The sequence below is a fragment of the Hyphomonas sp. genome (assembly GCF_041398465.1).
Taxonomy (GTDB): Bacteria; Pseudomonadota; Alphaproteobacteria; order Caulobacterales; family Hyphomonadaceae; genus Hyphomonas.
Genome location: NZ_JAWKUS010000002.1, coordinates 54,965 through 112,635 on the forward strand (window position 1 = coordinate 54,965; position 57,671 = coordinate 112,635).

Genomic DNA, 57,671 nt, shown 5'->3' on the forward strand with positions numbered 1-57,671 from the left:
GTGTTGAGGTCCGATTCAAGGTCTGACATCCGGCGGCTGACGGTCGGCACAGACCCGCCCAGCCGCATCGCGGCTGCGCTCATGCTGCCCAGATGCGCGACGGTCCGGAACACCCGGATTTTGTCCCAGTCAAACAGTTCAGCCTGCATCGCGTCCCTTTGCAGGGCTGAAACGCCCCCTTTCACCCACGGCTAAAGCCCCATCCCGCGAAAACTGAAAAACTCAATTTAAGCGTGTAGAGGAGAGTCGACATGAGCGCAACGAGAAATGGTAAAAAATCCACAATACACGTAGACATTGTGCGGGTGGAGAGCCGAGCCGCGGAGCTGGACTTCCGGCATGCGACCATCGGGGAGCTGACCGAAGGCATCCGTCTGGCAGAGTCGCTGATGGGATCGAAGATCGCCGCGCCGGAAGCGGTCATGCGCATGGATGTGGTCACCGGGATGACGGCCTGGGTGACCGGCGACCCGATCGAAGGCGTGTTCCTCGTCCTGCCTCTATCACCCGCCGGGGAACAGGCAGTGCGGGATGGCAGCTACAATCCGGCCGATCCGGCGCCGGCACATCTGGCGTGGCAGGGGCGCGATGTCGCGGGCGTCTACATTGGCGTTTATGCCGGGGCAACGAAGGAAGCCCGCCGCGCGGTGATGACGGCTGCGGCGGTCATGCGTGTGGAACAGTTTGCGCCCGTGCCGAGCTTTGCCCGGGGCGCCACTGATGACGGCAAGCGGTCCATGGCCTCGCTCGGTTTCACTCCGCTCGAAGGCGGCTTGCCGGATCTCTGGGTGCAGGAAGCGCTTTCCACCGGATCGGAGGCTGCATGATGTCACGGCCAGTGGTGGGGATGAAAGGGCTTTGCCGCCCCGTGCCGGATGAGGCCTGGGCCCGATACAGTGCCCGGCCGGTCAGGTCGCTGGACGAATTGCAGATGGCAGCCGCCATCCGCGCAGCGGTTTTCATGTCGGAACAGGCCTGTCCGTATGAAGAAGAATATGACGGCAACGATCTCTGCGGCACGCACTTCCTGCTGTTTGATGGGGCTGAGCCCGTCGGCACGCTGCGCGTGCGCTGGTTTGCCGATTTCGCGAAGCTGGAGCGGATCGCCCTTTTGCCGCGTGAACGGGGGCGAATGGGCCTTCGTGTATTGCTGGCGGAAATGTTCGAACTGGTGGCGCGCAAAGGGTACCGGCGCATGCTCGGACAGATCCAGGCGCGGCTCTGGCCGGTCTGGTCGCGCACTTTCAATTGCCGCCTCCTGCCGGGCCGGGCGCCGTTCTGGTTCTCTGATTATGAGTATCGCGAAATCGAGATCCTCGTGCCGGCCCACCCGGACGCCCTGCCGATGGAAACGGACCCCTATGTCATTATCCGGCCCGAAGGCGCCTGGGACGCACCGGGCGTACTGGATGCCTCAGCCGAACGCGCACCGGGGCAGGACGAGGCAGCCTGATCAGATTCTCTGGAAAATGGTGCCCGGGGGCGGAATCGAACCACCGACACGCGGATTTTCAATCCGCTGCTCTACCCCTGAGCTACCCGGGCGGGCCGTGGGGAAGGGCGCTATCTAACGGAGCCCTGCGGGCTTGTCCATGCTGATTTCAGTCTTCCGCTGACATATCCCCGGTCTCTCCGGCATGGGGGCCGGGACGAGGTGAGTCTTCCTCATCCTGCAACGGTGCGCCGGGAATGGCATAGCCGTCATTCAGCCACTTGCCGAGGTCCACATCTGCGCAGCGTTTGGAGCAGAAGGGCCGGTATTCGGCGGCGACCGGGTTCTTGCGGCACTGGGCGCATTTGGGCTGGCGTTTCTCGGGGGGCACGGGCTGGCTCATGGGACTGAAAAGACAAGTGGGGTTTTCGGATCGGTCGAGTCGTAAGTGAAGCGGTCACCGTACTTTTCCGCAAGGGCCTGTCTGAGAGAGACGCCGTCATGGTTCAGCCAATCGAGCGCATGACGGGGCAAATCAAGACACAGCTTGTCCATTCGTTTCGCCCGCGCTTCCTGTTCCAACCGCCGGAAACCATCGAAGCAAACGGTTTGGGGTGTCTTTTCGCCGAAAGCGTCCAGCATGCGCTCTGCAATGGGAGTCTCGGCCCATTCGATGGACGCCTGTAGAAGGCCCAGTTCCGACGGCTGGAGCACTTTGACGTGCTGGCCGGAGATGTCCCGGAAGACACTGGCGAAACGGTCGCGGACCTGTTTGCCAGCCTCGCGGTTCAGTGGACTCACGCAGTCCATTACGACAAGGCCGCCAAGGTTTCTCAGCCGGACTTGCCGGGCGAGTTCGCCAGCGGCCTCCAAATTCACCTTGAGCGCCCGGCTGGCAGCGCGGCCAGTGTCTGACCGGCCGGATGTATCCACATCCACCGCGACAAGCGCGCGAGTGCGTTCGAGTGCGATATTGCCACCGCCGGGCAGGTTTACTGTGTCCGAAACGGCTATATCAAACGCCATGGCGACGGTGTGGTCCCCCGGTTCGACTTGCTCCGTTCGTACGGAATCCCATGGGGCCAGGGCGAGACTATCCGGGGCCTTTTCCGAGAGTGCCACCCGGGCGAGCTTGCTGCCTTCACGCGGCTCGGCGACGACACGCAGTTCGAGCGATTGTCCCTCTGTCAGACCATGGCCTTCCTTCAAGCGCAGGAAGGCCTCGCCAGCCCGATCATCCAATTCAACGAAACCGCCGCCCTGATTGAGGGCGATGGCTCGCAGGCGCCCGGTCACGAGCTGTCCGATTTTGACAGGTCTGTCTTCCGTCAGGCGGGTCAGCCGGACTGCGACGGGCCGGTCATTATCATCGAGCGCAACTTCGCGCGTCTCCGCTGCGCACACTTCCTGAAGGATGCGGGCCGCGGACATGGAATCAGCCGAGATTCTTGATGAGTGCGGCCGTAACCGGATCGTCTGCAGCGGTGTCGCCGGACAGCGCGGGCTTCAGGCGGGTTGCCATCGTCTTGCCGCGTTCGACGCCCCATTGGTCGAACGGGTTCAGGCCCCAGAGCTTTCCTGCGAAATAGGTCCGGTGCTCATAGAGTGCGACCAGACTTCCGAACGCTTCTGGGCCAAATGATTTGTGATGCAGGAAGGAGGAGGCGCGACCGCCCGCGTGGACTTTCTGCTTGGCGACAGCGTCCGACAGGTCTGGCTCTTCTTCCCGGACTTCTTCGAGAGAACGGCCATTTGCGAGGACCTCCGCCTGGGCGAGGGCATGGGCGGTAAGGGCCGTCACACCTTCCGGATCGCGGTCGAAATCCGGTGCGAGGATGAACTCGCATGGCACATTGTGGGACCCCTGATGCAGCCATTGGTGATAGGAGTGCTGGCCGACAGAGCCTTCGCCGCCCCAGAGCGCGGGGGCCGTCGAATAAGGCGAGGGAACCCCGCCGGGGCCGACCGATTTGCCGTTCGACTCCATTTCCAGCTGCTGCAGGTACGTCGGCAGCATGCGCAGGCGGTGTGAATAGGCGAGCATGACCCGCATGTCGCGCGCCAGACAGGAGGCATTCCAGAAATCGAGCAGGGCGAGGCGCATGGGCAGGTTTTCAGCCAAGGGCGCTGTGCGCGTGTGTTCGTCCATCGCGGCAGCGCCCGCGAGGATTGCCTCGAACGTGCCGGCCTTCAGATAGATCATGCAAGCCAGCGAGGCTGCGGACCAGAGTGAGAAACGCCCGCCCACAGATAACGGCATGTCGAAGAGGTAGCCTTCACTTCCGCCAAACCAGGCCCTGGCGCGTTCCGGGTTGGCGGTAACGAGGGCGATCTGTCGGCTCGCTTCCGCGCCGAGTGAGGCTTCCATCCATTTGCGGGCCCGGCCAAGATTGTAGAGCGTCTCTTCGGTGCCGAAGGATTTGGAAACGCCGACAACCAGCGTGCTGGCAGGGTCGAGCCCGGAGATTGCGTGCTCGAGGTCCCACGGATCCACATTTGCGCAGAATCGGAGATCGATGCCGGGCGCGGCAAGATCTGCAAAGGCATCCGCAATCAGGCGAGGACCGAAATCCGATCCGCCGATGCCGATGTGCAGTACGGCCTTGTACGGTGCTCCTGCAATCGTTCGGATCTCGCCTTCCTGTATGCGCTGGGCGAATTCGAGGGCAGGCAAGACGCTTTGGCGCACAGTCTCAGCCTCTCCGGCAAGCGGGGCTTGTGCGCGCAATGCCCAGTGCAGTGCCGGGCGTTTCTCCGACGGATTGACGGTGTCGCCACTGAAGAGGCGTTCTGCGGCGGCTTCCAGTTCCATACTCGCGCCATGGGCGAGCAGGGCGACATCGGCGTCGGTATCCAGATAGTGGCGCGAGAGATCGGCCGTCCAGCCAGCAGCAGAGAGCACGACCCGTCCCGCTCGGGCCGTGGCAAGATCCTTTAGTGAGGCGGTCTTGAGGGATGCGGCGAGGGCACCTAGATCAGCGCTCATAAGGCGGGTCCTTTCCGTTGCTGGAAGTCACGGCTTACCCATGGTTCGGCACCGGGCGCAAGATGTGGCCGGTATAGGTGCAGACGAACGCAATTGTGCGCTTGAATCCCACGCCACACATGGGTATGAGGCCCGTTTAACAGGCCGTCGGCCTGATTTGGTATCCCGTCCGGCGGGCCGGACAGAACACGAATTCAAGGAGAGGCCCGATGGGCAAGGCAAAGTTTGAGCGTAACAAGCCGCACGTGAACATCGGCACGATTGGCCACGTTGACCACGGCAAGACGACGCTGACGGCAGCGATTTCGATGACGCTGGCTGCGGCATCCGGTGGTGAAGCGAAGTCCTATGCGGACATCGACTCTGCGCCGGAAGAGAAGGCACGCGGCATCACGATCAACACGGCGCACGTGGAATACGAGACGGAAAACCGTCACTACGCCCACGTCGACTGCCCCGGACACGCTGACTATGTGAAGAACATGATCACCGGTGCGGCCCAGATGGACGGCGCGATCCTGGTTGTGAACGCCGCTGACGGCCCGATGCCGCAGACCCGCGAGCACATCCTGCTTGCCCGCCAGGTTGGCGTGCCGGCGCTGGTCGTGTTCCTGAACAAGGTTGATCAGGTCGATGACGAAGAGCTGCTCGAGCTCGTCGAGATGGAAGTTCGCGAACTGCTGTCGTCCTACGAATTCCCGGGCGACGATATTCCGATCATCGCCGGTTCGGCTCTGGCCGCTGTGGAAGGCCGTGACGACAATATCGGCAAGGACAAGATCCTTGAACTGATGGCAGCCGTCGACGAGTACATCCCGACGCCGGAACGTCCGCTGGACAAGCCGTTCCTGATGCCGGTGGAAGACGTGTTCTCGATCTCCGGCCGCGGTACGGTTGTGACCGGCCGTGTGGAGCAGGGCATCATCAAGGTTGGCGAGGAAATCGAGATCGTCGGTATCCGCCCGACCGTGAAGACGACCTGTACGGGCGTTGAAATGTTCCGCAAGCTGCTCGACCAGGGCCAGGCTGGCGACAACATCGGCGCGCTGCTGCGCGGTGTGGACCGTGAAGGCGTTGAGCGCGGCCAGGTTCTGGCCAAGCCGGGCTCGATCAAGCCGCACGCCAAGTTCGAAGCCGAGGCCTACATCCTGACCAAGGAAGAAGGCGGCCGTCACACGCCGTTCTTCACGAACTACCGTCCGCAGTTCTACTTCCGTACGACGGACGTGACGGGCATCGTGACGCTTCCGGCTGACAAGGAAATGGTCCTGCCGGGCGACAACGTGAAGATGGACGTCGAGCTGATCACCCCGATCGCCATGGACCAGGGCCTGCGCTTCGCTATCCGCGAAGGTGGCCGCACCGTCGGCGCCGGCGTCGTCTCGGCAATTAAAGACTAAGTCTTTAAGGCATACGCCGAACAGAATAGAAAAGGCCGCCCAATCAGGGCGGCCTTTTTTGCATTTAGGTGGATGGTCACCAAAAACCGCTTCTCGCTGAGCCTTCCGGCTTGCGGTGGCGGGGAGTTTGGGGCAAACCCTCACCTCGCCTGAAGGGGTATAGCTCAGTTGGTAGAGCATCGGTCTCCAAAACCGAGGGTCGCGGGTTCGAGTCCTGCTGCCCCTGCCAGGCAAATTTCCTGAAATCCAACAGCTGGACGCCGCCACAATTGCGGCATCTGCGCAGCCGTGCACGCAATCCACAAAATAAAGTACCGGCGACCCTCAAGCGTAAACGAGGTGTGAACGATTTCAGGTGAATTGATCGGTTCCTGCGCCCTGTGGCGCACCCGTCAATTCCAGCCAGAAAGGCGATCCTTTCATGCCAGCAAAATCCCGCACCTCTGCCGCCCCGTCGATTGCGAATCTGATCGCGATGGAACTCGGCATAACCGAGCGCCAGGTTGAGACCGTGATCGAATTGCTCGCTGAAGGCGCGACGGTGCCGTTCATCGCCCGCTACAGGAAGGAACGTACGGGCGGACTGGACGATACGCAATTGCGAACCCTCGCAGAGCGGCTGGATTACCTGACGGAGCTGGCGAAGCGCCGCGACTCGATCCTTGAGGCCATCCGCCTGCAGGACAAGCTGACGCCGGATCTTGAGCGCGAGATCATGGCGGCCACTACAAAGGTGGCGCTTGAAGACCTCTACACTCCCTACAAGCAAAAACGGCGCACCAAGGCGACCATCGCAAAAGAAGCGGGCCTTGAGCCGCTCGCCGAGCGCATTCTCGCTAATCCGGCCGTGGCGCTGGAGGCGGAAGCTAAAAGCTTTGTATCGAAGAAGAAGGGCGTCGAGTCGCCGGATGCAGCGCTCGCCGGCGCGCGCGAGATTATCGTGGAGAAGATTGCGGAGACGCCGCGTCTCTCCCGCAAGATCCGCGAGACGGTCTGGAAGCAGGGCAAGCTTGGTTCTTCCCTGGTAAAGGGCAAGGAAGCCGAAGGCGCGAAGTTTTCTGACTATTTCGACTTCGATGAACCGTTCGAGAAAATGCCGTCGCACCGTGCGCTGGCTATGCTGCGCGGTCAGAAGGAAGGCATCCTGCGGATCAAGGTGGACGTGCCGCACACCGACACGCGCCATCACCCGGCGGTACGCGAAATCTGTTCCGAATTCGGCTTTGCGAAAAAGGGCCGCGCAGCCGATGAATGGTTGATGGAAACGGCGGAAGCCGCCTGGAAAAGCAAGCTTGAACCGTCCAGCTCTCGGGAATCCATCAACCGCCTGAAAGATTCGGCCGACAGCGAAGCCATCCGTGTCTTTTCCCGCAACATGAAGGATCTGCTGATGGCTGCCCCGGCCGGGCACAAGACCGTCATGGGAATCGATCCGGGTATCCGGACAGGTTGCAAGGTGGCGGTTGTGGATTCGACCGGCAAGCTGATCGATACGGCAACAATCTATCCGCATGAACCGAAGAAGGACTGGACGGGTGCCCTGACAACGCTCGCCAAGCTCTGCAAGAAGCACAAGGTGGAACTCGTCAGTGTCGGGAACGGTACGGCTGGCCGCGAAACAGACAAGCTGGTGGCCGACCTTTCCGACAAGATGCCGGATCTCGGTCTGACGCGCCTGATGGTGTCTGAGGCTGGGGCGTCGGTCTACTCCGCGTCAGAATTGGCCGCCAAGGAATTCCCGGATCTGGACGTGAGTATCCGCGGGGCGGTCTCCATTGCCCGGCGCCTGCAGGACCCTCTGGCGGAACTGGTGAAGATCGAACCGAAGGCCATCGGTGTTGGCCAGTATCAGCATGATGTCGATCAGGGCCAGCTTGCCAAGTCGCTGGATGGCGTGGTCGAGGACTGCGTGAATGCGGTGGGTGTGGACGTGAACACTGCGTCGGCGTCTTTGTTGTCGCGCGTCGCTGGCCTCAATGCGACCATCGCGGCAAACATTGTTGCCTATCGCGACCAGAACGGCCCCTTCAAATCGCGCAGTGAGCTGAAGAAAGTGCCGCGCCTCGGGGCAAAGGCCTTTGAGCAGGCGGCGGGCTTCCTGCGTATCATGGATGGGAAGAACCCGCTGGATGCCTCGGCGGTCCACCCGGAGGCCTATCCGGTGGTCGAACGCATCGCAAAGAAGACCGGCCGGAAAGTGGCGGCCCTGATCGGCGACAAGGCCTTCCTGTCGAAACTGAAAGCGGAGGACTTTGCTGACGACACGTTCGGCGTGCCGACAGTGAAGGACATTCTCAGCGAGTTGGAAAAGCCCGGCCGGGACCCGCGTCCGGAATTCAAGACGGCAACCTTCAGGGACGGCGTCGATTCGATGAGCGACCTGAAGCCCGGCATGCGGCTGGAAGGCGTGGTCACCAATGTTACGGCCTTTGGCGCGTTCGTGGATATCGGCGTGCATCAGGATGGCCTCGTTCATATTTCCGAACTGGCCGACACCTTCGTGAAGGACCCGCACGCCGTGGTGAAGACCGGGCAGGTCGTGAATGTCGTGGTTCTGGAAGTGGATGCGGCGCGAAAGCGGATCGGCCTCAGTATGAAGCGACAGGGTGGCAACATGCGTGCTGCGCCGACGCGGCAGGAAAAGGCCCCGGCCAATAAAACTGAACGCAAACCTTCGGACAGTCCGTTCAGCGTCCTGTCCCAGCTTCGCTGAGGCTGGACGACGCGCAGGCAATGTAGCCTAATGCGGCGATGAGCGACGCAGCGGACCTGGAAGGCGAGTACGACCACATCATTGTGGGCGCAGGCTCTGCCGGCTGTGTCGTGGCCAACCGTCTTTCCGAGTCCGGCAAGCGGCGCGTGCTGCTGCTGGAAGCGGGCGGCCGGGATAACTGGATATGGTTCCATATCCCGGTGGGCTACCTGTTTGCGATTGGCAACCCGCGATCGGACTGGATGTTCGAGACGGAGGCTGAGCCCGGCCTAAATGGCCGCAAGCTGAACTATCCGCGTGGCAAGGTGCTGGGCGGGTCGTCGGCGATCAACGCCATGATCTCCATGCGCGGGCAAGCCGCGGATTACGACCATTGGAAAAGCCTGGGGCTCTCGGGCTGGGGTTGGGACGATGTGCTGCCGGTCTTCCGCCGGATCGAGGATCACTTTTTGGGTGACAGCGACCTGCACGGTACAGGCGGCGAGTGGCGTGTCGAGGCCCCGCGTGTGCGCTGGGACGTGCTGGACGCCGTACGTGATGCCGCGCAAGAGATCGGTGTGGCGCCGGTCGGGGATTTCAATACCGGGGATAATGAAGGATCCTCCTACTTCCATGTGAACCAGAAGGGCGGTGTGCGCTGGTCGGCGGCGCGCGGATTTCTGAAGCCTGCCGTGATGCGGAATAATCTACGTATCGAGACTGGGTGCCTGACGGATAAACTGGTCCTGGAGAACGGCCGTGCAGTGGCTGTTGAGTTTCAACAGAACGGCGAGCGCAAGCGCGCAGGGTGCCGGGGCGAAATTGTTCTCTGCGCAGGCGCGATAGGATCGGTGCAGGTACTTCAACGATCCGGAGTCGGGCCCGGGGACGTGCTGCAGGCGGCGGGCGTTGCAGTGCAAGTGGAGCGGCAGGGTGTCGGACGAAACCTGCAGGACCATCTGCAACAACGAGCCATCTACAGGGTTACCGGCGCAAGGACGCTGAACGAGACCTATCACAATCTTTTCCGGCTCGGCCTGATGGGGCTCGACTATGCATTCCGGCGCCGTGGGCCGCTGACGATGGCCCCTTCGCAGTTGGGCATATTCACCCGGTCGGATGCGGAGCAGGACCGGGCAAACATCGAGTTTCATGTCCAGCCGCTGTCGCTCGACAAGTTCGGCGATCCGCTACACCGGTTCCCGGCCATCACGGTCAGCGCGTGCAATTTGCGCCCGACGTCTCGGGGAGAAATCCGAATTCCTTCGGCGAACCCTGCCGCAAAGCCCGTGATTGCACCAAACTATCTGTCAACGGAAGAAGACCGGCAGGTGGCAGCGGACGCCATCCGGGTGACGCGGCAGCTGATGCGCCAACCGGCGATGGCGCCGTACGCGCCGGAAGAGTTCCTGCCCGGGCCTTCCGTCGGTGATGACGATGTTGCGCTGGCCAAAGCGGCGGGAGACATCGGAACGACGATATTCCACCCGGTCGGAACGGCGAAGATGGGGCGGCTGGATGACCCAATGGCTGTTGTGGACCAGGATTTACGGGTCATCGGTGTCGAAGGGCTTCGCGTAATCGACGCATCCGTGATGCCGACGATCACTTCGGGCAATACAAATACGCCCACCATCATGATCGCAGACAAGGTTTCCCGGGAGATGACTGCATGAGCCAGTCGAAACAGCCATGGTGGCGCGGCGCAGTCCTGTACCAGGTCTATCCGCGGTCATATCTCGACACGAATGGGGATGGTGTCGGCGATCTGCAGGGAATTACGCAGAAGCTGGATTATATCGCCTCCCTCGGTGTGGACGGGATCTGGATTTCGCCGTTCTTCGCGTCGCCGATGAAGGATTTCGGCTACGATGTCTCTGACTATTGTGCGGTCGACCCGATCTTCGGAACGCTGGAAGACTTTGACCAGTTGCTGGACCGTGCTCATGGATATGGGCTGAAGGTTGTTATCGATCAGGTGTATGCCCACACGTCGGACGAACACGCCTGGTTCACAGAGTCTCGCCAGAGCCGGGATAATCCGAAAGCGGACTGGTATGTCTGGCAAGACCCGAATCCTGACGGGACGCCGCCCAACAACTGGCAGGCTGTCTTTGGTGGTGCCGCGTGGACCTGGGATGCACGTCGTCAACAATACTTCATGCACAACTTCCTGCCGGAACAGCCGCAACTGAATGTCCACAATCCAGAGGTTCAGGATGCTTTGCTGGCAACAGCGCGTTTCTGGCTGGATAGGGGCGTGGATGGCTTCCGGCTGGATGCGATCAACTTCGCCATGCATGATCGGAATTTCCGGGACAATCCACCTTGGGACCCGGCGGGACGTAAAATCACGCGGCCGTTCGACTTGCAACGGCGCCTCTACAACCAGTCCCAGCCGGAAGTACCTGAGTTCCTTGAGCGGGTCCGTAAGCTGATGGATGAGTATGGTGACCGGTATACCGTCGCAGAAGTGGCGAGTGACGACCCACTACCAGCTATGCGGGCCTATACGAGAGGTGATGATCGGCTGACGGCGGCGTACAGTTTTGATTTTCTTTATGCACAGACACTCACAGCGAACCGGGTTCGCCGATCGCAGGGCAATTGGTTAGGGTCAGCCGAAGAAGGCTGCCCGTCATGGGAATTTTCAAACCATGATGCGCCGCGCTGCGTCAGCCGCTGGTATGATGGGCCAGACCGCATCAGCTTTGCCAAGCTGACCAATGCGCTGCTCCTGTGCCTGAGAGGTAATCCGATCCTGTATCAGGGAGAGGAGCTTGGGCTCACGCAGGTGGAGGTGCCGTTCGAGGCGCTTCAGGATCCGGAAGCCATCGCAAACTGGCCGCGGACTTTGGGGCGCGACGGGGCACGAACTCCTATGCCTTGGGATAAGAATGCGCCGCACGCCGGATTTTCTCCGGTGAAGCCCTGGTTGCCGCTGGGACCGGACCATCCCGACTTGTCAGTTGGCGTGCAGGAGGAGGACCCGGATTCTGTCCTGAACTTCACTCGAAAATTCCTCGCAATTCGTAGAGCCAGCCCGGCGCTGCAATGCGGAGATCTGGAGTTTGTCGACGTCCCGGACGGCCTGCTCGTCATGGTTCGCACTTGCGAGGAGGAAATGTTGACGTGCCTCTTCAATCTCGGCGCAGAGCCCGCCCGGATACCGGAACACGTGAACCTGCGTGGCACGGTGATATCGCAATCCGCAAGACCGGCTGACATTGAGGGCAGGACCCTGCCGCCTTACACATTCGCGATTTTGAAACGCTGAGTGACCTATTGGTAGGAGATCGCGTGCAACCTATCTGAATTGTTGGGCGATTTAGGCGTGAAAAGAGATTACTTCTTCCCAACGTTTTCCAGCTGGTCCGGATTGATCTAACAAGAAAATCGGAATTCCGATTGCTAGCTGCATAAGAGGAGCTCGACATGGCCAAATTCATACCGGTCGACCCCTTCGATATCGTCATTTTCGGTGGAACAGGAGATCTGTCCCGCCGGAAGCTGTTGCCTGCGCTTTTTCATCGTTGGCTGGACGGCCAGATTCCCGAAAGCAGTGCCATCATCGGAACAGCGCGGTCAGACCTCGACGACAAAGCCTATCGAGCAATGGCGCGTGAGGCTTGCGAGAAAGCGACGGGCGAGAACTGGAACGACAAGGAATGGAAGAAGTTCGAGAAGCTGATCCATTACGTCTCCATCGATGCCACCAGCGAAAAGGCAGACTGGCCGCTCTTGAAATCCAAACTGACCATGGATGGCGAGCGGGCCTGCGTCTTTTACCTGGCGACCGCGCCCAGCCTGTATGTCGATATCTGCAACGCGCTCGGCCATGAGGACTTGGCAACGACCAATACGCGCGTCGTGTTGGAGAAGCCAATCGGGACGGACCTGAAATCCGCGCGGGCCATCAATGATGGCGTTGGTGCCGTTTTCTCGGAGCGCCAGGTGTTCCGTATCGATCACTATCTCGGCAAAGAGACGGTCCAGAACCTCATGGTCCTCCGGTTCGGGAACATCCTGTTCGAGCCGCTCTGGTCGCGGAACTATATCGACCACATCCAGATCACGGTTGCGGAGGATCTCGGCCTGGAGGGGCGTGCGGACTATTACGACCGCTCGGGCGCGCTGCGGGACATGGTACAGAACCATATGTTACAGCTCCTCTGTCTCACCGCTATGGAGCCGCCAAACCAGCTGGAAGACGATGACGTCCGTACAGAGAAGATCAAGGTTCTCAATGCGCTGATGCCGATTCACGGAGAGGCCGCTAAAAAGCAGACTGTGCGCGGCCAGTACAAGGCGGGCATGAAAGGCGCTGAAGTGGTCAAGGGGTACGCCGACGAGCTCTCCGGCGAAGGGGCCAGTGGCACCGAAACCTTTGTGGCAATCAAGGCCGGGATCGACAATTGGCGTTGGGCAGGCGTCCCGTTCTATCTGCGCACCGGCAAGCGCATGTCGCATCGCCACTCGGATATCGTGATCCAGTTCAAGAAGACGCCGCACTCCTTGTTCGGCGAAGGAAATGATATGGCCAACAGGCTGGTCATCCGCCTGCAACCCGATGAAGGGGTGCGCCTTTTCGTGCAGATAAAGGAACCGGGGCCGGGTGGCCTGCGTGTGAAGTCGATGCCGCTGAACTTGTCTTATGCGGAAAGTTTCATGGTTCGATATCCAGACGCCTATGAGCGGCTGCTGATGGATGTTGTGCGCGGGAACCTGTCTCTGTTCATGCGGAAGGAAGAAGTTGAAGCTGCCTGGGCGTGGGTCGACTCTCTGATCGAGGCCTGGGAACAGGCGGGAGATGCACCCGAGCCCTATCCAGCAGGAAGCGACGGCCCTCTCGCTTCAGCCATGCTTATGGACCGGGACGACCGTGCCTGGTGGGAGGGGCTCTGATCTCATGAAGCACGAACTCTCACGCTTCGATACGCGTGACGCGGCTCTGGATTTTTCTGCCAGGTTTGTGGCGGGCGGTCTGGAGAATGCGATTGCCGATCGCGGGCGGGCAGATTTCCTGACTTCTGGTGGTTCGACGCCCGGACCACTGTTCGATCGACTGTCCGGCCGGGATCTGCCTTGGGAGTGCGTCAGTGTCGGTCTCGTCGATGAGCGTTGGGTTCCGCCGGACAGTGAAGAAGCGAATGAGACACTCGTTCGGAGCCGTCTGCTGAAAGGAAAGGCAGGGGCTGCGGGCCTGATCCCGATGAAGACGGGTGCAATTGACCCGCGAGAGGCGGTTGCGGATCGCAACGCGGCCTACTCGCCGCATTGTTCCCCCATTGATGTCATACTTCTCGGCATGGGCAGTGACGGCCACACTGCGAGTTGGTTTCCCAGGTCCAAAGGGCTGAACGCGGCTCTGGTGCCCCCAAATGGTGAAGTGATTGCCGCGATTGACGCCACCGGTTGCCCGGGAGCGGGGGCCAATACACAACGCCTGACATTGACTGGCCCCGCGGTTACTTCCGCCCGCATGGCGTTGATGTTGTTGTTCGGTGATGAGAAGCTGGAGGTTCTGGAGCGCGCGCTCGCATCAGATCCGCAGGACATGCCGGTCCGCCATGCTGTCGACAAGCTTGGCCCGCGTCTCACAATCATATGGGCACCCTAGATGACCAGTCTGCACCCGAAGATCGCCGAAGTTACTGAACGTATCCGACAGAGATCGGCAGAGCCACGCGCAGCCTATCTGGAAATGATCCGCTCACGGCGTCCGAAAGGGTTCGCCCGGCAGCGTTTGACGGAAGGCAATCTGGCGCATGCGTCGGCTGGGTGCGCCGTGATCGAGAAAACACAATTGCTCGGCGCAGGCTGGCCGAACATCGGAATTATCACCGCGTACAATGACATGCTTTCGGCGCATGCACCGTTCGAGCATTATCCGGAGGTCATCCGGGAAGCGGCGCGGGAAGTGAATGCTGTGGCGCAAGTTGCGGGCGGCGTGCCGGCCATGTGTGATGGCGTTACGCAGGGCCAGCAAGGCATGGAGCTGTCGCTTTTCTCCCGCGATGTCATCGCCATGGCATCAGCGGTCGGGCTTAGCCATGATGTGTTCGATTCTGCGCTTCACCTTGGTGTTTGTGACAAGATCGTTCCCGGCCTGGTCATTGCGGCACTGCGCTTTGGCTGGATCCCGTCCATCTTCGTGCCGGCCGGGCCGATGCCCTCCGGCCTCCCGAATCCGGAAAAGGTCCGTATCCGGCAATTGTTCGCTGAAGGAAAAGTCGACCGCAGCGCGCTACTGAAGGCAGAAGCTGAAAGCTATCACACGCAGGGCACCTGTACATTCTATGGTACGGCGAATTCCAACCAGATGCTGATGGAGGTCATGGGCTTCCATCTGCCCGGCGCCGCTTTCACCAATCCGGGGACGCCGCTGCGCACTGCGCTGACAAAGGCAGCGGCGCATCGAGCAGCGGAGATAACCGCGCAGGGAGACAACTATCTGCCGGCAGGAGAAATCATCGATGAACGCTCCATCGTCAATGGCATCGTGGGCCTGATGGCGACCGGAGGATCCACCAATCATGCCCTGCACATCCCCGCCATGGCGGCTGCGGCGGGTCTCATCGTGACGCTGGAGGATTTCGCGGAGATCAGCCATGTCACACCTCTGCTAACCCGGATCTATCCAAACGGGCCTGCTGACGTGAACCATTTCCACGCAGCGGGCGGCATGGGCTTCGTCGTGCGGGAGCTGCTCGAGGCAGGCTTGCTGAATGGTGACGCGCAAGGTGTTGCCGGTTCGATCTCGGGATATTCCCATGAGCCGTTCCTGGATGGTGACAAGGTTTCCTGGCGACCGGCGCCGGAGGAGAGCGGAGATCTGGATATCATCCGGCCAGCGAGCGATCCATTTTCACCGGATGGAGGACTCCGGTTGATGGTCGGCCCACTCGGGCGCGGTGTCTCCAAGGTGTCTGCCGTCAAACCGGAGAAGCGGGTGCTCGAAGCGCCTGCTATCGTATTCGAATCTCAGGAAGCCCTGAAGGAAGCTTTCGAGGCGGGCCGGCTAGATCGGGACTTCGTTGCCGTGGTTCGTTTTCAGGGACCTGCGGCAAACGGCATGCCTGAACTGCATAGCCTGACCCCGCCGCTTGGTGTGTTGCAGGATCGGGGATTCAAGGTGGCTCTGGTAACTGACGGGCGCATGTCCGGGGCCAGCGGCAAGGTGCCGTCTGCGATCCATGTCAGCCCGGAAGCCGCACGCGGCGGCCCTCTGGCGCGCGTCCGTGATGGCGACGTCATCCTTTTCGACGCGGAAAAAGGCACGCTCGATATCAGGGTCGACCCGACTGAATTCGCAGCAAGGGAGCCGGCAGAGTTTCGGCCGAACGCATCGTCGGTCGGGCTGGGCCGCGAAATGTTTTCTTACTTCCGCCAGATGAGCGGAACCGCGGACACCGGCGCAAGCCAGTTCGCCTTTGTGACAGAGGGGGACTGATCCTTGAATGAGGGCATTCTGGTGGGGGATGTCGGCGGGACGAACGTTCGTTTCGCGATTGCCCACCGGCAGGGCGGCAGAATTGTTGCCAGCTATTTCGAGAAATTCGCAGGCGATGATTTCGGTGCGTTCGCTGAAGTCCTGGGCGCCTATCTTGACCGGACCAGGGCGCGCGTAACCCAGGCGTGCTTTGCCCTGGCTGGACCCGTGCAACATGGGGAGGTCACGCTCACCAATCGCGGCTGGCATGTATCCGAGCAACAATTGCAACAGCAGTTCGGGTTTGATGATGTTCGCCTGATCAATGATTTCACCGCTATGGCGCGCGCCGTACCGGAATTCGAGCGAACCAGCTTCGAATCGATCCTCACAGGTACGGCAGAGCCAGGAGCCCCAGTCATCGTGGCTGGAGCGGGCACCGGGTTCGGTGTCGCCACGCTTATTCCGGAAGCGGGTAACTGGCATGTGTTGGCCGGTGAGGGCGGGCACATGGCTTTCGCCCCTCGTACCAAAATTGAATTCCAGCTTGCCGAAATCCTGCTTCAGAAATTCGGTTATGTTTCGAATGAACTTGTTTCGTCGGGCACCGGCTTGGCACCCGTGCACGAGGCGTTCTGTGAGATCTTTGATCGTCCCGTTGAAGACCTGTCGCCCGCCGAAATGCGCGCGCGCGCCGATGCGGGTGACGAGATGTACTACCAGCTTATCCTCGTGCGCGCCTGCACGGTCATGGGCGCTGCCGGAGACCTGGCGCTTGCGAATGGGGCCGCAGGCGGCGTGGTACTTGCGGGAGGCGTTACGGAGCGGATCGTTGATTTTCTTCGTACACCGGAGGCGATGGAACGGTTCCGCGAACGCGGTCCGATGAGCGCCTATCTTGAGAACTGTCCCGTCGTGCTGATGCAGGACCCGCAAGCGCCGCTGATTGGCGCCGCAGCCTATTATGAGCAGGAGCTACGCAAATGACGTCGTCCCTTACAGATCTTAAGCTCGCAGCGGCCAAGGCGCCCGTGGTGCCGGTGCTGGTCGTCAGCTCGGTCGAGCAGGCCGCGCCGCTGGCGAAGGCATTGCTGGATGGTGGTTTAACTATTGCAGAAGTCACGCTTCGGACGCCGGCGGGGATTGGGGCGATTGCGGCGATGAAGGCGGCGGTACCGGAGCTGATCGTGGGGGCCGGGACGGTGCTGAATGGCGATGATATTCGCAATTCGGTGGAGGCGGGCGCGGATTTCCTCGTCTCGCCGGGGATGAGCCATGGGCTGCTGGCAGCGCTCGGCAAGCACAAGCCGCTGATGATCCCGGGCGTGGCCACGGCCAGCGAAGCGATGAGCCGGCATGAGGAAGGCTTTGAATTACTGAAGCTTTTTCCGGCCAACATCGCCGGCGGCGTTCCTGCCCTGAAGGCGCTGGCCGGGCCTTTGCCGCATCTTCAGTTCATGCCGACGGGCGGCGTCAGCGCCGACAATGCGGGCGAATACCTTTCCTTGCCGAACGTTGTGGCCGTCGGCGGTTCGTGGATCGCCACCAGGGCCGACGTCGAATCCGGCGACTGGGCAGGCATCTCGCGCAAGGCCAGAGAGGCACTAAGCGCGATCAACCCATGATCAGGCCATGATCATACCGGACTAGGCCGGACCAGTCCGAACTTCCAACCGACTAGGAACGACCGAAAACCCGCTCGAAAATCGTGTCGACCTGCTTGAAGTGATATTCGAGGTCGAACAGGTCCTCGAGCTGCTCCTTCGTGAGTTTCGCCATCACGTCTTCGTCCTTCTGGAGCAATTCCAGAAGCGGGCCTTCGCCGCCCCAGGTCTTCATCGCGTTGCGCTGGACCATGCGGTAGGAATCTTCGCGGCTGTTACCGGCTTCGACGAGGGCGAGCAGGACGCGCTGCGAATTGTGCAGGCCGCCCATGGAGTTCAGCGTCTTCAGCATCCGCTCCGGATAGACGACGAGATTTTCAACGACACCGGCGAGGCGGTGCAGGGCGAAGTCGAGATGCACGGTCGCATCCGGGCCGATGCCGCGTTCGACGGAGGAGTGCGAGATATCGCGTTCATGCCAGAGGGCGACGTTTTCGAGGGCCGGGGTGACGGCTGAGCGTACGAGGCGGGCAAGGCCGGTCAGGTTCTCGGTCAGCACCGGGTTACGCTTGTGCGGCATGGCGGACGAGCCTTTTTGGCCTGCCGAGAAGTATTCCTCGGCTTCCAGCACTTCCGTGCGCTGAAGATGGCGCACTTCGGTGGCGAGGCGTTCGATCGAGGAGGCGATCACGCCCAGAACGGCGAAATACATGGCGTGACGGTCGCGCGGGATGACCTGCGTCGAGACCGGCTCGATGGCGAGGCCCAGCTTCTCGGCGACATGGGCTTCGATCTTGGGGTCGATATTGGCGAAGGTGCCGACAGCGCCGGAGATGGCGCAGGTGGCGACTTCTTCACGCGCGATCAGCAGGCGGGCGCGGGCGCGCTGGAACTCTGCATGGAAGGTGGCGAGTTTGACACCGAACGTGGTCGGTTCGGCATGGATGCCGTGGCTGCGTCCGATGGTGGCCGTCATCTTGTGCTCGAAGGCGCGCTTTTCGAGCGCGGCCAGCACGCGGTCGATGCCGGTCAGCAGCAGGTCTGCGGCGCGCACCATCTGCACGTTCAGGCAGGTGTCGAGCACGTCGGACGACGTCATGCCGAGGTGCAGGAAGCGGGCAGGCTCGCCGACATGTTCGGCGACATTGGTCAGGAAGGCGATGACGTCATGCTTCACTTCCCGTTCGATCTCGTCGATCCGGTCCACTTCGAAAGCGGCCTTCTCACGGACGGCCGCCGTGGTGCCTTCCGGAATGATGCCGAGATTTTCCATGGCCTCGGCGGCGAGGGTCTCGATTTCGAGCCAGATGCCGAAGCGGGATTCAGGAGACCAGATATCAGCCATTTCGGGACGGGTGTAACGGGGGATCATGCGCGCATTCCTGAGTGGTTCGGGCCGTATGACGAGGGCCTGCTTGTTCGCGCCCCTAATACGCCGAACCGGCTGGTTTGCCACCCCCTGTGACAGGTCGTCCCGGTGGAGGGGAAAGCCTTAAAGAACGCGGGTCGGGTGAACATACTGGCCGCTGGTTTCAGGGTGGGGTAGTAAGAGGCAGCCTGCCGTTTCCAGAAAGGAACGGCTTTCGGGAAGGGGACACGGTATGAGCAGAATTCTCGCCTTGTCGGCGGTGTCACTGGTGCTTGCAGGGGCTGCGGGCGCCCAGGGTACCGGAGACTATCCTGCCGATGCGACGCCTGGATCCTGTTATGCGCGGGTTTTGATTCCGGAAACCTACGAGGTTCAGACCGAGCAGGTGCTGGACAAGCCGGAACATACGGAAGCCCGCGTCATTCCTGCGGTATTCGAAACGGTCGTGGAGCGGGTGCTCGTGAAGGAGCAGGCGATGACCTACCGGGTCGTGCCGCCCACCTACGAGATTGAAACCGAGCAATTGGTCGTGGTGCCGGAGCAGACCGAAACCGTCATCATACCGGCAGAATACGAGACGTTCACCGAGCAGGTTCTCGTGCGGCCGTCCTATATCACGTGGAAACCGGGGGCGGGCCTGTATGGCCGCGCGCCGTCTGGTGAAGACGATATCACTCTGGCAACCGGCGAAGTGCTCTGCCGTGTCGAGGTGCCGGCCCAGTACGACACCGTGACGCGGACCAGGCTGAAATCACCTGAACAGGTGGAGACGCGTGTCATTCCCGCCCGTTTCCGCACAGTGGAACGCCAGGTGCTCCGCGAACCGGCCCGCGTTGTCGAGGAACTCCTTCCGGCCGAATACGAAGAGGTCGAAGTGCAGCGTCTTGTGGCGCCTGAACAACAGGAAACCATCGTCGTGCCCGCCACCTACAAGACGATTGAGACGCGCACCGTCACCGGCGGCGGAACGGTCGAATGGCGCGAAGTGCTTTGTGATTACAACGCGACAAACGCCAAGATCGCGGAAGTTCAGCAGGCTCTGGCCGCGAAAGGCTACACGGTGCAGGCCGATGGCGTTTTCGGCCCGGCTACGCTGCGTGCGATGGAGGACTGGCAGGAAAAAAACGGCCTGCCGGTAGGATACCTGACCATCAGTACGGTTGAGTCGCTAGGTGTTTCGCCCGACTGACGGGAAGTTTTCCGGGATTTTGGGGGCAGGACTGCCTTCCGGACGGGCATTCAGAGCGTTTAGCCGTGACGCACAGCCGCACATCGGGCCTCATGTGGTGGCCGAAAGCAGACTTTAAGATAAGTCTCACCGTTATGTGGCCTGGATGTGTTGCGCGGATGGCAAAACCGTCCTAATCCGGCGCCAGCACAGGCTAGGAGGCCCTCTCTCATGTCGGACATCGAACGGCTGGCGCTCGACTATCTACCGGTGATCATCTTTCTGGTCCTCGGTGCCGCGATTTCGGGCCTTTTCATCGTCGGTTCATTGCTGTTGGCACCATCCGCGCCCGACCCTGAGAAAAACTCAGCCTATGAGTGCGGTTTCCCCGCTTTCGACGATGCCCGCATGAAGTTCGACGTCCGGTTCTACCTGGTCGCCATTCTCTTCATCATCTTCGACCTTGAAGTGGCCTTCCTGTTTCCGTGGGCGATCAGCCTCGGTAAGATCGGCCTGCTTGGCTTCTGGTCGATGGTGGTCTTCCTGGGCGTCCTGACTGTTGGCTTCATCTACGAATGGCGCCGTGGCGCGCTGGAGTGGGAATAATGGCCGAAGACTTCAAGACATATGCGCTGGGCGGCGCCCGTTCGGGTGTCGAAGGCGGTTTCAAGCCGGGGCAGGACGATCCGTTCTATTCCGGCCTGTCAGACCAGCTGGCCGACAAGGGCTATTTCACTGCTGCCGCGGACGATCTGATCGCCTGGGCGCGCACGGGCTCGCTGATGTGGATGACCTTCGGTCTCGCCTGCTGCGCCGTGGAAATGATGCATGCCGGTAACCCGCGCTATGACCTTGAGCGCTTTGGCATGGCGCCGCGCGGTTCACCCCGCCAGTCGGACGTGATGATCGTCGCCGGCACGCTGACCAACAAGATGGCTCCGGCTCTGCGCAAGGTCTACGACCAGATGCCTGAGCCCCGCTACGTGATCTCGATGGGCAGCTGCGCCAATGGCGGCGGCTATTATCACTACAGCTACAGCGTTGTGCGCGGCTGTGACCGGATCGTGCCGGTCGACATCTATATTCCGGGCTGCCCGCCCACCGCTGAGGCTCTCGTGTACGGCTTCCTGCAGCTGCAGAAGAAGATCCGCCGGGAAGGCTCGCTGGAGCGCTAGGGGAAAGACATGTTGGACCAGGACGCCATCGACGCCCTCAAGGATCTCGGCGAACATATCGCCGCTTCGCGCGCAGATGCGGTGAAGAGCTTCCACATCAATATGGACGAGCTGGTCGTGATGGCCGAGCGCGACCACATCGTCGGGCTGCTGCGCTTCCTGCGTGAAGATCAGCAATGCGATTTCGAAACGCTGGTCGATATCTGCGGCGTCGACTATCCGGAGCGCGGCGAGCGCTTCGAAGTGGTCTACCACCTGCTGTCGATGCACCTGAACCACCGCGTGCGGGTACGCGTGTCGACCGACGAAGACACCGCGGTGCCGAGCGCCTGCGCCGTCTGGCCGGCCGCCAACTGGTTCGAGCGCGAAGCCTTCGACATGTACGGCATCCAGTTCGCCGATCACCCGGACCTGCGCCGCATCCTCACCGACTATGGCTTCGAGGGTTATCCGCTGCGCAAGGATTTCCCGCTGACGGGCAATTACGAAGTCCGCTACGACGACCTCGAGAAGAGGGTTGTCTACGAGCCGGTGCAGCTGGTTCAGGAATTCCGCAACTTTGACTTCCTCTCGCCGTGGGAAGGCATGACGTCCCAGATTCCGGGCCAGATCCCGGGCGACGAGAAAGCGACGGAGTCGTAAGACATGGCTGACACCGCTCACATCGCAGAAATGGAAGACCGCAAGTTCACGCTGAACTTCGGGCCCCAGCACCCGGCCGCCCACGGCGTGCTGCGTATGATCCTCGACCTCGACGGCGAGATCGTCACGCGCGTCGACCCGCATATCGGTCTCCTGCATCGCGGCACCGAAAAGCTGATCGAATACAAGACCTACCTGCAGGGCATGCCGTACTTCGACCGGCTCGATTACTGCGCGCCGATGAACCAGGAGCACGCCTGGTGCCTCGCGATCGAGAAGCTGCTGGGCATCGAACCGCCCCGCCGCGGGAGCCTGATCCGCGTTCTCTATTCCGAGCTTGGCCGGATCATGTCGCACCTGCTGAACATCGGCTCTCAGGTGCTGGACGTCGGCGCCCTGACGCCGATCACCTGGGCCTTCGAGGAGCGCGAGAAGCTGTGCGTGTTCTATGAGCGCGCGTCCGGTAGCCGGATGCACGCCGCGTTCTTCCGTCCGGGCGGTGTCCACCAGGACCTGCCGCAGTCGCTGCTCGACGATATTTCGGAATGGTGCGAGCAGTTCCCAGGCAAGCTGGATGACCTGGAAGGCCTCGTCACCGAGAACCGCATCTTCAAGCAGCGCAATGTCGACATCGGTATCGTCGACGAAAAGACGATCATGGACTGGGGCTTCTCCGGCGTGATGGTCCGCGGCTCGGGCTATGCCTGGGACCTGCGCCGTGCACAGCCCTATGAGTGCTATTCCGAACTCGACTTCAAGATCCCGGTCGGCAAGAACGGCGACAATTACGACCGCTATGTCTGCCGCATGGAAGAGATGCGTGAGTCCGTGAAGATCATGCAGCAGTGCATCGACATCATGAACCGCGAAGGGCCGGGGCCGGTCCTCCTGAAAGGTTCGAAAGTTTCGCCGCCGCGCCGCGCCGAAATGAAGAACTCGATGGAAGCGCTGATCCATCACTTCAAGCTGTACACGGAAGGGTTCCACGTCCCGGAAGGCGAGTGCTATGCCGCCATCGAGGCGCCGAAGGGCGAATTCGGTGTGTATCTCGTGTCCGACGGCACGAACCGGCCTTACCGCGCAAAGATCCGCGCGCCGGGCTATCCGCACCTTCAGGCGATGGACCATCTCTGCCGCGGCTACATGCTGGCCGACGTTTCCGCGATCCTCGGCTCGCTCGACATTGTGTTCGGGGAGATCGACCGTTGAGCACGTCGTCTGAACTCGTCCAGCGCCAGCTGGATGCCTATAACCGGCAGGACATAGAGGCTTTCCTCGAATGTTACGCTGAGGATGCCGTGCTTGGCGGACTGAACGGTGACGTGACCCAGTCCGGCGCCGCGGATATCCGCGCGCGCCATCTGGAACTGTTTGCGCAGTTCCCGGAAAACAAGGCGACGATCGTCAACGAGATGGATCTGGGCTCCACCGTGATCCTTCATGAAGATGTGTCGCGCGCACCGGGTGGAGACCAGTTTCAGGTGGCCGCGATCTACACGATCCGCAATGGCAAGATTGCGCGGGTCGATTTCGCGCGGGGGACGGCCTGACATGAGCATGGTTGCCGAGAAAGTTTCTGTGCCCAGCGCACAATTTGTTCGTCCGTCTCTGGATGAAACCGAACTGAAATTTGCAGGAAGGATCGAGTAGTGGCACTGCGCCGTTTTGATCTTGAGGCTGGTGGCGACACGTTCGCCTTCAAGCCGGAAACGGAAGAGAAGATTGCTTTCTGGCGGGGCAAGTACCCGGCAGAGAAGCAGCGCTCGGCCGTCATCCCCATGCTGTGGCTTGCCCAGAAGGACAATAATGGCTGGCTGTCCGAGCCTGCCATGCGCGAAGTCGCGGACCGTTTGGAAATGCCCTACATCCGCGTCTACGAGGTGGCGACCTTCTACACGATGTTCCGCCTGCAGCCGGTCGGCAAATTCCACGTCCAGCTCTGCGGTACGACACCGTGTCAGCTGCGCGGTGCAGAGAAGCTGAAGGAAGTCTGCCAGAAGGAAATCGGCGACATCATGTATGTCACCGACGATGGCCGCCTGTCCTGGGAAGAGGTCGAATGCCTCGGGGCCTGCGTGAACGCGCCGATGGTGCAGATTAATGACGATTACTACGAGGACCTGACGCCGGAATCGCTGTCGCAGATCCTTGGAAAGCTGAAGAACGGCGTCGACGTCCAGCCCGGGCCACAGATCGACCGCGTGAACAGCGCGCCCGAAGGCGGCGCCACCACGCTGACCGACCCGGCCTTGTTCGATGGCAGCAAGAATTCGATCACGACGCTGCCGAACCTGCCAACCGATGAGCCCGAGGCTGCCGAAGCTGAGGCGGCTGGCAAAACGACGCTGATCGACGGCAAGAAAAAAGACGGCGAGGCATAAGCTGATGTTGCAGGACAAGGATCGCATCTTCACGAACCTGTACGGTCTTCATTCGCCCGAACTCGACGCGGCGAAGAAGCGGGGTGCGTGGCACCTGACCAAGGAAATCCTGGACCAGGGTCCGGACTGGATCTGCGACCAGATCAAGGCGTCCGGCCTGCGCGGCCGTGGCGGCGCTGGCTTCCCGACTGGCCTGAAGTGGACCTTCATGCCGAAGGAAGTGCGCGACCGTCCGCACTATCTCGTCGTCAATGCCGACGAGTCCGAGCCCGGCACCTGCAAAGACCGCGAAATCATGCGCCACGATCCGCATCTGCTGATCGAAGGCTGCATGATCGCCAGCCGCGCGATGCGCGCACACAAATGCTACGTCTATCTGCGCGGCGAATACATCAACGAGCGTCACGCGCTCGAGAAAGCCGTGAAGGAAGCCTATGAGGCGAAGCTGATCGGCCAGAACAATGTGAATGGCTGGGATTTCGATCTCTACGTCCACCACGGCGCCGGCGCTTATATCTGCGGCGAGGAAACGGCGCTGCTGGAGAGCCTTGAAGGCAAGAAAGGCCAGCCGCGCCTGAAGCCGCCATTCCCGGCAAACGCCGGTCTCTATGGCTGCCCGACGACCGTGAACAATGTGGAATCGATTGCCGTTGCCGGCACGATCCTGCGCCGCGGCGCCGAATGGTTCGCCGGCTTCGGCCGCCCGAACAATACCGGCACCAAGCTGTTCTGCATCTCCGGCCATGTGAACAAGCCGTGTAACGTCGAAGAAGAGATGTCGATCACCTTCCGTGAGCTGATCGAAATGCATTGCGGCGGTATCCGCGGCGGCTGGGAAAACCTGAAGGCGGTGATCCCGGGCGGATCGTCGGTGCCGATGGTGCCGGCCGAGCAGATCATGGACGCCTATATGGACTTCGACACGCTGCGTGATCTGAAGTCCGGTCTCGGCACGGCGGCCGTGATCGTGATGGACAAGGATACCGACCTCATCAAGGCGATTGCCCGCCTCGCTTACTTCTACAAGCACGAATCCTGCGGCCAGTGCACGCCGTGCCGCGAAGGCACTGGCTGGATGTGGCGTGTCATGGAACGCATGGCGAAGGGTGAAGCCGAGCATGACGAGATCGACACGCTGCTGGAAGTCACCAAGCAGGTGGAAGGCCACACGATCTGCGCGCTTGGCGACGCAGCGGCCTGGCCGATCCAGGGCCTGATCCGTCACTTCCGGCCAGAAATCGAAGACCGCATCAACCAGTACAGACTGCCGCGCGCCATGGTGCAGGGCGCAGTCGTTGCGGCGGAGTAGGGGCCCATGTCCGATCTGTTCAAAATCAATGTCGACGGCAAGGAAATCGAGGTCCCGAAGACCTACACGCTGATGCAGGCGTGTGAGGAGGCCGGCGCCGAGATCCCGCGCTTCTGCTACCACGAGCGCCTGTCGGTGGCCGGCAACTGCCGCATGTGCCTTGTGGAGTGGGAAGGTGCGCCGAAGCCGATTGCTTCCTGTGCGCAAGTCGTCGGCGACATGCGTCCGAACCGCGATGGGTCTGCTCCGAATGTCCGCACCAAGGGTGCCTATGTCGAGAAGGCCCGCAACGGGGTGATGGAGTTCCTGCTCATCAACCACCCGCTGGACTGCCCGATCTGCGACCAGGGCGGCGAGTGCGACCTGCAGGATCAGGCCGTGGCCTATGGCCGGGCAGACAGCCGCTATGAAGAGAACAAGCGCGCCGTCGAAGACAAGAATATGGGGCCGCTGGTCAAGACGATCATGACCCGCTGCATCCAGTGCACGCGCTGCGTCCGCTTCGTGGCGGAAGTCGGCGGTGTGGAAGAGATCGGCATGATTTCGCGCGGCGAGAGCGCGGAGATCACGACCTATCTCGAGAAGAATCTGACGTCTGAGCTTTCCGGCAATGTGATCGACCTTTGCCCGGTCGGCGCGCTGACCTCGAAGCCTTACGCCTTCAATGCGCGCCCGTGGGAGCTGCGCAAGACGTCCTCCATCGACGTAATGGATGCCATGGGCGCCTCGATCCGCGTCGATGCCAAGGGTGACGGCGTGATGCGCATCATGCCGGAAGTAAATGAAGACATTAACGAGGAGTGGCTCTCCGACAAATCCCGCTTCGTGTGGGACGGCCTCGCCCGCCAGCGCCTCGACAAGCCTTACATCCGTGTCGATGGCCGCCTGAAGCCGGCGACCTGGGGCGAAGCCTTCGCTGCCGTCAAAGCCGCGCTGTCGAAGCCTGCCGAGAAGATCGGCGTCGTCGCCGGTGACCTGATCGAAGTCGAGCAGGCCAAGGCCGCGCTCGACATGTTCCGCTCGCTCGGCGTCCAGAACACCGACTGCCGCCCGGCCGGTGCCAAGTACGGCACTGACGGCGTGCGCGAGCACTACATCCTGAACCCGACACTGGCTGGTGTTGAAGAGGCGGACGCGCTGCTGCTCGTCGGCGTCAATCCGCGCGTTGAGGCAGCTGTCTGGAATGCGCGCATCCGCAAGGCCTGGCTCTGGGCCGACCTGAAAGTCGCCCTGATCGGTGAAGCCGCGGACCTGACCTACAAGTACGATCACCTCGGCAATAGCGCAGACGCGCTGACGAGCGCCGCGACTGCTGAGTTCCTGAAAGGCGCCAAGCGCCCGATGATCGTGCTCGGCGAAGGTGCGCTGATTGGCGAGGATGGCGATGCAGTCCTGGCTGCCGCCATCAAGCTGGCCAACGAGACCGGCGCGATTGCTGACGATTGGGCTGGTTTCGGCGTGCTTCACAATGCAGCCGGCCGCGTCGGCGCGCTGGATACCGGTTTCGTGCCGGGAGAGGGCGGCGAAGCCACGGCGGGCATCCTCGGCGGCGGCATGGAGACCATCGTGCTCCTCGGCGCTGACGAGGTGGACCTATCGAAGACGACCGGCGCAACTGTCATTTATGTCGGCTCGCACGGCGATGCCGGCGCAAGCCGCGCAGACATCATCCTGCCGTCGGCGGCCTACACCGAGATGGCGGCAACCTTCGTCAACACCGAAGGACGCGTGCAGGTAACCTCCAGGGCGGTCCAGCCGAAAGGCGAAGCCCGCGAAGGCTGGGCGATCTTCCGTGCGCTGTCGGACGTGATGGGCAAGACGCTGCCGTACGACACGGTCGACGCACTGCGCGAAGGCCTGCGGGAGAATGAAGCATTTGCGGGTATCGGCTATGCGCCGGGCGCGGCAGGGGCCGAGGCACTGAAGGCCGTTCCGGAAGGGGCTGGCAGCCTCTCCAGCACGCCGTTCAAGCCGGTGATCGGGGACTTCTACCTGACCAATCCGATCGCCCGGGCATCGAAAACCATGGCGGAATGCTCCGCGCTGGCGACAGCGCTGGACACTCCGGTAGCAGCGGAGTAGGGCGGGCGCCATGAGTAACTACATCGAGTCTATGGGACAGTTTTGGGGCCCCTTGATGGTCCTCGGACAGATCGGCCTGTTTACGCTGGTCCTGCTTCTCTCGATCGCATTCCTTCTGCTGCTGGACCGCAAGGTCTGGGCTGGCGTGATGATGCGGAAAGGCCCGAACGTGGTCGGCCCGTTCGGCCTGCTCCAGTCCTTCGCGGACTTCGGGAAATTCCTCCTCAAAGAGATCGTCATCCCGGCGGGGGCGAACAAGTTCGTCTTCCTGTTTGCGCCGATCCTGACCTGTACGCTGGCGTTCGCCGCGTGGTCGGCGATCCCGGTCGCGCCTGGTACGGTTAGCGGCACCAGCTGGGTGATCTCGAACCTCAATGTCGGGATCCTCTATCTCTTCGCGATCAGCTCCCTCGGTGTCTACGGCATCATCATGGGCGGCTGGGCCTCGAACTCGAAATACCCGTTCCTCGGCGCGCTTCGTTCGGCGGCGCAGATGGTTTCCTATGAAGTCTCCATCGGCTTCGTGATCATCACCGTGATCCTGATGGTCGGCTCCATGAACCTGACCGATATCGTCAACAACCAGGATGGCGGCTTCTGGTACTGGCACGTGTTCAGCTTCCAGAATTTCCCGCTGGTCGTTGTGATGGTGCCGATGTTCGTCATCTTCTTCGTCTCGGCGCTTGCTGAAACGAACCGTCCGCCGTTCGACCTTCCGGAAGCGGAATCCGAGCTCGTCGCCGGTTACCAGGTCGAGTATGGCTCCACGCCGTACCTGCTCTTCATGCTGGGCGAATATCTGAACATCGTCCTGATGTGCTCGATGATGACGATCCTGTTCCTCGGCGGCTGGCATGGCCCGGTCGCACTGGGCGACGATTTCGTCCGCGACCATCCGTTCCTGACCAGCTTCTCCGGGCTGTTCTGGTTCATGTTCAAGACTTTCTTCTTCTTCTTCCTCTTCGCGATGGTGAAGGCCATCGTGCCGCGCTACCGCTATGACCAGCTGATGCGTCTTGGCTGGAAGATATTCCTGCCGACCTCGCTTGTCGCTGTGCTCGTGGTTGGCGGTTATGTCGCTTACATGGGAGTGCAGTCATGAGCCTCGCGCAGACCATCCGCGGCGCGCTGCTGACCGATTTCCTCGGGGCCCTCTGGCTGGCCACGCTGGAAATGTTCCGCCGCAAGGCGACCGTGAACTATCCGTTCGAGAAGAACCCGCTGTCGCCGCGCTTCCGCGGGGAGCATGCGCTGCGCCGCTACGCCTCGGGCGAAGAGCGCTGCATCGCCTGTAAACTGTGCGAAGCGATCTGCCCGGCGCAAGCCATCACGATCGAGGCCGAGCCGCGTGCCGACGGCGCCCGCCGTACGACGCGCTACGACATCGACATGGTGAAGTGCATCTATTGCGGTTTCTGTCAGGAAGCCTGTCCGGTGGACGCCATCGTCGAAGGGCCGAACTTCGAATTTGCGACCGAAACCCGCGAGGAACTGTTCTACGACAAGGACCGCCTTCTCGCGAATGGCGACCGTTGGGAACGTCTCATCGCAAAGAATCTGGAACTGGACGCACCCTATCGCTAGGGCGCGCCGCTAAAGCGTAACCGGGACGCGCTGTCGTCCCAAACACAAGAGGGGTCAGAGGGCTGTGGCACTGATCGCATTCTACCTGATGGCTGCGGTGACGCTCGTGTCAGCGCTATTGGTCATCATGGCGCGGAACCCCGTTCACTCCGTGCTCTGGCTGATCCTGGCCTTCTTTTCGGCAGCGGGCCTGTTCGTCCTGATCGGGGCGGAATTCATCGCCATGCTTCTGGTCGTCGTTTACGTCGGCGCCGTGGCTGTGCTGTTCCTGTTCGTCGTCATGATGCTGGACGTGGACTTCGTGGAGCTGAAAGACGGCACGCTGAAATACTGGCCGTTTGCGATGCTGGTCGGCATCGTGTTCGCGGCGGAGATTGTCATGGCGTCTGTCTTCGGCGTGCAATCCCGGCCGGACGCGTTCGATGCTGCACCGGGCGCGGAAACGAACGCCGAGGCCATCGGCCAGGTGATGTACACAGAATACCTGCTGCTGTTCCAGCTGGCTGGCGTTGTACTGCTGGTTGCCATGATCGGTGCCATCGTCCTGACGCTGCGCCACCGTCCTCACGTGAAACGCCAGAACATTGCCAAGCAGACGTCGCGCCGCCGCGGCGATGCCTATGAACTGAAGGACCCCAAGCCGGGGCAGGGGATCTGATACCTATGGAACTCGGGCTTTCCCATTATCTTGCGGTGTCGGCCGCCCTGTTCACGATCGGTGTCGTCGGCATCTTCGTGAACCGGAAGAACATCATCGTCATCCTGATGGCGATCGAGCTGATCCTGCTTTCGGTGAACCTCAACCTGGTCGCCTTCTCGGTCTTCTCCGGCACGATTGCCGGGCAGATCTTCGCCATGCTCGTGCTGACTGTTGCTGCCGCCGAGGCCGCTGTCGGTCTTGCCATCCTGGTCGTCTACTTCCGGAACCGCAGAGACATCTCGGTCGAGAACGTAGACATGATGAAGGGCTAGGCCGGTATGCTTTCTGACGCACTTCTCCTTTTCATCGTCCTTGCGCCCGGCCTCGTGGCGCTGACAGGCCTGGTCCACAAGATCATCGGCGACAAGATCGTCATGTTCGCGACAACCGGCGTGGTTCTCACGGCCGGTGCGCTGTCGCTGTTCCAGCTGTTTGCTTACGCCGCCGGCATTGGCGGTCATGGTGCTGACGCGCATGGCGCGGCTGAGCACGGCCATGCCGTGACGCAGCACATCATCACGCTGATGCCATGGATCAATGTCGGCGATTTCCACGCCAACTGGGCGATCCGCGTCGACACGCTGTCCATCGTCATGATGGCTGTGATCACCGGCGTTTCCGGCCTCGTGCATCTCTATTCCTGGGGTTACATGAGCGAAGAGCCGCACAAGGCGCGCTTCTTCGCCTACCTGTCGCTCTTCACCTTCGCCATGCTGATGCTGGTGACCGCCGACAACTTCATCCAGCTTTTCTTCGGCTGGGAAGGCGTGGGTCTCGCATCCTACCTGCTGATCGGCTTCTGGTACCAGAACAAGGCGCCGAACGACGCCTCCATCAAGGCCTTCGTCACCAACCGCGTGGGCGACTTCGGTCTCGCGCTCGGCATCATGGCGGTCTTCTGCATCTACGGTACGGTCGAGTTTGCGCCCTTCATGGAAGCGCTGCGCGAGAATGCCATGGTGACCCCGCTTGCTTTTGCTGACCCGGCACCGGCCCGCGAAGTCATCATGAACTTCCTCGGCTACCGTGTCTGGGCGGTCGAAGTGATCGGCGTGCTGCTGTTCATCGGCGCGATGGGCAAGTCGGCCCAGTTCTTCCTGCATGTCTGGCTGCCGGACGCCATGGAAGGCCCGACGCCGGTCTCCGCCCTGATCCACGCTGCTACCATGGTGACCGCGGGCGTCTATCTCGTCTGCCTCCTGTCGCCGCTTTACGAATACACGCTCGTCGCGGCTGGCATGATCACGCTGACCGGTGCCGTGACCGCACTTTATGCCGCCACCGTCGGCATGGCGCAGAACGACATCAAGCGCGTCATCGCCTATTCGACCTGTTCGCAGCTCGGCTACATGTTCTTTGCGGCAGGTGTCGGTGCGTATGAGGCAGCGATGTTCCACCTCTTCACGCACGCTTTCTTCAAGGCGCTCCTGTTCCTTGGCGCAGGCTCCGTGATCCACGGCATGCACCACGAGCAGGACATGCGGAAAATGGGCGGCCTCGCCAAGTTCATGCCGCTGACCTATGCGGCCATGATGATCGGTACGATCGCCATTATCGGCCTTGGCGTGCCGCACACGAAACTGGGCTTTGCCGGCTTCTTCTCGAAGGATGCGATCCTGGAGAGTGCCTTCGCTGGCGGTGTCGAGCATGTCACCTTCGGCCAGATGGCTTTCTGGTTCGGTATCGTTGCGGCCTTCCTGACGAGCTTCTACTCCTGGCGCCTCATCTACATGACGTTCCACGGGCCGATGGCTTCGGAAAGCGCGCATGACGATCACGCTCATGCGGCGCATGACGCCCATGACGATCACGCGCACGATGATCACGGCCATGGCCACGATCATACGCCGCATGAGAGCCCGCTGGTCATGCTGATCCCGCTTGGCCTGCTGAGCCTCGGGGCAATTTTCTCCGGCTTCTTCTTCTACAATTACTTCGTCGACCATTCGAACGAAGCCTTCTGGGCCGGTGCGATCTATCGCGCGTCCGAGAACCACGTTCTCCACGCCCGCCACGAAGTTCCGGAGTGGGTGATCTACGCCCCGCTGATCGTGACTCTGGGCGGCTTCGTCCTGGCCACGATGACCTACTTCTTCAATCGCGGCGTGGGCAAGCGCATCGCCGACAGTGGCGGCCCGCTTTATTCGCTGTTCTACAACAAGTGGTACTTCGACGAGATCTACAACGCGACGCTCGTGCGTGGCGCGGCCTTCCTTGGCAATATCTTCTGGAAAGCCGACAAGAAGGTCATCGACGGTGTCGGCGCTGACGGCATGACCTCGCTGACCCTGTTCAGTGCGCGCCGCCTGTCGGCCATGCATACCGGCCGTCTGTATCACTACGCATTCATCATCATTGGCGCAGCCCTCGTCTTCGGGGCACTCATGTGGCTGCACGCCGGAGGGGCACACTAATGGGCGGGTTTCCCATTCTATCGGCGCTGACCTTCCTGCCGCTGGTTGGCGCACTGATCATCATGGTCGTGCGCGCAGCGACGGCTGGCAGCAGTTCGTCGGAGTCCGCCAATGAGGGCCGCACGGCGCTCCTGGCTGGTCTCGTCATCACCGGCGCGACATTCCTCGTCTCGCTGGCCGCATTCTTTTATTACGACCCGTCGACACCGGGCTACCAGCTGGTCGAACAGCACGTCTGGTACCAGGCCATCAGCTACAAACTGGGCATTGACGGCCTGTCGCTGCCACTGATCCTGCTGACGACGTTCCTGACGCCGATCTGTCTTCTGGCCAGCTGGAACTCGATCCACACGCGGGTGACGGAATATGTCGTCGCCTTCCTGGTGCTCGAGACGTTCATGATCGGCGTGTTCACCTCGCTCGATCTGGTCCTGTTCTACATTTTCTTCGAAGCTGGCCTGATCCCGATGTTCCTGATCATCGGCATCTGGGGCGGCAAGGAGAAGATCTACGCCGCATTCAAATTCTTCCTCTACACGCTGCTCGGCTCGCTGCTGATGCTGGTCGCGGTCGTGTACATGTACATCACGGCTGGCAGCTCGGACTTTGAAGTGCTCGAGAAGTTCGCCTTCGATCCACACGTTCAGACCTGGCTGTGGCTGGCCTTCATGGCGTCCTTCGCTGTGAAGCTGCCGATGTGGCCGGTCCACACATGGCTTCCAGACGCGCACGTTCAGGCGCCGACCGCAGGTTCGGTCATCCTGGCAGGCGTGCTGCTGAAGATGGGCGGCTACGGCTTCCTGCGCTTCTCGCTGCCGATGTTCCCGGATGCGAGCCATCTGTTCCAGCCGGCCATGTTTGCGCTGGCCGTTGTGGCCATCGTCTACACGTCGCTGGTCGCATGGCGCCAGACCGACATGAAGAAGCTGATCGCTTATTCGTCCGTCGCCCACATGGGCTTCGTCACGCTGGGCGTCTTCTCCTTCACTGAGGTCGGCGTGCAGGGCGCAGTCTTCCAGATGATCAGCCACGGCTTCATCTCCGGCGCGCTCTTCCTGATCGTCGGTGTCGTCTATGACCGCATGCATACCCGCGAGATCGCAGCCTATGGCGGCCTCGTGCATCGTATGCCGGTCTACGCCACTCTGTTCATGCTGTTCACCATGGCCAATGTCGGCCTTCCTGGTACGTCGGGCTTCATCGGTGAGATCCTCACCATGGTCGGCGGCTTCCAGGCTTCGACCTGGGCAGCGGCGGGTGCAGCCCTCGGCGTGATCTTCTCCGCGGTTTACATGCTGACGCTCTACCGGCGTACCGTGTTCGGCCAGATCACCAATCCGGAACTGGAATCCATCAAGGACATGAACCGGATCGAACTCGTCACTATCGTCCCGTTGGCGCTGCTGACGCTGCTCTTCGGCGTCGCGCCCAACCTGATCTTTAACCTGACCGAGGGCGCTACTCAGAGCATCCTCTCGCTGATGGCTGGAGGCTGATCGCCCATGCTCGACTTCACTGCCATGACCCTGGCGATCGGGCCGGAACTCTGGCTCGCAGCCACAGGCCTGCTGGGCGTGCTGCTTGGCGCGCTGCTCAAGGACAATTTCAACGGCATATCGTTCAAGTTTGGCGCGCTGGTCCTGTTCGTTGCGGCCGCTATTGCAGCCATGACCTATCAGGGCGGCGAGGCGTTCAACGGCCTCGTGGAAACCAACACCTTCGTCAATTTCGCCAAGATCGTTTCGTTTGTCGTCGGCGGCCTCGCGCTGGTCATGTCCGAAGGCTTCATGAAGCGTCATGAGACGGCGCGTTATGAATATGCGCTGCTGACGATCTTCGCCTCGCTCGGCATGGGCATCATCCTGTCCGCGTCGAACCTGATGACGCTCTATATGGGCATCGAGACACTGAGCCTGTCGTCCTACGTGCTGGCCGCGTTCCACCGCGACTCCGCGCGCTCCTCGGAAGCCGGCCTGAAATACGTGATCCTCGGGTCGCTGGCCTCCGGCATGCTGCTTTACGGCGCCTCGCTGGTCTACGGTTTCTCCGGCACGACATTCTATGCAGGCATTGCCGCAGCGGATCCGTCCGTCGGCCTGATGTTCGGCATGGTGCTGATGATCGTCGGCCTGGCCTTCAAGGTCTCTGCCGCGCCGATGCACGTCTGGACACCGGACGTCTATGAAGGCGCGCCGACGCCGGTTGGCGCCTTCTTCGGTGCCGCGCCAAAAATGGCCGCCATGGTCGTGTTTGCAAACGTGATGTTCCAGGTCTTCGGCGATGCCATGGACCAGTGGCAGATGATCATCACGATCATCGCGGGACTCTCCATGCTGATCGGCGCTTTCGGCGGCCTGACGCAGACCAATATCAAGCGACTTCTCGGCTACTCCTCGATCGCAAACGTCGGCTACGCGCTGATGGCTGTCGCGGCTGGCAAAGAACTGGGCGCCGGCCCGCTGCTGACCTTCATGACGCTGTACGTTGTGACGTCGCTCGGTCTGTTTGCTGCTGTCCTGTCCATGCGCCGTCAGGGCGGCATGGTGGAAGGCATCTCCGAACTCGGCGGCCTGATGAGCAAGCGTCCGATGCTCGCGATCGCGCTCTCGATCCTGATCTGGTCGGTTGCCGGCCTGCCGCCATTTGGTGGGTTCCTTGGCAAATGGGTCGTGCTCGAAGCAGGCGTGAGTGCCGGGCTTTATCCGCTGGCGATTATCCTCGTACTCGCATCGGTCGTATCGCTTGGCTACTATCTGCGCCTGATCAAGATCATGTGGTTCGATGAGCCGACAGAGCGGTTCGAAGCCATTGATGGCTCGGTCACGCTGGTCGTGCTTGCATCGTCTCTGTTCGTGATCGTGTTCATGATCTTCTTCTTCCTGCTCAGCGGGTGGGCTGATCAGGCTGCGCTGGGGATCACGGCTTGATCCAGGCCTGGCCGGTCCATCGCTACGACACGATAGACAGCACCAACACTGAGGCCAGACGGCGGGCTCAGACTGGCGGTTTTGAGAACTGCTGGGTCCTCGCTGACGAACAGACCGCCGGCCGGGGCAGGCTGCAGCGCAGCTGGGCCTCGCCGAAGGGCAACATCTTCACGTCCGCGCTGTTCCGGGAACCGGGCGGCATCCAGGTCGCGTCCCGCATTCCGTTTGCCGCGGCGCTGGCGGTAAGTGACACGGCACTGGAGTATGCGCCGGGCGCGGATGTGCGCGTGAAATGGCCCAATGACGTACGTGTGAACAAAGCCAAACTTTCCGGCATCCTGATCGAAACCGGACAGGATGCGCAGGGGCTCTGGGTCATCGCGGGCATGGGCATAAACGTGGCGCAAGTGCCACCGGAGGCCGGGCAGGCGGCGGTCTGCCTGTCGGACCTCTCAGGTAATAAAGACCTTGATCATATTGAAGTATTTGGTTCTCTCACCCGTCACTTCATGACCCGGCTGTCGCAGGCACGGGAAAGCTTCGGCCCGGTCCGTACGGACTGGCTGAAGCGCGCTGAAGGGCTTGGCGCCATGGTGCGGGTGTCACCGGGGGGCGTGCCGGTAGAGGGCATCTTTGAAGACATGGCGGCGGATGGCGGCCTGATCCTCAGATTGCCGGATGGATCGCGACAGACCATAAGGGCCGGCGATGTACATCTAATTGGAGAGGTCTGACGCGAATGCTGCTCGCCATCGACGTTGGCAACACGAATACGGTCTTCGGTATCCATGACGGCAACACATGGGTGAACCAGTGGCGTAGCGCCACAGACCCGACCAAGACCGCGGATGACCACGCAGCCTGGCTGTGGCGTCTGGCGGACATGCACGGCGCGGATCTGAGCCTGATTGATGGCTGTGTGATCTCGACCGTTGTGCCGCAGGCCGTGTTCAATTTCCGGAACCTTGCCCGGCGCTATCTGAATGTGGAGCCGATGTTCATCGGCGATCCGGACCTGAAGACCGGTATGGAGATCCGTATCAAACGGCCGGAGCAGGTGGGTGCTGACCGGATCGTCAGTGCCCTTGGCGCGCACAAGCAATATCCCGGCAACCTGGTCGTCATCGACAGCGGTACAGCCACCACGTTTGACGTGGTCGCGGAAGACGGCGCGTTTGAGGGTGGCATCATTTCGCCGGGGATCAACCTGTCTGTGAAAGCGCTTCACGATGCGGCCGCCCAGCTGCCGCGCATTGCCATCCAGCGTCCGCCGCAAGTGATTGGACAGGACACGATCTCGGCCATGCAGTCCGGTGTGTTCTGGGGCTATATCGACCTCATCGACGGGCTCGTGAACCGGATCAAGGAAGAGTATGGCAAGCCGATGAGCGTCGTTGCCACGGGCGGCGTCGCCTCCCTTTTCGAAGGCGCAAGCGAGACCATCGACCATTATGACCAGGATCTTCTCATCCGTGGCCTCCTGGAAATCTACCGGCTGAACAAATAGGATCTCATGCCAGATACAGCCTCCTCCCGGGACGAACTCGTCTTCCTGCCGCTCGGCGGTTGCGGCGAAATCGGCATGAACCTCAATGCCTATGGGTTCGGTCCGCCTGAGGCGCGGCGCTGGATCCTGGCCGATCTGGGTGTGACCTTCGGCAGCGATGACACGCCCGGCGTGGATCTGATCTGTGCGGACCCGGACTATCTGATCGGCGAGCATATCGATGCCGTCTTCCTGACCCACGCGCATGAAGACCATATCGGCGCCGTCGGCCTGATCTATCCGCGTCTCGGCATAAAGGCGCCCATTTACGCGACGCCGTTCACAGCGGAACTCGTCCGCTCAAAGATGGAAGAGCGTGGGGTCGACACGGATGCCCTGAAGGTCATCTCGATGGGCGGTAAGGTTCAGGTCGGCCCGTTCGAAGTGACTTACGTGACGCTGACCCACTCGATTCCTGAGCCCAATGCACTGGCCATCCGCACGCCAGCAGGTGTCGTCCTCCATACCGGCGACTGGAAAATCGATCCGGATCCGCAAATCGGTTCGACCACGGATGTTGAGGGGCTCACCGCGCTCGGCGATGACGGTGTACTCGCCATGATTTGCGATTCCACCAATGTCTTCGAGGAAGGCGAGGCGGGATCTGAAGAGGCCGTCCGGCAGGGCCTCGTGGAGCTGATCGCGCAGCAGAAGACCGGTGCGGTCGCCGTTACGACCTTTGCGTCCAATGTCGCGCGGGTGAAGTCGATCATCGATGCAGCAACGCAAGCGGACCGCCATGTCTGCCTTGTTGGGCGCAGCATGCACAAGATCACGAACGCCGCGAAGGCGGTCGGCATCTTGCCGCCGAAACTGGAATTCGTTGAGGAAGGCGAAGCGGGTCATTTCCCGCCGGAACACATCCTTTATCTCTGCACTGGAAGCCAGGGCGAGCCGAGGGCGGCCCTGTCCCGCATTGCGCGCGGTGACCATCGCCACGTTATCTTGCGCGAAGGCGATACGGTCATTTTCTCGTCCCGTCAGATTCCGGGGAATGAGAAAGGGATCTTCGAGCTTCAGAACGGTCTGGCAGAGAAGGGCATCCGCGTGATCACGCCGCGCATGGTGCCGCAGAAGATCCACGTCTCCGGCCACCCGTGCCGTGACGAGCTGCGCCGCATGTATCAATGGGTGCGTCCGCGGATTTCCGTGCCTGTCCATGGCGAGCGCCGGCACATCATGGAGCACGCCGCCTATGCGCGCTCCCTTCAGGTGCCGGAGGCGATCACGCCGCGCAATGGCAGCCTCATCCGGCTTGCGCCGGGGCCAGCCGAAATCATCGATGAAGTCCCGAACGGCCGCCTGTTCCTGGATGGCAACCAGCTTGTGCCGGAGGGTGCGCAGGGCATTCAGGAGCGCCGGAAACTGTCGTGGAATGGAGTGGTTTTCGCCAGCGTTTCACTCGATGGCCACGGCAATATCATGGATGGGCCGGTCGTGGTCGTGAAGGGATTTTCCGAACCGGACGGGCGGCTCGCAGACGAGAGCCTTGAAAGTCTGGAAGAGGCGGCCGACATTGCTGTCAGCAATATGAAACGCAAGGACCGCTTCAATGATGATGCGGTCGAGCGGGCCATCGGCCGCGCGCTTCGAAAGGCCGCAGAGACAGCCTGGGGCATGCGCCCGATGATCGAAGTCGTTGTTTTGAGGACCTGAGTATCATGAGTGAATTCAAGATCGGACCGTTGAACCATGTCGGCGTGGCCGTGCCGGACCTGGCAGAAGCCTGCGAAACCTACCGCACGCTCTACGGCGCGACGGACATCACCACGCCTTTCGACATGCCGGAACAGGGCGTGAAAGTCTGCTTCGTGAACCTGCCGAACAGCCAGATTGAGCTGATCGAGCCGCTGAACGAAGAGTCCCCGATCCACAACTTCATCCAGAAGAACCCGAAAGGCGGACAGCACCATGTCTGCTTCGAAGTGGACGATATCAACGAGGCCGTTGAGGAGATGGGCAAGCGCGGTGCGACCGTTCTTGGCAAGCCCCGCATCGGTGCGCACGGCACGATGATCGTCTTCGTGCACCCGAAAAACTCAAACGGCGTCCTGATCGAACTGATGGAAAGCCCGAAAGGCGCTCACTGATGCAGTTCATGAGCGGGCTGGTCGTATTCACGATCGCCTGGTGGGTCGCTTTTTTCGCGCTTCTTCCCATTGGTGTTCAGAGCCAGTGGGAAGATGGCTCGACCGTTGAAGGTACGGAAGAAGCTGCGCCCAAGGATCACATGATCGGCAAGAAGGCCCTCTGGGCGTCAGGCGTTGCCTGCGTGATTACGGCGATTGCCGCCGTGGTCGTGCCACGCCTGCTTGCGCAATAGGCGCCGCTGCGGCTAGGTGAGCCGCGTTTTACAACAAGTCCCCGGGGATTCGATGCGGCTTTCCAGATACTTCCTGCCCGTTTCCAAGGAAGCGCCGGCAGATGCGGCCATTGTTTCGCACAAGCTGATGCTGCGCACCGGCATGGTGCGCCAGAACGGGGCGGGCATCTACACCTGGCTGCCGCTCGGCTATCGCGTCCTGAAGAAGATCGAACAGATCGTGCGCGAAGAGATGGACCGCGCCGGGGCTATCGAACTCCTGATGCCGACGCTGCAGCAGGCGGACCTCTGGCGGGAATCCGGCCGTTTTGACGATTACGGCAAGGAGATGCTCCGCATCAAGGACCGGCACGATCGTGACATGCTCTATGGCCCGACCAATGAAGAGCTGATCACCGATGTGTTCCGTTCCTATGTGAAAAGCTACAAGCAGCTGCCGCTGAACCTTTATCACCAGCAGTGGAAATTCCGCGACGAAGTCCGCCCGCGTTTCGGCGTCATGCGTGGCCGCGAATTCCTGATGAAGGATGCTTATTCCTTCGATCTGACGGAAGAAGGCGCCCGCGTCGCTTACTACAAGATGTTCTGCGCTTATCTGAACGCGTTCAGCCGTATGGGCCTGACCGCCGTCCCGATGCGCGCTGATACAGGCCCGATTGGCGGCGAGCTGAGCCACGAATTCATCATCCTTGCCGATACGGGCGAAAGCGCGGTCTTCTGTGACAAGACGCTGCTGGATATGGAACCGCCGGGCCTGGACCTCGATTTCGACAGCGACCTGACCGGCGAAGTCGAGAAGCGCACGCAATACTACGCTGCCACCGAAGAGATGCACGACGAAGCCGCCTTCGCCGCTATCCCGGAAGATCGTCAGGTCTCCGCGCGCGGCATTGAAGTCGGTCACATCTTCAATTTCGGCACCAAGTATTCGAAGCCGATGAACGCGGTGGTTCAGGGGCCGGATGGCCAGATGGTGCCGGTCCAGATGGGCAGCTATGGCATCGGCGTCTCGCGCCTCGTCGGCGGCATCATCGAAGCCTGCCATGACGACAATGGCATCGTGTGGCCGGATGCTGTGGCACCGTTCCATGTCGGCCTGATCAACATGCGCGTCGGCGACGACGGCTGCGACAAGGCCTGCGGTGAGCTCTACGAACAGCTCGAGGCGGCAGGCATCGACACGCTTTACGACGACACTGACGACCGGGCCGGTGCGAAGTTCGCCCGCATGGACCTGATCGGTCTGCCGTGGCAACTGGTGATCGGACCCAAAGGCCTTGAAAAGGGCATAGTTGAAGTCAAGAACCGCAAGACCGGCGAGAAGGCGGAGCTGCCTTTTGCTGAAGTCGTTGCAAAGGTTACGCCCGCATGAGTCAGGCCGCTGCGCCATTCGGACGTCTCGAACGGACCCTGGCCTGGCGGTACCTGCGCGCCAAGCGCGAGCATGGCGGTGCGAGCCTGATCTCGATCATCTCCTTCGTCGGCATTTTCTTCGCTGTCGCTGCGCTGATCATCACCATGTCGATCATGAGCGGCTTCCGCGCGACGTTGCTGGATGCACTGCTGGGCGGCCAGCCGCATGTCTATGCGGTCGTCAATCAGTACACAGAGGCTGAAGCCGAAGCGCTGGCCGACACGATCCGCGAGATCCCGGGGATCACCAGCGCCTCGCCCTATATTGAGGAGTATGTCCTCGTTACGGCCAATGGCCGCAAGACCGGCGCCGTCGTCCGCGCAATGCGAAACGAGGACCTGTCGACCCTTCCATTCCTGAAGGACCATGGACAAGCAGCCATCGATGCAGGGTTCGGCGTCGGCCGTAATGGCGGCAACACGATCATGATGGGCACGTTCCTGGCCGCGGGCCGGGAGGGGCTGGGTGTCATCCCCGGTGACAAGGTCGAGATCATTACCACCGGTACCAATGCCAGCGTCATGGGCGCGACGCCACGATCCAAGGCCTATACGGTTGGCGAGATCTTCTCGACCGGCAGTGTCGAACTCGACATGGCCTACATCTTCATGCCGATGGATCAGGCGCAGATCCTGTTCCAGTCCAAGGACCACTACCAGATGCTCGACATCCGGTTGAAGGACCCGGACAGGACGATGGAGGCGATGCAGGCCATTGCGCTCGCGACTGGAAATGCGGTGCGGATGTATGACTGGAAGTCCCAGCGCGCCGCCTACCTGAACGCCCTGAAAGTGGAGCGGACCATGGTGCGCCTGCTGGTCATGGTGATCATGGGCATTGCCACGCTGAACATCATCGTCGGCGTCGTGATGCTGGTGAAGAACAAGACTCGCGACATCGCCATCCTGCGCACCATCGGCCTTGGACGGGGCGGGGTGCTGCGCGTGTTCCTGATGGTGGGCACCGTGCTCGGCACGCTGGGCGCCATGCTCGGCATGACGGTTGGTGTCCTGTTCATCCTGAACATCGGCGCCATCGAAGCCTTCATCAACCTGTTCATGGACGGCGGCAAAGTATTCGACGCGGAGACCTATGGCCTCGCGCACCTGCCAGCGATCCTCGACTGGGGCGACGTATTCAGCACGGGCCTCTATGCCCTCGGCATGTCGGCTGGCGTGTCCCTTATTCCGGCATGGTGGGCCTCCCGCCAGGATCCGGTCAGCGCGCTGAGGTTCGAGTGATGGCGGCCCCCGTGCTCGAACTCTCCGGCATCAACCGCGCCTACAAGACGGCAGCAGGTGAGCTGAACGTGCTGTCCGGCGCGGAGCTGAAGCTGCAAGCTGGCGAACTCGTCGGCCTGATCGGCCCGTCAGGCTCCGGCAAGTCGACCCTGCTGCACACGGCGGGCCTGCTGGAACGTCCTGAGGCAGGCACGGTCCTGCTGGACGGCGTCGACTGCCTGAGGCTGGATGACAAGGCGCGCACGGCGCTGCGCCGCTCCAAGATCGGTTTCGTCTACCAGTTCCACCACTTGCTGCCGGAGTTCAACGCGGCCGACAATGTCGCCATGCCGCTGATGATCGCGGGCGTTGCCCGCAAGGAGGCCCGCGCCAAGGCGGCCGAATTGCTGGCCGAGATGGGACTGGACCACCGGGCCCATCACCAGCCGGCGCAGATGTCCGGCGGAGAGCAGCAGCGCGTCGCCATCGCCCGCGCCCTCGCCAACACGCCGCGCCTCGTCATTGCCGACGAGCCGACCGGCAATCTCGACCCGGCCACCACCGAGCGTGTCTTCGCCACCTTCATCAAGATGGCTCGGGAAGAGGGCGCCGCCGTGCTGGTGGCGACTCACAACCATGCGCTGACGGCCCATATGGACCGCGTTCTGACGCTGGAAGACGGAAAACTGGTTCCCTACGAACCGGAATAAGCTGTGAATCCCGGGCATTGCGGTCTGGTCTGGCACGGCCGGGCCCGTCAGTTTAACCTGTCCGCAGGAGAATAAGCCTTGTCCGAGTCGCCCTTCATCCATCTGGCCATCCGTTCCAGCTATTCGCTGCTGGAGAGCATGATTTCGCCGAAGGACGTGAAAGCCTGGTGCGAGGAGCATCTTGTGCCGGCTGTGGCGATCACCGACCGGAACAATCTGTTCGGCGCGCTTGAAATCTCGCTGACCCTTTCAGGCGCCGGTATCCAGCCGGTCATGGCCTGCTGCTTCGATGTTGTGGAGGATGTGCCGCGGGCAGAACCTTCGCGCCTGTCGCTCTACGCCCAGAACGAGACCGGCTATCGCCGTCTGATGTACCTGTCGTCGCGCGCCTATCTGGACGCGGCGGACGGCGTGCCGAAGCTTTCCCGCTCGCTGGTCATGGAACAGACCGAAGGCCTCATCGTGCTGACCGGCGGGGCTGAGGGCGAGGTGGCCAGGCACCTGCTCAAAGGCCGGGTCGCAGATGCACGGACGGAGTTGTCGACGCTCGCCAATGCCTATCCGGGGCGTTGCTATGTCGAGATCACGCGCCACGGCACGCCGGAGGAGCGCGCAGTCGAGCAGGACCTGATCGACCTTGCCTACGAGCTGGAGCTGCCGCTTGTCGCCACGCACGATGCCCGCTTCCTGAAGCCGGAAGATGCGCAGGCGCATGACGCCATGATGTGCATTTCCAATGGCGAATATCTCGGCCAGCCGGACCGCAAACAGGTTAGCGGGCAGCAATACCTGAAGTCGCCGTCGGAAATGCGGCTGCTGTTCGCAGACCTGCCGGAAGCCATCGAGAATACGGTCGAGATTGCACGACGTTGCTCGGTCAAAGCCGAAACTCACAAGCCGATCCTGCCGAGCTTCTCGAATGAAGGCCGGTCCGAGGCCGAAGAGCTGCGCAAGCAGGCGCTGGAAGGGCTCGAATTCCGCCTCAAGGAGGCTGACCAGCTCTATGCTGACCGGGAGACCTATTTCGAGCGGCTGGATTATGAGCTGGGCATCATCGAACGGATGGGGTTCCCGGGCTACTTCCTGATCGTTTCGGACTTTATCAAATGGGCCAAGGAGCATGGCATTCCGGTTGGTCCGGGCCGGGGCTCGGGTGCCGGGTCGGTTGTCGCCTGGGTGCTGCTGATCACAGACCTTGATCCGCTGCGCTTTGATCTCCTGTTCGAACGCTTCCTGAACCCGGAACGCGTTTCGATGCCGGACTTCGACGTCGACTTCTGTCAGGAGCGCCGCGGCGAGGTCATCCGCTATGTGCGCGACAAATATGGCGCAGACTCCGTGGCCATGATCATCACCTTCGGTACGCTGCAGGCGAAAGCTGTGGTGCGGGACGTCGGCCGCGTCATGCAGATGCCTTATGGCCAGGTCGACCGCCTCGCCAAGCTGATCCCGTTCAACCCGGCCAACCCGCCGAAGCTTCAGGAAGCAATCGACGACGAGCCGAAATTCTATGAGGAAATGGATGCCGACGAGCGCGTTGGTGAACTCCTCAAGATCGCATTGAAGCTGGAAGGGAAATACCGGAACGCCGGAACGCACGCCGCTGGTGTCGTTATCGGCGACCGGCCGCTTGTGGAACTGGTGCCGCTTTACAACGATCCGCGGGCGGATCTTCCGGCGACCCAGTTCAACATGAAATATGCCGAACAGGCAGGCCTCGTGAAGTTCGACTTCCTTGGCTTGAAAACCCTGACGGTGATCGACCGGGCACTGAAATTCATCCGGCGCGACGGCAAGGACGTCGGTCCGGAGTGGAAGAGCCTGGACGATCAAGCGACATACGACATGATGGGTGGTGGCGACACGCTGGGCGTCTTCCAGCTGGAAGGCGCAGGGATGCGCGACACACTGAAGAAAGTGCGTCCGCACAGCCTCGAAGACGTGATCGCCATCATCTCGCTCTATCGCCCGGGCCCGATGGAGAACATCCCGCTCTATATCGAGGGCAAGGAAAACCCCGAAGGCGTCCAGTATGCCCACCCGGACCTGAAGCCTGTGCTGGAGGCCACCTATGGCGTTCCGGTCTATCAGGAACAGGTCATGCGGATGGCACAGGAGATCGCCGGCTATTCGCTCGGCGACGCTGACCTGCTGCGCCGCGCCATGGGTAAGAAAAAGCTGGAAGAGATGATCGCCCAGCGCCAGCGCTTCGTCGAAGGCGCTGAGAAGAACAAGGGCATGGAAGCTCCGCTCGCCAACGAGATCTTCGACACGATGGAGAAGTTCGCGGGCTACGGCTTCAACAAGTCCCACGCGGCGGCCTACGCCCTGATCGGCTATCACACGGGCTATCTGAAACGCCATTTCACGGTGGAATTCCTCGCGGCCTCGATGAGCCTCGATCTTGGCAACACCGACAAGCTCGCCGCCTTCTTCCAGGAAGCAAAGCGCCTGAAGATCCCGGTGATCCCGCCCGACGTGAATTCCTCGACAGCCGATTTCGATGTGCGGGATGGTTCGATCGTCTATGCACTCGGCGCGCTGAAAGGTGTCGGCCTGGAGGCCATGAAACATGTTGTGGCGATCCGGGAGCAGGACGGACCGTTCAAGGACATCTACGACTTCGCCGAACGGGTCGATCCGAAGCACGTGAACAAGAAAGCGTTCGAATCGCTCGCCAAGGCCGGGGCGTTCGACTGTTTCGACAAGAACCGGGCGCGCGTGCTCGCCGGGGCGCCGATGCTGGCCCAGATGGCTGCAAGCGCCGCAGAAGACCGGATGGGCGGGCAGGGCGGCCTGTTTGGCGATGCCGAGCCGGCGCTGCGGCCCGCGATGCCGACCGCCAAGGCATGGAATGGCCAGCAGAAGCTGGACGAGGAGTTCCGCTCCATCGGGTTCTATTTCTCCGGCCACCCGTTGGACGATGTCCTCTCAGGCCTGGACCGGGAGCGTGTGACGCTGGCGATGGAGATCGAGGAACGGGCGGCGGACGGAAAGCCTATCGAAATGATCGGTATCGTGCGCCTGCGCTCCGACAAGCCCGCCCGGAACGGTGGCAAGTTCGCCTTCCTCACCCTGTCGGACCCGACGGGCGAGGTGGAGATGATGGTCTTCCCGGAAACCCTGTCCCAGAACTACGACTTGCTGCAGGTCGGCAACGCGGTCGCGGTGACGGTCGGGGTGAAGCGGAACGGGGAAGAGATCCGCCTGAACGCCGAACGGGTCCTGCCGCTGGAATCGGCCCGCCTCAGCCGGAGTATGGGAGCACTGAAAGTGCGTCTTGCCGTCGGGGCCAACCCGGCAGAAATCGCGGGCGTGGTCGGCCACCTCGCCAAGCTGCCGGATGCCGAGCGCGGCGATATCCTGGTCGAGGTGCCGCTGGAGGACGGCCGGCTGGTCATCCTGAAATTGCCGTCGACCTACACGATCAGCCTGAAAGCGCAGAGGGCATTGAAGGATGTGCCGGGCGTGGAGCGTGTGGAGCCCCTGAAGGCGGCCTGATGGTCCGTTCTGGTCATGGCAGATCATGCCGGGGCAGGCCATGATCACGGCATAGTCCGGTATGGTCATGAAATGGTCACCGGAAGTCCTGCCAAAACAGGCCTCAGGCCGCTTGCCCGGCAGGGGAATATCTGTATAAGCCGCCTCATCTAAAACCAGTTCACGGGTGCATCCGGTGCTGCGGGCCATGGTGGTCCAAAGTTCCACCTGTGACGGCCAACCGGATGGAGACAATCGATGGCCCTACCTGACTTCACCATGCGTCAGCTGCTCGAAGCTGGCGTTCACTTCGGTCACCAAACCCACCGCTGGAACCCGCGTATGAAGCCGTACATCTACGGCGACCGCTCCGGCATTCACATCATGGACCTTTCCAAGACTGTGCCGGCTCTGCACCAGGCACTGCTGTTCGTGCGTGATACGGTCTCCAAAGGCGGCCGCGTTCTGTTCGTCGGCACCAAGCGCCAGGCCCAGGAGCCGGTCGCTGAAGCCGCGCAGCGCTGCGCCCAGTACTACATGAACCACCGCTGGCTCGGCGGCACGCTGACCAACTGGTCCACCGTGTCCAACTCGATCAAGCAGCTGCGCGAACTGAACGCGATGTTTGAATCGGGCTCCGGCTCGGGCCTGACCAAGAAAGAGCTGCTCGATCTGGAGCGCCGCCGTGAGAAACTCCAGAAATCTCTGGGCGGTATCGCTGACATGGGCGGCCTGCCGTCGGCCATGATCGTGATCGACACCAACAAGGAAGCCATTGCCGTTCAGGAAGCCCGCAAGCTGGGTATCCCGGTTGTGGCCGTCCTGGACACGAACTGCGACCCGGCAGACGCCGATTACGGCTTCCCGGGCAATGACGACGCTGCACGCGCCATCTCGCTCTACTGCAACCTGTTCGCCGATGCCGTCCTCGACGGTCTCGCAGAATCCTCTGCCGGTCTCGGCGTGGATCTCGGCGAGCTGGAAGATGTTGCAGGTGTCGTAGATGCTGATGTTGCTGCAGCAGACCAAACGGCTGACGAAGCTGGCGCATAAGCCGCGCCGGTACAATCGAGACTGAGGGAATACAGCTATGGCTGAGATTACAGCTGCGCTTGTGAAGGCGCTCCGTGAAAAAACGGGCGCTGGCATGATGGACGCCAAGAAGGCGCTTGTCGAAAACAATGGTGACGAAGCCGCAGCCACCGATTGGCTGCGTGCGAAGGGCCTGTCCAAGGCTGCCAAGAAGTCCGGCCGTACGGCCGCTGACGGCCTGGTCGCTGTTCAGGTTTCCGAAGACGGCAAGGCCGGCGCCATCGTCGAGCTGAACGCCGAAACGGACTTCGTTGCCCGCAACGAAAAGTTCCAGTCCGCTCTGGCCGGTATCACCAAGGCTGCCCTGGGCACCGACGGTTCCGTCGAAGCTCTCGCGGCTGCACCGTCGCCAGATGGCGAAGGTTCGGTCGATGACCTGATCAAGCGCCTGATCGCCACGATCGGTGAGAACATGACTCTGCGCCGCTCCGCCAAAATCACGGCAGGCGGCAAAGTCGCTTCCTACATCCACAACGCCGAAGCTGCCGGCATGGGCAAAGTGGGCGTTCTGGTTGCTCTGGATGGTTCCGGTGACCTGGACGAGATCGGCCGCAAGGTGGCGATGCACATCGCCGCAACCTCACCGGCCGCTGCAACGACGGATGAGCTGGACCCGGCGATCGTCGAAGCCGAGAAGCGCGTCCTGACCGAGCAGGCTCGTGAGAGCGGCAAGCCGGATAACGTCATCGAGAAGATGATCGTTGGCCGCATGCAGAAGTTCTACAAGGAAGTCGTGCTGGTCGAGCAGCCGTTCGTCATGAACCCCGACCAAACGGTTGGCGAGTTCCTGAAAGGTGAAGGCGCGACGCTGAAAGGCTTCGTTCACTTCAAGCTCGGTGAAGGTATCGAGAAGGAAGAGGATAACTTCGCAGACGAAGTCGCTTCCATGACAAAAGGCGCCTGATCAGGCTTGCCTTTCCGCCCGCAAGGGGCTTTGAACATCCCGGTCGCCCATGACAGGCGGCCGGGAATCTTTTAGGAGGCCGTAAGGTCTTCAGCGAAGGGAAAAAATACGATGCCGAGCGGGGATCCTGAGACAAGCGAACTCAAGTACAAACGCGTACTACTCAAGCTGTCAGGGGAAGCCCTCATGGGCCCCGGCCAGTTCGGAATCGACATCCCGACCTGCGAAAAATTTGCCAAAGCTATCAAGGATGCCCGCGAAGCCGGCGCAGAGATCTGCCTGGTCATCGGTGGTGGTAATATCTTCCGCGGTGTTGCTGGGGCAGCTAAGGGCATGGAACGCGCCCAGGCGGACTCCATGGGCATGCTGGCGACCGTCATGAATGCCCTCGCCATGCAGAGCGTGCTGGAAAACATGGACGTGCCAACCCGCGTTCTGTCGGCCATCCACATGGAAGCGATCTGCGAGCCGTATATCCGCCGCCGCGCCCAGCGCCACATGGAGAAGGGCCGGATCGTCATTTTTGCAGCGGGCATCGGTAATCCGTTCTTCACCACCGATACAGGCGCCGCCTTGCGCGCCATCGAAATGAATTGCGACGCGCTGCTGAAAGGCACGCAAGTGGACGGCGTCTACACGGCCGATCCGAAGCTGGATGCTTCAGCGACACGCTATGATGATGTGTCCTACCAGGAGTTGCTGGTGAAGGATCTGCGTGTCATGGATTCTTCAGCTGTCAGCCTGATGCGTGACAACAACATCCCGATCGTGGTGTTCTCGCTGAAGGAAGAGGGATCGCTTCTGAAAGTGCTGCACGGACAGGGCACCTCGACAACTATTACGAACAAGGGAGCGTCTTCCAAATGAGCTACGACAAGAAAGATCTTGAGCGCCGGATGGAAGGTGCGCTGACATCGCTCGCGACGGAATTCGGCGGTCTGCGTACGGGCCGGGCGTCGGTGAACCTGCTCGATTCGGTGATGGTACCAGCCTATGGTTCGACCGTGCCACTGAACCAGGTTGCGTCGGTGACCGTTACCGACACACGGATGCTGTCGGTAAATGTCTGGGACAAAACCGTGGTTGGCGCTGCAGATCGTGCAATCCGTGACTCCGGTCTCGGCTTGAACCCGGTTGTCGATGGTCAGAACCTTCGCCTGCCGATTCCGCCGCTCAATGAGGAGCGCCGCAAGGAGCTGCAGAAGGTTGCCGGCAAGTATGCTGAATCTGCGCGCATCGCGATCCGCAACATCCGCCGGGACGGCATGGACAGCCTGAAGGCGATGGAAAAAGATGGCGAGATCAGCGAAGACCGCCATCACGCCCTTTCCGATGAAGTCCAGAAGCTTACAGACACCTACGTTGCGAAAGTTGACGAGGCGCTGAAGGCCAAAGAAGCGGAGATCATGCAGGTCTGATGTCCCGCGAACCCGCCCCTGCTACAGAGGGCGCCGGGGCACAGGGGCTGCCGGGGCCGCAGCACGTTGCCATCATCATGGATGGCAATGGACGCTGGGCGAAAGCCCGGGGATTGCCGCGAGCAGCAGGGCATGAGCGTGGGGTGGAAGCCTTGCGCCGGACTGTGGAGGCGGCTCCGGAGCTCGGTATCCGCTACCTCACCGTGTTTTCATTCTCGACCGAAAACTGGCGCCGGCCAGCGGCAGAAGTCAGTGCGTTGTTTGGCCTGCTGAAGGCGTATGTTCAGCGTGACCTTGGCCGTTTGAAGCGGGAAGGTGTGCGGATCCGTGTCCTGGGGCGCCGGGCGGGCTTGCCGGCCGATATCGCGGAGCTTGTCGATAAGGCCGAACGCGAAACTGCAGCGAATTCGGACTTCTATCTCAACATCGCTTTTAACTACGGCGGCAGGGAAGAGATCCTGCGGGCAACGCGGAAGCTGGCCGATGCTATCGAGCGTGGTGAAGTGAAGTCAGACGCTGTCGATGAAGCGACTTTCGAAAAGTTTCTCGATACGGACGGTATTCCCGATCCGGACCTGCTGATCCGGACTAGTGGGGAATATCGCCTTTCAAATTTCCTGCTGTGGCAGGCGGCCTATGCCGAGCTGATCTTCACCGATGTGCTTTGGCCGGATTTCGACAAATCCTCTCTGGAGCAGGCCATCCTGGATTTCAGGAACCGGGAACGCCGGTTTGGCGCTGTGACGTCGGAGCCGCGCTGATGGGTGACTGGACGCCCCGGGAGCTCAGATTTTCAAATCTGGGGCTGCGGCTGATGTCTTCGGCCATTCTTATCCCGCTTGGCCTTGCCGCGGTCTGGTCCGGCGGCTGGGGATTGGCAGTGGCGTGTGCTGCAGCAGCTGGTGTTATGGCGTGGGAGTGGGGACATATCAGCGGGTTCGTAAAGCCAATGTTGCTTGTGGCGTTCGCGTCCTTGGCGTGCCTCGCGCTTCCGCTTGGAAATCCGGGTGTTGCCTTGGGCGTGATCCTGGCGGGAGTGGTGTTTGCCGCGCTTACGGCAAAGGGCGGCTGGAACCATCGGGGCAGTGCTGTCTTCGGATTGATCTACGTCACGCTGCTGCCTGCTTCGCTTTGGCTGCTGCGGGAAGGGCCGTGGGACGGACGTTCGGCAGCGCTGTACTTCATGTCATTCGTGTGGGCGTCCGATGCGGCAGCCTATTTTACGGGACGTGGTCTTGGCGGTCCGCGTCTGTTGCCCAAGGAAAGCCCGAACAAGACCTGGAGCGGTGCAATCGGGGCTGTTGTCGCCTGCATCGTCTGCGGTGTGGCCGCAGCCGATATCCAGCGCGTTCCTTTTGCGGGCTGGATTCTTGCGGGCATCGCTATTTCCGTGGTCGCTCAACTTGGCGATCTGTTTGAAAGCGGTCTGAAGCGGCGGTTCCGTGTGAAGGATTCGGGCTCGATCCTGCCAGGGCATGGCGGCGTGATGGACCGGGTGGATGGCCTCGGTGCCGTCGCGTTCATCACCGTGCTGGCTTTCTACATCGCACCAGACCTTCCGAATATGCTTGGGCTTCAGGCATGACCGCCAAGCGAGCTGTTTCTGTAATGGGATCGACAGGATCCATCGGGTGCTCTGCGCTTGATGTCATCGGTCATGCCAACAGAGGACCTGAGGGCGGTTTCGATCTGATCGCTCTGACGGCTGGCAGCAATGCCGAAAAATTGGCGGAACAGGCGCTCGAATACCGGCCCCAGATCGCTGTGATCGCCGATGAGAACCAGCTGCCGGTGTTGAAAGAGCGGCTGGCGGGCAGCGGTATCGAAGTGGCCGGTGGATGTGCTGCGGTGACTGAAGCGGCGACGCGTCCAGCCAGAGTCCTTGCGGCCATCGTTGGCGCGGCCGGCTTGGAGTCGACGCTCGCTGCGGTCCAGGCCGGGAACGACGTTGCGATAGCCAACAAGGAAAGCGTCGTTTGTGGCGGCCGGCTGATCCTCGAAGAAGCCAAAAAGGCCGGAGTAACGGTGCTGCCGGTCGATTCAGAGCATAGCGCAATCCATCAATGCCTGGGAGATGGCCGGTCTCTCGAGCGGCTGACAATCACCGCTTCTGGCGGACCGTTCCGCACGGCAACGCTTGAGCAGATGCGTGCGGCCAGTCCGGAAGCGGCTGCCGCCCATCCGAACTGGGCCATGGGGATCAAGAATTCCATCGACAGCGCAACCCTGATGAACAAGGCGCTTGAACTGATCGAAGCAGCCTATTTGTTTGACGTTGCGGCAGATCAGATCGATGTGATCATCCACCCGCAGTCGATTATCCACGGCATGGCGCATTTCACGGATGGGTCGGTCATCGCACAGCTTGGCGCGCCGGATATGCGCACGCCGATTTCTTATGCGCTTGGTTGGCCGGATCGTGTTGAAACCACCGTGAATCGCCTGGATCTGGTCAGGCTGGCAAAACTCGATTTCGAAGCGGTTGATCCCGCAAAGTTTCCCGCCGTCGAGCTGGCCCGGGAGGCATTTTCTGCCGGTCCAGGCGCCACGACGGTATTAAATTGCGCTAATGAAACTGCCGTTTCTGCATTTATTGCGGGCCAATGCGGGTTTCTGGACATAAGCTGGGTGGTAAAGGAAGTGTTGAGTCGGTTCCTTTCCGGCAATATGGCCGGGATGGCATGCGGTTCGCTAGAAGAGATCGGCCAATTGGACCGGTACGCGCGTTCTGCGGCTGAAGATTTGTTGAAGCGGGCCCCGGATGGTGGGGCGGAGGGTAAAACGCTTGGGTGAGTTGCTTAGCCAAGGTCCGTTGTTTCTGGCTTGCCTCATCTTCATGATGGGCATCGTGGTGATCGTCCACGAATATGGTCATTATCTTGCCGGGCGAGCCTTCGGAGCCGCTGTCGAGTCCTTTTCCATCGGTTTCGGAAGCCCGATTTTCGAGCGGAAAGACAAGCGCGGTACCCGCTGGCGCATCAACTGGATCCCGCTCGGCGGGTTCGTGAAATTTGCAGGTGAAGCGCAGACCGCCGGCGATATCGGCAAGATTGAGGGCGGCCTGGTCGGTCGGGCCTACCCGGATCTTGGGGTTGGACAGCGCTCCATTGTCAGTCTTGCCGGACCTTTCGCCAATTTTGTCCTCGCAACTCTGATTTTCTCTCTGATGATCGGCACTTTCGGCCGGCCGAACATTGAGGTTGGCGTCTATTCCGTCGGTGAGGGCTCTCCGGCTGCCGTCGCCGGAATGGAGTCCGGCGACATTGTGGTTTCTGCCAATGGCAAGCCCGTGAAAGCCGCGAGCGATATCCAGATGGCGGTTATGCTCAATCCGGGTACGCCGGTGGATTTCGTTATCCGCCGCGGAGATGTCGAACAAACCCTCGCCGTGACGCCCAAGGAAGAAATTCGTGAAAACGAGGTGGGTCAGCGCGTCCCTCAGGGGACAATTGGCGTGCAGCTGGCAAATGTCAGCGTGCAGCCGCCGACTCGTTACAACCCGGTAGAGGCGGTTGGGCAGGGCGTCATCCAGACCGGCAAGACCCTTGAGCAGACGGTCACCATGCTGAGCCGGATCGTTACCGGACGCATGTCCATCCACACCATGTCGGGCCCGGTCGGGATCGGTGATGTTTCGCGCCGGATCGTGAATCGGGTGTGGGCTCAGGAAGATGTTCCCGTCGGAAGCCGAGTCTGGGAGCTGTTCTGGATGCTCCTTGGCATGTGCGCTTCCATTTCCATCGGGATCGGCTTTTTCAATCTGTTGCCGCTGCCGGTGCTGGATGGTGGCCACCTTGTATTTAATGCATACGAAGCCCTAACCGGCCGCCATTTGCCGGAAAAAGTGCAGGAAGTGAGCCTGACATTCGGTCTTATCCTGTTATTGGGGATGGTCGTCGTCATCACATGGGGCGATGTCATCGAAACCGGCCTGTTTGGTGGCGGGGGCGGCTAAGCCGGCCGGATCAGGGACTAATCAGAGAGTTTATTCGACGATGCGTAAGTTTCTTGCAGCGACCTTCATGGCGACCAGCGTCTTTGCGCTTCAGGGCGTTTCCGGCGTTTCGGGTTCCGCTCAGGCGCAGGAAGACAACCGTTATGGGGGGACGATCCGCTCGATCGTTGTCCAGGGAAACAGGCGTATCGAAGCGCGTACGGTGCAGTCATATCTGCTGCTGGAACCTGGTGACGCGTTCGATCCCAACCGGATCGATCTGTCGCTGAAAACGCTGTTTGCAACGAATCTTTTTGCGGATGTGTCGATTGATCGTCTTGGCGACGATCTGATCGTCCGTGTTGTCGAAAACCCGATCATCAACCGAGTGATATTCGAGGGCAACAAGGCCCTGAAGGAAGACAAGCTCAAGGAAGAGATCCAGGCTGAGCCGCGCGGAATCTTCACCGCAGCACGGGTGCAGAACGATGTGCAGCGTATCCTTGAGCTCTATCGTCAGTCAGGTCGCTTTGCTGCCAAGGTCGAGCCGCAGTACAAGCCGCTGGAACAGAACCGCGTCGACCTGATCTTCCAGATCACGGAAGGGCCGGTCACCGGCGTTCGTTCGATCAACTTTATTGGCAACGAAGCCTATTCGGACTCCCGGCTGCGCAGCGAGATCGTGACCAAGCAGTCCCGCTTCTGGCGCTTCTTCAGTTCCAACGACAACTATGATCCCGGTCGCCTGGAATATGACCGCGACCAGTTGCGTCAGTTCTATCAGAATAACGGCTACTATGATTTCCGTGTGACCTCTGCCGTCGCCGAGCTGACGCCGGACCAGAAAGATTTCTACATCACCATGACGGTGGACGAGGGCCGTCAGTACGACTTCGGCGAGGTCAAGGTCGAGACCGCGCTGGAAAAACTGAATGCTGAGGCTTTGCGGGCCGCTGTTCCGATTCAGGAAGGATCCTTGTTCAAGGGTGATCTGATCGAAAGCACGATCGATTCCCTGACATATGCTGCTGGAATTGCAGGCTATGCCTTTGTCGACATTCGTCCGCAGCTGGATGTGAACCCGGAAACAGGCCGCATCGACGTGACGTTCGTTGTGGATGAAGGTCCGCGCGTCTACATCGACCGCATCAATATTGTCGGGAATACGCAAACACTGGACCGCGTTATCCGGCGTGAGCTGAGGATTTCGGAAGGCGATGCCTTCAACCGGATCCTGTTGGACCGGTCCAAGAATCGCGTACGGGCGCTCGGTTACTTTAAAGAAGTCGAGATCGAGGAAGTTCCAACAGACGAGCCGGACCGGACCGTCGTCAATATAACGGTGCAAGAGCAGCCGACTGGTGAGCTGTCGTTTGCCGCGGGTTTCTCTTCGGTGGATTCTTATCTGATCGATTTGTCCGCCAGCCAGCGGAACCTGCGAGGACGTGGACAGTCGGTTGTTGCCAGGATTTCAGCTTCCAGCCGCCAGCAGGTGCTGGACCTTCGTTTCACCGAACCACATTTCCTGGATCGCAACCTGTCGGCCGGCATCGACGTGTTTGCGACTAAACAGGATTTCGGCGACATCTCCTACTTTACCAGCGACACCTACGGCGCTGGCTTGCGTGTGGGTTTCCCTCTGACCGAGCGTATGCAGCTCGGGCTCAGCTACCGTCTGCAGTATGACGACATCAATGTGACGGATGTGCCTTATCTGATCGATATTGCGACCGGACTACCATCGACTCGGACAATCCAGACGGGCGGGCAGGACACGCCGGACGACACGAGTGATGACACGTACCGGCGTGCCGGTGTTGACGATGTTATCGACGGCCAAGAAATTGTACTGGACCGGTGTGATCCGTCCTATCTGTTCCGGGAAACCATTTGCCGTTCCGAACGGTCGGATTTGTCGAGCATTATTGGATACCAGTTGTACTGGGATCGTACGAATGATCCGATTTCGCCGACCCGGGGCTTCGATGCTTCGATAAGTCAGGACCTGGCGGGTGTCGGCGGTGACGTTCATTATCTGCGTACTGAAACACGCGCATCCTTCTATCGCGGTATATGGAAAGGCGTCGTGGCAAGTGCGCGCCTGTCCGGCGGGTACGTTTTCCCATTGGAAAACGGGGAAGGGATCCGGATCAACAACCGCTTCTTCCGGGGCGGATCGACCTTCCGCGGGTTTGATGTTGCCGGTCTTGGACCACGGGAAATTCTTCGTGTGGTCGATCCGAATACGGGCGAAGTCGTTGCGACTCGGCGCCTCAATTCGCAAGGCGGGAACGCGTACTATCAAGGTACGTTCGAGCTCAGTCTTCCGAACGTGTTCCCGGAAGAGTATGGCATCAAGAGCGCTCTGTTCGTGGATGCAGGCTCTCTCGGCACGCTGCGCGGACCTGACATATCCCCGACGATCTACACAACGGATCCGACCACCGGACTCCCTGCAGTGCGTATGACCAAGGATGCTGCATCACTTCGTGCATCAGCAGGTTTGAGTGTCTTCTGGAATTCGCCTTTCGGACCGATCCGCTTCGACTTCTCTCAAATCCTCCGCAGCGAGGACTATGACCGGACAGAGACGTTCCGGTTCTCGACTTCAACACGCTTCTAATCGCAAGCCCCCAGAATGGAGACTAGCATGTCCCACCTAAAGAAAATTCTTTGTGCCTTCGCTTTGCTGATCGGCAGTGCGGCCATCACGGCGCCCGCAGCCGTCGCACAGGGCAGCAACGTCATCGCCATCGATGAAGTAAGAATCCTTCGCGACAGCAAGGCCGGCAAAGACATGGCGACCAAGCTGAGCAACATCGAAACGCAGATGAACAACGAGCTGACGCCGGAACGCAATACTCTGCAGACCCAAGGCAAAGCACTGGATGCAAAGCTCACTGGTAAAACCCGTGAGCAGGTGAACGCTGATGCGGCACTCGTTTCCGAACTGAACGGTTATCAGGCCAAAGCCAATGCGTTTGCCGGAAAAGCTCAGCGGGCGTCCCAGGAGTTCTCGCTGACGGAACGTGTTGCCCTTGCCAACTTCAACAAGGCGCTCGAGCCGGTTCTGCTTCAGGTCATTCAGGAAAAGAACGCGCAACTCGTCGTTTCCAAGAGCTCGGTGATTTACTCAGCAGACTCCATTGATGCGACCGCTCTGGTCATTCAGAAACTCGATGTCGCGTCCCCGACCTTGACGGTTACGCGCCAGAAGATTCCGGATCAGCCGGCTAATCCGCAGTAACGGAGCATATGGTGACGGTCGATCCGCGGTTCTATGCGCCATTGGGGGCTTTGACGCTTGGCCAGGTAGCGGAATTGACCGGCGCAGCTCTGAATGGCGACAGCGATCTGCCTGTCACGGGCATCGCTTCTGCCGCCAATGCCCAAAAAGGCGATCTCGCCTTCCTGGACGGGGATGGTAAATCCACTCCCGCAATCTCGGCAAATGCCGGAATTTTCGTCACCAACGACGCGAACCTGAAATACGTTCCGGAAGGCGGATCGACACTGGTTGTCCGGTTTCCGCGTTTCGCGCATGCCTTGGCCGCTTTGGCGATGTACCGTCCGCGTCATCTGGACTGGGTGGGTGAAGCCCGCATCTCGCCTGAGGCGCAGGTTCACGAAGATGCTCGGGTATCGCCTGGGGCAGTTGTTGGTCCGGGTGCGGTGATCGGTGAAGGGACGTGGATTGGCCCCAACGTATCGATCGGACCGGGTGTCCAGATCGGCCGTCACTGCCAGATCGGTGCGAACGCCAGTGTATTCTGCGCGCTCGTCGGAGACCATGTGACCCTGCTCGCCGGAGCTCGTATCGGCGAGAGCGGGTTCGGGGTGCTTGCAGCACCTGATGGTCAACGGGATGCTCCTCATTTCGGCCGGGTCATCCTTCAGGATCATGTCACTGTGGGCGCCAATACTTGCATCGACCGAGGCGTCTTCGAGGACACGATCCTTGGTGAGCGCACCAAGATCGATAACCTCTGCCAGATCGCGCACAATGTCGTTTTCGGCCGCTCCGTCGTTATGGCAGCATTTGGCGGAATTTCCGGATCTGTCCGGGTCGGAAATCAGTCCATGCTTGGTGGGCGGGTTGGAATCGCTGATCATGTCGTGGTGGGCGAAGGGGTAAGCCTCGCTGCCTCATCGGGCCTGTTCCGCAATATCGAAGACGGCGAGACCTGGGGCGGCACACCCGCAAAACCCATCCGCCAATGGATGCGTGAAGTCGCCTGGTTGCAGAAACAGGCAAACCCGAAGAAAAATAGCTGATCCACGCACATTCCGTGCTGGAAATCAGAGGCGCAGCCATGCCCACACAGATACACCC

53 protein-coding genes and 2 tRNA genes (2 of these 55 running past the window's edge) are annotated in these 57,671 nt (G+C 61.0%); 49 read left to right on the forward strand and 6 right to left on the reverse strand.

Going from position 1 to position 57,671, the window contains the following annotated elements; genetic code table 11:
• Nucleotides 1-149: the 5' end (the start) of a LysR family transcriptional regulator gene (locus tag R3C98_RS06910; RefSeq protein WP_371313389.1), read on the reverse strand. Its footprint begins 811 nt before the window's first position; the window shows 149 of its 960 coding nt (coding positions 1-149); its start codon is at nucleotides 147-149; its stop codon lies off the left edge, out of view.
• Nucleotides 150-251: 102 nt separating this feature from the next.
• On the opposite strand from R3C98_RS06910, the gene R3C98_RS06915 reads away from it, so the two are divergent.
• On the forward strand, nucleotides 252-827 hold the full coding sequence (locus R3C98_RS06915; protein ID WP_371313390.1) for a hypothetical protein: 576 nt from the start codon (nucleotides 252-254) through the stop codon (nucleotides 825-827).
• Nucleotides 824-1,453, forward strand: coding sequence for a GNAT family N-acetyltransferase (locus tag R3C98_RS06920; RefSeq protein ID WP_371313391.1), 630 nt, complete (start codon nucleotides 824-826; stop codon nucleotides 1,451-1,453). The genes R3C98_RS06915 and R3C98_RS06920 overlap by 4 nt, the downstream gene beginning before the upstream one ends.
• Nucleotides 1,454-1,470: 17 nt before the next feature.
• On the opposite strand, the gene R3C98_RS06925 is transcribed toward R3C98_RS06920, so the two are convergent.
• The 4 genes from R3C98_RS06925 to R3C98_RS06940 all read right to left on the reverse strand — a co-directional run bounded on the left by R3C98_RS06925 (nucleotide 1,471) and on the right by R3C98_RS06940 (nucleotide 4,418).
• A tRNA-Phe gene (locus tag R3C98_RS06925) sits at nucleotides 1,471-1,545 on the reverse strand.
• Between the two features lie 56 nt (nucleotides 1,546-1,601).
• The gene (locus tag R3C98_RS06930) at nucleotides 1,602-1,835 is read right to left on the reverse strand and encodes a DNA gyrase inhibitor YacG (RefSeq protein ID WP_371313392.1); all 234 of its coding nucleotides are present in this window, start codon (nucleotides 1,833-1,835) and stop codon (nucleotides 1,602-1,604) included.
• Nucleotides 1,832-2,863: a ribonuclease E/G gene (locus R3C98_RS06935; protein WP_371313393.1), complete on the reverse strand. Its 1,032-nt coding sequence runs from the start codon at nucleotides 2,861-2,863 to the stop codon at nucleotides 1,832-1,834. Before R3C98_RS06935 ends, R3C98_RS06930 begins: the two co-directional genes overlap by 4 nt.
• A gap of 4 nt (nucleotides 2,864-2,867) precedes the next feature.
• A complete protein-coding gene (locus R3C98_RS06940; RefSeq protein ID WP_371313394.1) occupies nucleotides 2,868-4,418 on the reverse strand; it encodes a glucose-6-phosphate isomerase in 1,551 nt (516 codons plus the stop codon).
• A gap of 209 nt (nucleotides 4,419-4,627) precedes the next feature.
• Here R3C98_RS06940 and tuf point away from each other — a divergent pair, with 209 nt between their 5' ends.
• The 10 genes from tuf to eda all read left to right on the forward strand — a co-directional run bounded on the left by tuf (nucleotide 4,628) and on the right by eda (nucleotide 17,567).
• Nucleotides 4,628-5,818, forward strand: a complete 1,191-nt coding sequence (tuf, locus tag R3C98_RS06945) for an elongation factor Tu (protein WP_371313395.1) — start codon at nucleotides 4,628-4,630, stop codon at nucleotides 5,816-5,818.
• Nucleotides 5,819-5,971: 153 nt separating this feature from the next.
• Nucleotides 5,972-6,047, forward strand: a tRNA-Trp gene (locus tag R3C98_RS06950).
• Nucleotides 6,048-6,239: 192 nt separating this feature from the next.
• Nucleotides 6,240-8,531 carry a Tex family protein gene (locus R3C98_RS06955; protein WP_371313396.1) on the forward strand — a complete coding sequence of 764 codons (2,292 nt, stop codon included), beginning with the start codon at nucleotides 6,240-6,242 and terminating at the stop codon, nucleotides 8,529-8,531.
• 38 nt (nucleotides 8,532-8,569) lie between these two features.
• Entirely contained in the window at nucleotides 8,570-10,186 is a 1,617-nt protein-coding gene (locus R3C98_RS06960; RefSeq protein ID WP_371313397.1) for a GMC family oxidoreductase, read from the forward strand.
• The gene (locus tag R3C98_RS06965) at nucleotides 10,183-11,787 is read left to right on the forward strand and encodes an alpha-amylase family glycosyl hydrolase (protein WP_371313398.1); all 1,605 of its coding nucleotides are present in this window, start codon (nucleotides 10,183-10,185) and stop codon (nucleotides 11,785-11,787) included. Before R3C98_RS06960 ends, R3C98_RS06965 begins: the two co-directional genes overlap by 4 nt.
• A gap of 158 nt (nucleotides 11,788-11,945) precedes the next feature.
• On the forward strand, nucleotides 11,946-13,415 hold the full coding sequence (gene zwf, locus R3C98_RS06970) for a glucose-6-phosphate dehydrogenase (protein WP_371313399.1): 1,470 nt from the start codon (nucleotides 11,946-11,948) through the stop codon (nucleotides 13,413-13,415).
• Between the two features lie 4 nt (nucleotides 13,416-13,419).
• Nucleotides 13,420-14,130 (forward strand): 6-phosphogluconolactonase, encoded by a 711-nt coding sequence (gene pgl / locus R3C98_RS06975; protein WP_371313400.1) that lies wholly within the window; start codon nucleotides 13,420-13,422, stop codon nucleotides 14,128-14,130.
• Complete coding sequence (gene edd / locus R3C98_RS06980; RefSeq protein WP_371313401.1) at nucleotides 14,131-15,963, forward strand: phosphogluconate dehydratase; 1,833 nt, start codon at nucleotides 14,131-14,133, stop codon at nucleotides 15,961-15,963.
• 3 nt (nucleotides 15,964-15,966) lie between these two features.
• Entirely contained in the window at nucleotides 15,967-16,929 is a 963-nt protein-coding gene (gene glk / locus R3C98_RS06985; protein WP_371313402.1) for a glucokinase, read from the forward strand.
• The gene (gene eda, locus R3C98_RS06990) at nucleotides 16,926-17,567 is read left to right on the forward strand and encodes a bifunctional 4-hydroxy-2-oxoglutarate aldolase/2-dehydro-3-deoxy-phosphogluconate aldolase (protein WP_371313403.1); all 642 of its coding nucleotides are present in this window, start codon (nucleotides 16,926-16,928) and stop codon (nucleotides 17,565-17,567) included. Before glk ends, eda begins: the two co-directional genes overlap by 4 nt.
• A 52-nt stretch (nucleotides 17,568-17,619) precedes the next feature.
• Here eda and purB read toward each other — a convergent pair whose 3' ends face one another.
• A complete protein-coding gene (gene purB, locus R3C98_RS06995) occupies nucleotides 17,620-18,918 on the reverse strand; it encodes an adenylosuccinate lyase (RefSeq protein WP_371313404.1) in 1,299 nt (432 codons plus the stop codon).
• Nucleotides 18,919-19,147: 229 nt separating this feature from the next.
• Between purB and R3C98_RS07000 the strand changes: the two genes are divergently transcribed.
• The 37 genes from R3C98_RS07000 to lpxA all read left to right on the forward strand — a co-directional run.
• On the forward strand, nucleotides 19,148-20,104 hold the full coding sequence (locus tag R3C98_RS07000) for a peptidoglycan-binding protein (RefSeq protein WP_371313405.1): 957 nt from the start codon (nucleotides 19,148-19,150) through the stop codon (nucleotides 20,102-20,104).
• A gap of 210 nt (nucleotides 20,105-20,314) precedes the next feature.
• Nucleotides 20,315-20,689 carry an NADH-quinone oxidoreductase subunit A gene (locus R3C98_RS07005; RefSeq protein ID WP_371313406.1) on the forward strand — a complete coding sequence of 125 codons (375 nt, stop codon included), beginning with the start codon at nucleotides 20,315-20,317 and terminating at the stop codon, nucleotides 20,687-20,689.
• Nucleotides 20,659-21,258 (forward strand): NADH-quinone oxidoreductase subunit B family protein, encoded by a 600-nt coding sequence (locus tag R3C98_RS07010; protein WP_371313407.1) that lies wholly within the window; start codon nucleotides 20,659-20,661, stop codon nucleotides 21,256-21,258. The genes R3C98_RS07005 and R3C98_RS07010 overlap by 31 nt, the downstream gene beginning before the upstream one ends.
• A 9-nt stretch (nucleotides 21,259-21,267) precedes the next feature.
• Nucleotides 21,268-21,900: an NADH-quinone oxidoreductase subunit C gene (locus R3C98_RS07015; RefSeq protein WP_371313408.1), complete on the forward strand. Its 633-nt coding sequence runs from the start codon at nucleotides 21,268-21,270 to the stop codon at nucleotides 21,898-21,900.
• Between the two features lie 3 nt (nucleotides 21,901-21,903).
• Complete coding sequence (locus R3C98_RS07020; RefSeq protein ID WP_371313409.1) at nucleotides 21,904-23,109, forward strand: NADH-quinone oxidoreductase subunit D; 1,206 nt, start codon at nucleotides 21,904-21,906, stop codon at nucleotides 23,107-23,109.
• Nucleotides 23,106-23,450, forward strand: coding sequence for a nuclear transport factor 2 family protein (locus tag R3C98_RS07025; protein WP_371313410.1), 345 nt, complete (start codon nucleotides 23,106-23,108; stop codon nucleotides 23,448-23,450). Before R3C98_RS07020 ends, R3C98_RS07025 begins: the two co-directional genes overlap by 4 nt.
• A 99-nt stretch (nucleotides 23,451-23,549) precedes the next feature.
• Nucleotides 23,550-24,281 carry an NADH-quinone oxidoreductase subunit NuoE gene (gene nuoE / locus R3C98_RS07030; RefSeq protein WP_371313411.1) on the forward strand — a complete coding sequence of 244 codons (732 nt, stop codon included), beginning with the start codon at nucleotides 23,550-23,552 and terminating at the stop codon, nucleotides 24,279-24,281.
• A 4-nt stretch (nucleotides 24,282-24,285) separates the two neighbouring features.
• Entirely contained in the window at nucleotides 24,286-25,590 is a 1,305-nt protein-coding gene (nuoF, locus tag R3C98_RS07035) for an NADH-quinone oxidoreductase subunit NuoF (RefSeq protein WP_371313412.1), read from the forward strand.
• A 15-nt stretch (nucleotides 25,591-25,605) separates the two neighbouring features.
• The gene (gene nuoG, locus R3C98_RS07040; protein WP_371314013.1) at nucleotides 25,606-27,672 is read left to right on the forward strand and encodes an NADH-quinone oxidoreductase subunit NuoG; all 2,067 of its coding nucleotides are present in this window, start codon (nucleotides 25,606-25,608) and stop codon (nucleotides 27,670-27,672) included.
• Nucleotides 27,673-27,682: 10 nt separating this feature from the next.
• Nucleotides 27,683-28,774, forward strand: coding sequence for an NADH-quinone oxidoreductase subunit NuoH (gene nuoH / locus R3C98_RS07045; RefSeq protein ID WP_371313413.1), 1,092 nt, complete (start codon nucleotides 27,683-27,685; stop codon nucleotides 28,772-28,774).
• Entirely contained in the window at nucleotides 28,771-29,256 is a 486-nt protein-coding gene (nuoI, locus tag R3C98_RS07050) for an NADH-quinone oxidoreductase subunit NuoI (protein ID WP_321489516.1), read from the forward strand. The genes nuoH and nuoI overlap by 4 nt, the downstream gene beginning before the upstream one ends.
• 64 nt (nucleotides 29,257-29,320) lie before the next feature.
• Nucleotides 29,321-29,914, forward strand: a complete 594-nt coding sequence (locus R3C98_RS07055; protein WP_371313414.1) for an NADH-quinone oxidoreductase subunit J — start codon at nucleotides 29,321-29,323, stop codon at nucleotides 29,912-29,914.
• A gap of 5 nt (nucleotides 29,915-29,919) precedes the next feature.
• Nucleotides 29,920-30,228 (forward strand): NADH-quinone oxidoreductase subunit NuoK, encoded by a 309-nt coding sequence (nuoK, locus tag R3C98_RS07060; RefSeq protein WP_035583422.1) that lies wholly within the window; start codon nucleotides 29,920-29,922, stop codon nucleotides 30,226-30,228.
• A gap of 6 nt (nucleotides 30,229-30,234) precedes the next feature.
• Complete coding sequence (gene nuoL, locus R3C98_RS07065; RefSeq protein WP_371313415.1) at nucleotides 30,235-32,370, forward strand: NADH-quinone oxidoreductase subunit L; 2,136 nt, start codon at nucleotides 30,235-30,237, stop codon at nucleotides 32,368-32,370.
• Nucleotides 32,370-33,866 carry an NADH-quinone oxidoreductase subunit M gene (locus R3C98_RS07070; RefSeq protein ID WP_371313416.1) on the forward strand — a complete coding sequence of 499 codons (1,497 nt, stop codon included), beginning with the start codon at nucleotides 32,370-32,372 and terminating at the stop codon, nucleotides 33,864-33,866. The genes nuoL and R3C98_RS07070 overlap by 1 nt, the downstream gene beginning before the upstream one ends.
• A 6-nt stretch (nucleotides 33,867-33,872) precedes the next feature.
• A complete protein-coding gene (nuoN, locus tag R3C98_RS07075; RefSeq protein ID WP_371313418.1) occupies nucleotides 33,873-35,297 on the forward strand; it encodes an NADH-quinone oxidoreductase subunit NuoN in 1,425 nt (474 codons plus the stop codon).
• Nucleotides 35,294-36,031: a biotin--[acetyl-CoA-carboxylase] ligase gene (locus R3C98_RS07080; RefSeq protein ID WP_371313419.1), complete on the forward strand. Its 738-nt coding sequence runs from the start codon at nucleotides 35,294-35,296 to the stop codon at nucleotides 36,029-36,031. The genes nuoN and R3C98_RS07080 overlap by 4 nt, the downstream gene beginning before the upstream one ends.
• A gap of 5 nt (nucleotides 36,032-36,036) precedes the next feature.
• Nucleotides 36,037-36,804, forward strand: a complete 768-nt coding sequence (locus R3C98_RS07085; RefSeq protein ID WP_371313420.1) for a type III pantothenate kinase — start codon at nucleotides 36,037-36,039, stop codon at nucleotides 36,802-36,804.
• A gap of 6 nt (nucleotides 36,805-36,810) precedes the next feature.
• Entirely contained in the window at nucleotides 36,811-38,499 is a 1,689-nt protein-coding gene (locus R3C98_RS07090) for a ribonuclease J (protein ID WP_371313421.1), read from the forward strand.
• A 5-nt stretch (nucleotides 38,500-38,504) separates the two neighbouring features.
• Nucleotides 38,505-38,933 (forward strand): methylmalonyl-CoA epimerase, encoded by a 429-nt coding sequence (gene mce, locus R3C98_RS07095; RefSeq protein ID WP_371313422.1) that lies wholly within the window; start codon nucleotides 38,505-38,507, stop codon nucleotides 38,931-38,933.
• Nucleotides 38,933-39,166, forward strand: a complete 234-nt coding sequence (locus R3C98_RS07100; protein ID WP_371313423.1) for a DUF1467 family protein — start codon at nucleotides 38,933-38,935, stop codon at nucleotides 39,164-39,166. The genes mce and R3C98_RS07100 overlap by 1 nt, the downstream gene beginning before the upstream one ends.
• A gap of 52 nt (nucleotides 39,167-39,218) precedes the next feature.
• A complete protein-coding gene (proS, locus tag R3C98_RS07105) occupies nucleotides 39,219-40,538 on the forward strand; it encodes a proline--tRNA ligase (RefSeq protein WP_371313424.1) in 1,320 nt (439 codons plus the stop codon).
• Nucleotides 40,535-41,821: an ABC transporter permease gene (locus tag R3C98_RS07110; RefSeq protein WP_371313425.1), complete on the forward strand. Its 1,287-nt coding sequence runs from the start codon at nucleotides 40,535-40,537 to the stop codon at nucleotides 41,819-41,821. Before proS ends, R3C98_RS07110 begins: the two co-directional genes overlap by 4 nt.
• Nucleotides 41,821-42,510 (forward strand): ABC transporter ATP-binding protein, encoded by a 690-nt coding sequence (locus tag R3C98_RS07115; RefSeq protein ID WP_371314014.1) that lies wholly within the window; start codon nucleotides 41,821-41,823, stop codon nucleotides 42,508-42,510. The genes R3C98_RS07110 and R3C98_RS07115 overlap by 1 nt, the downstream gene beginning before the upstream one ends.
• A gap of 78 nt (nucleotides 42,511-42,588) precedes the next feature.
• Complete coding sequence (gene dnaE / locus R3C98_RS07120) at nucleotides 42,589-46,011, forward strand: DNA polymerase III subunit alpha (RefSeq protein ID WP_371313426.1); 3,423 nt, start codon at nucleotides 42,589-42,591, stop codon at nucleotides 46,009-46,011.
• Nucleotides 46,012-46,248: 237 nt separating this feature from the next.
• A complete protein-coding gene (gene rpsB, locus R3C98_RS07125) occupies nucleotides 46,249-47,043 on the forward strand; it encodes a 30S ribosomal protein S2 (protein ID WP_371313427.1) in 795 nt (264 codons plus the stop codon).
• Between the two features lie 37 nt (nucleotides 47,044-47,080).
• On the forward strand, nucleotides 47,081-47,986 hold the full coding sequence (gene tsf, locus R3C98_RS07130; RefSeq protein WP_371313428.1) for a translation elongation factor Ts: 906 nt from the start codon (nucleotides 47,081-47,083) through the stop codon (nucleotides 47,984-47,986).
• Between the two features lie 111 nt (nucleotides 47,987-48,097).
• Entirely contained in the window at nucleotides 48,098-48,853 is a 756-nt protein-coding gene (gene pyrH, locus R3C98_RS07135; protein WP_371313429.1) for a UMP kinase, read from the forward strand.
• A complete protein-coding gene (gene frr, locus R3C98_RS07140) occupies nucleotides 48,850-49,404 on the forward strand; it encodes a ribosome recycling factor (RefSeq protein ID WP_371313430.1) in 555 nt (184 codons plus the stop codon). Before pyrH ends, frr begins: the two co-directional genes overlap by 4 nt.
• Nucleotides 49,404-50,165: an isoprenyl transferase gene (locus R3C98_RS07145; RefSeq protein WP_371313431.1), complete on the forward strand. Its 762-nt coding sequence runs from the start codon at nucleotides 49,404-49,406 to the stop codon at nucleotides 50,163-50,165. Before frr ends, R3C98_RS07145 begins: the two co-directional genes overlap by 1 nt.
• Nucleotides 50,166-50,218: 53 nt before the next feature.
• Nucleotides 50,219-50,989: a phosphatidate cytidylyltransferase gene (locus R3C98_RS07150; RefSeq protein WP_371313432.1), complete on the forward strand. Its 771-nt coding sequence runs from the start codon at nucleotides 50,219-50,221 to the stop codon at nucleotides 50,987-50,989.
• A 23-nt stretch (nucleotides 50,990-51,012) separates the two neighbouring features.
• Nucleotides 51,013-52,197 (forward strand): 1-deoxy-D-xylulose-5-phosphate reductoisomerase, encoded by a 1,185-nt coding sequence (dxr, locus tag R3C98_RS07155; protein WP_371313433.1) that lies wholly within the window; start codon nucleotides 51,013-51,015, stop codon nucleotides 52,195-52,197.
• Complete coding sequence (locus R3C98_RS07160) at nucleotides 52,190-53,359, forward strand: RIP metalloprotease (RefSeq protein WP_371313434.1); 1,170 nt, start codon at nucleotides 52,190-52,192, stop codon at nucleotides 53,357-53,359. Before dxr ends, R3C98_RS07160 begins: the two co-directional genes overlap by 8 nt.
• 40 nt (nucleotides 53,360-53,399) lie before the next feature.
• Nucleotides 53,400-55,961, forward strand: coding sequence for an outer membrane protein assembly factor BamA (gene bamA, locus R3C98_RS07165; RefSeq protein ID WP_371313436.1), 2,562 nt, complete (start codon nucleotides 53,400-53,402; stop codon nucleotides 55,959-55,961).
• A 27-nt stretch (nucleotides 55,962-55,988) separates the two neighbouring features.
• Entirely contained in the window at nucleotides 55,989-56,585 is a 597-nt protein-coding gene (locus R3C98_RS07170; RefSeq protein WP_371313437.1) for an OmpH family outer membrane protein, read from the forward strand.
• Nucleotides 56,586-56,593: 8 nt separating this feature from the next.
• Nucleotides 56,594-57,613 (forward strand): UDP-3-O-(3-hydroxymyristoyl)glucosamine N-acyltransferase, encoded by a 1,020-nt coding sequence (gene lpxD / locus R3C98_RS07175; RefSeq protein ID WP_371313438.1) that lies wholly within the window; start codon nucleotides 56,594-56,596, stop codon nucleotides 57,611-57,613.
• A 38-nt stretch (nucleotides 57,614-57,651) separates the two neighbouring features.
• Nucleotides 57,652-57,671: the beginning of an acyl-ACP--UDP-N-acetylglucosamine O-acyltransferase gene (lpxA, locus tag R3C98_RS07180; protein ID WP_371313439.1), read on the forward strand. 772 nt of this gene lie beyond the right edge of the window; the window shows 20 of its 792 coding nt (coding positions 1-20); it begins with the start codon at nucleotides 57,652-57,654; its stop codon lies beyond the right edge, outside the window.

Coding starts and splice junctions, on each gene's coding strand:
- R3C98_RS06965 (WP_371313398.1), top strand. CDS start 10,183: ATGAGCCAGTCGAAACAGCCATGGTGGCGCGGCGCAGTCCTGTACCAG.
- R3C98_RS07020 (WP_371313409.1), top strand. CDS start 21,904: ATGGCTGACACCGCTCACATCGCAGAAATGGAAGACCGCAAGTTCACG.
- pyrH (WP_371313429.1), top strand. CDS start 48,098: ATGCCGAGCGGGGATCCTGAGACAAGCGAACTCAAGTACAAACGCGTA.
- nuoH (WP_371313413.1), top strand. CDS start 27,683: ATGAGTAACTACATCGAGTCTATGGGACAGTTTTGGGGCCCCTTGATG.
- R3C98_RS07010 (WP_371313407.1), top strand. CDS start 20,659: ATGGCGCCGTGGCGCGCTGGAGTGGGAATAATGGCCGAAGACTTCAAG.
- R3C98_RS06940 (WP_371313394.1), bottom strand. CDS start 4,418: ATGAGCGCTGATCTAGGTGCCCTCGCCGCATCCCTCAAGACCGCCTCA.
- tsf (WP_371313428.1), top strand. CDS start 47,081: ATGGCTGAGATTACAGCTGCGCTTGTGAAGGCGCTCCGTGAAAAAACG.
- R3C98_RS07115 (WP_371314014.1), top strand. CDS start 41,821: ATGGCGGCCCCCGTGCTCGAACTCTCCGGCATCAACCGCGCCTACAAG.
- R3C98_RS06955 (WP_371313396.1), top strand. CDS start 6,240: ATGCCAGCAAAATCCCGCACCTCTGCCGCCCCGTCGATTGCGAATCTG.
- rpsB (WP_371313427.1), top strand. CDS start 46,249: ATGGCCCTACCTGACTTCACCATGCGTCAGCTGCTCGAAGCTGGCGTT.
- purB (WP_371313404.1), bottom strand. CDS start 18,918: ATGATCCCCCGTTACACCCGTCCCGAAATGGCTGATATCTGGTCTCCT.
- edd (WP_371313401.1), top strand. CDS start 14,131: ATGACCAGTCTGCACCCGAAGATCGCCGAAGTTACTGAACGTATCCGA.
- R3C98_RS07070 (WP_371313416.1), top strand. CDS start 32,370: ATGGGCGGGTTTCCCATTCTATCGGCGCTGACCTTCCTGCCGCTGGTT.
- R3C98_RS06935 (WP_371313393.1), bottom strand. CDS start 2,863: ATGTCCGCGGCCCGCATCCTTCAGGAAGTGTGCGCAGCGGAGACGCGC.
- proS (WP_371313424.1), top strand. CDS start 39,219: ATGCGGCTTTCCAGATACTTCCTGCCCGTTTCCAAGGAAGCGCCGGCA.
- frr (WP_371313430.1), top strand. CDS start 48,850: ATGAGCTACGACAAGAAAGATCTTGAGCGCCGGATGGAAGGTGCGCTG.
- dxr (WP_371313433.1), top strand. CDS start 51,013: ATGGGATCGACAGGATCCATCGGGTGCTCTGCGCTTGATGTCATCGGT.
- R3C98_RS07090 (WP_371313421.1), top strand. CDS start 36,811: ATGCCAGATACAGCCTCCTCCCGGGACGAACTCGTCTTCCTGCCGCTC.
- R3C98_RS06920 (WP_371313391.1), top strand. CDS start 824: ATGATGTCACGGCCAGTGGTGGGGATGAAAGGGCTTTGCCGCCCCGTG.
- zwf (WP_371313399.1), top strand. CDS start 11,946: ATGGCCAAATTCATACCGGTCGACCCCTTCGATATCGTCATTTTCGGT.
- R3C98_RS07110 (WP_371313425.1), top strand. CDS start 40,535: ATGAGTCAGGCCGCTGCGCCATTCGGACGTCTCGAACGGACCCTGGCC.
- eda (WP_371313403.1), top strand. CDS start 16,926: ATGACGTCGTCCCTTACAGATCTTAAGCTCGCAGCGGCCAAGGCGCCC.
- R3C98_RS06915 (WP_371313390.1), top strand. CDS start 252: ATGAGCGCAACGAGAAATGGTAAAAAATCCACAATACACGTAGACATT.
- lpxD (WP_371313438.1), top strand. CDS start 56,594: ATGGTGACGGTCGATCCGCGGTTCTATGCGCCATTGGGGGCTTTGACG.
- R3C98_RS06960 (WP_371313397.1), top strand. CDS start 8,570: ATGAGCGACGCAGCGGACCTGGAAGGCGAGTACGACCACATCATTGTG.
- R3C98_RS07005 (WP_371313406.1), top strand. CDS start 20,315: ATGTCGGACATCGAACGGCTGGCGCTCGACTATCTACCGGTGATCATC.
- R3C98_RS07150 (WP_371313432.1), top strand. CDS start 50,219: ATGTCTTCGGCCATTCTTATCCCGCTTGGCCTTGCCGCGGTCTGGTCC.
- nuoK (WP_035583422.1), top strand. CDS start 29,920: ATGGAACTCGGGCTTTCCCATTATCTTGCGGTGTCGGCCGCCCTGTTC.
- tuf (WP_371313395.1), top strand. CDS start 4,628: ATGGGCAAGGCAAAGTTTGAGCGTAACAAGCCGCACGTGAACATCGGC.
- nuoF (WP_371313412.1), top strand. CDS start 24,286: ATGTTGCAGGACAAGGATCGCATCTTCACGAACCTGTACGGTCTTCAT.
- bamA (WP_371313436.1), top strand. CDS start 53,400: ATGCGTAAGTTTCTTGCAGCGACCTTCATGGCGACCAGCGTCTTTGCG.
- R3C98_RS07170 (WP_371313437.1), top strand. CDS start 55,989: ATGTCCCACCTAAAGAAAATTCTTTGTGCCTTCGCTTTGCTGATCGGC.
- pgl (WP_371313400.1), top strand. CDS start 13,420: ATGAAGCACGAACTCTCACGCTTCGATACGCGTGACGCGGCTCTGGAT.
- mce (WP_371313422.1), top strand. CDS start 38,505: ATGAGTGAATTCAAGATCGGACCGTTGAACCATGTCGGCGTGGCCGTG.
- R3C98_RS07100 (WP_371313423.1), top strand. CDS start 38,933: ATGCAGTTCATGAGCGGGCTGGTCGTATTCACGATCGCCTGGTGGGTC.
- nuoL (WP_371313415.1), top strand. CDS start 30,235: ATGCTTTCTGACGCACTTCTCCTTTTCATCGTCCTTGCGCCCGGCCTC.
- R3C98_RS07145 (WP_371313431.1), top strand. CDS start 49,404: ATGTCCCGCGAACCCGCCCCTGCTACAGAGGGCGCCGGGGCACAGGGG.
- R3C98_RS07015 (WP_371313408.1), top strand. CDS start 21,268: ATGTTGGACCAGGACGCCATCGACGCCCTCAAGGATCTCGGCGAACAT.
- nuoN (WP_371313418.1), top strand. CDS start 33,873: ATGCTCGACTTCACTGCCATGACCCTGGCGATCGGGCCGGAACTCTGG.
- R3C98_RS07085 (WP_371313420.1), top strand. CDS start 36,037: ATGCTGCTCGCCATCGACGTTGGCAACACGAATACGGTCTTCGGTATC.
- nuoI (WP_321489516.1), top strand. CDS start 28,771: ATGAGCCTCGCGCAGACCATCCGCGGCGCGCTGCTGACCGATTTCCTC.
- R3C98_RS07000 (WP_371313405.1), top strand. CDS start 19,148: ATGAGCAGAATTCTCGCCTTGTCGGCGGTGTCACTGGTGCTTGCAGGG.
- R3C98_RS06930 (WP_371313392.1), bottom strand. CDS start 1,835: ATGAGCCAGCCCGTGCCCCCCGAGAAACGCCAGCCCAAATGCGCCCAG.